Origin of the sequence: Peptoniphilus sp. DNF00840 (assembly GCF_001553125.1) — a bacterium.
Classification (GTDB): Bacteria; Bacillota; Clostridia; order Tissierellales; family Peptoniphilaceae; genus Peptoniphilus_A; species Peptoniphilus_A vaginalis.
Genome location: NZ_KQ960201.1, coordinates 1 through 57,671, shown reverse-complemented (window position 1 = coordinate 57,671; position 57,671 = coordinate 1). Strand labels below are relative to the sequence as shown.

The 57,671-nt window shown below is 35.2% G+C and carries 49 protein-coding genes and 2 riboswitches (1 of these 51 running past the window's edge); of the genes, 42 read left to right on the top strand and 7 right to left on the bottom strand.

From position 1 onward, the window contains the following. Together abc-f and HMPREF1864_RS03570 are read right to left on the bottom strand one after the other, a co-directional pair. On the bottom strand, positions 1-1,147 hold the 5' portion of the coding sequence (gene abc-f, locus HMPREF1864_RS03575; protein WP_062571478.1) for a ribosomal protection-like ABC-F family protein. Its footprint begins 455 nt before the window's first position; 1,147 of the gene's 1,602 nt are visible here — the first part of the coding sequence; its start codon is at positions 1,145-1,147; its stop codon lies beyond the left edge, outside the window. 382 nt (positions 1,148-1,529) lie between these two features. Next, positions 1,530-3,830: a bifunctional dihydroorotate dehydrogenase B NAD binding subunit/NADPH-dependent glutamate synthase gene (locus HMPREF1864_RS03570; protein WP_062571477.1), complete on the bottom strand. Its 2,301-nt coding sequence runs from the start codon at positions 3,828-3,830 to the stop codon at positions 1,530-1,532. 159 nt (positions 3,831-3,989) lie between these two features. Here HMPREF1864_RS03570 and proB point away from each other — a divergent pair, with 159 nt between their 5' ends. The 11 genes from proB to HMPREF1864_RS03515 all read left to right on the top strand — a co-directional run bounded on the left by proB (position 3,990) and on the right by HMPREF1864_RS03515 (position 17,680). Continuing rightward, positions 3,990-4,808 carry a glutamate 5-kinase gene (proB, locus tag HMPREF1864_RS03565; RefSeq protein ID WP_062571476.1) on the top strand — a complete coding sequence of 273 codons (819 nt, stop codon included), beginning with the start codon at positions 3,990-3,992 and terminating at the stop codon, positions 4,806-4,808. Further along, a complete protein-coding gene (locus tag HMPREF1864_RS03560) occupies positions 4,750-6,006 on the top strand; it encodes a glutamate-5-semialdehyde dehydrogenase (protein ID WP_062571475.1) in 1,257 nt (418 codons plus the stop codon). The genes proB and HMPREF1864_RS03560 overlap by 59 nt, the downstream gene beginning before the upstream one ends. A 559-nt stretch (positions 6,007-6,565) precedes the next feature. Beyond that, positions 6,566-7,780, top strand: a complete 1,215-nt coding sequence (gltS, locus tag HMPREF1864_RS03555; RefSeq protein WP_062571474.1) for a sodium/glutamate symporter — start codon at positions 6,566-6,568, stop codon at positions 7,778-7,780. A gap of 206 nt (positions 7,781-7,986) precedes the next feature. Next, positions 7,987-8,796 carry a glutamate racemase gene (murI, locus tag HMPREF1864_RS03550; RefSeq protein ID WP_062571473.1) on the top strand — a complete coding sequence of 270 codons (810 nt, stop codon included), beginning with the start codon at positions 7,987-7,989 and terminating at the stop codon, positions 8,794-8,796. Between the two features lie 236 nt (positions 8,797-9,032). Beyond that, a complete protein-coding gene (locus tag HMPREF1864_RS03545) occupies positions 9,033-9,965 on the top strand; it encodes a CPBP family intramembrane glutamic endopeptidase (RefSeq protein WP_062571472.1) in 933 nt (310 codons plus the stop codon). 542 nt (positions 9,966-10,507) lie between these two features. After that, a complete protein-coding gene (locus HMPREF1864_RS03540) occupies positions 10,508-11,233 on the top strand; it encodes a TraX family protein (RefSeq protein ID WP_082718908.1) in 726 nt (241 codons plus the stop codon). A 254-nt stretch (positions 11,234-11,487) separates the two neighbouring features. Further along, on the top strand, positions 11,488-12,429 hold the full coding sequence (locus HMPREF1864_RS03535) for a D-2-hydroxyacid dehydrogenase (protein WP_062571470.1): 942 nt from the start codon (positions 11,488-11,490) through the stop codon (positions 12,427-12,429). A 193-nt stretch (positions 12,430-12,622) separates the two neighbouring features. Continuing rightward, positions 12,623-14,233: a MutS-related protein gene (locus tag HMPREF1864_RS03530; RefSeq protein ID WP_062571469.1), complete on the top strand. Its 1,611-nt coding sequence runs from the start codon at positions 12,623-12,625 to the stop codon at positions 14,231-14,233. Positions 14,234-14,351: 118 nt separating this feature from the next. After that, positions 14,352-14,957, top strand: coding sequence for a histidine phosphatase family protein (locus tag HMPREF1864_RS03525; RefSeq protein ID WP_062571468.1), 606 nt, complete (start codon positions 14,352-14,354; stop codon positions 14,955-14,957). A 9-nt stretch (positions 14,958-14,966) separates the two neighbouring features. Continuing rightward, the gene (locus HMPREF1864_RS03520; RefSeq protein ID WP_062571467.1) at positions 14,967-15,902 is read left to right on the top strand and encodes an NAD(P)/FAD-dependent oxidoreductase; all 936 of its coding nucleotides are present in this window, start codon (positions 14,967-14,969) and stop codon (positions 15,900-15,902) included. After that, a complete protein-coding gene (locus tag HMPREF1864_RS03515; RefSeq protein WP_062571466.1) occupies positions 15,899-17,680 on the top strand; it encodes a thioredoxin domain-containing protein in 1,782 nt (593 codons plus the stop codon). Before HMPREF1864_RS03520 ends, HMPREF1864_RS03515 begins: the two co-directional genes overlap by 4 nt. A 75-nt stretch (positions 17,681-17,755) precedes the next feature. On the opposite strand, the gene HMPREF1864_RS03510 is transcribed toward HMPREF1864_RS03515, so the two are convergent. Then, a complete protein-coding gene (locus HMPREF1864_RS03510; RefSeq protein WP_062571465.1) occupies positions 17,756-18,388 on the bottom strand; it encodes an HAD family hydrolase in 633 nt (210 codons plus the stop codon). Between the two features lie 76 nt (positions 18,389-18,464). Between HMPREF1864_RS03510 and HMPREF1864_RS03505 the strand changes: the two genes are divergently transcribed. Together HMPREF1864_RS03505 and HMPREF1864_RS03500 are read left to right on the top strand one after the other, a co-directional pair. Continuing rightward, positions 18,465-19,505: a DNA polymerase IV gene (locus HMPREF1864_RS03505; protein WP_062571464.1), complete on the top strand. Its 1,041-nt coding sequence runs from the start codon at positions 18,465-18,467 to the stop codon at positions 19,503-19,505. A gap of 68 nt (positions 19,506-19,573) precedes the next feature. Continuing rightward, positions 19,574-20,296, top strand: coding sequence for a YwaF family protein (locus HMPREF1864_RS03500; RefSeq protein ID WP_062571463.1), 723 nt, complete (start codon positions 19,574-19,576; stop codon positions 20,294-20,296). Between the two features lie 68 nt (positions 20,297-20,364). On the opposite strand, the gene HMPREF1864_RS03495 is transcribed toward HMPREF1864_RS03500, so the two are convergent. Both HMPREF1864_RS03495 and nhaC read right to left on the bottom strand, forming a co-directional pair. Next, positions 20,365-21,120 (bottom strand): formate/nitrite transporter family protein, encoded by a 756-nt coding sequence (locus tag HMPREF1864_RS03495; protein WP_062571462.1) that lies wholly within the window; start codon positions 21,118-21,120, stop codon positions 20,365-20,367. Between the two features lie 77 nt (positions 21,121-21,197). After that, entirely contained in the window at positions 21,198-22,601 is a 1,404-nt protein-coding gene (gene nhaC, locus HMPREF1864_RS03490) for a Na+/H+ antiporter NhaC (protein ID WP_062571461.1), read from the bottom strand. A 112-nt stretch (positions 22,602-22,713) separates the two neighbouring features. Between nhaC and HMPREF1864_RS03485 the strand changes: the two genes are divergently transcribed. The 5 genes from HMPREF1864_RS03485 to HMPREF1864_RS03465 all read left to right on the top strand — a co-directional run bounded on the left by HMPREF1864_RS03485 (position 22,714) and on the right by HMPREF1864_RS03465 (position 27,624). Then, a complete protein-coding gene (locus HMPREF1864_RS03485) occupies positions 22,714-23,223 on the top strand; it encodes an adenine phosphoribosyltransferase (RefSeq protein WP_062571460.1) in 510 nt (169 codons plus the stop codon). A 99-nt stretch (positions 23,224-23,322) separates the two neighbouring features. Next, a riboswitch (TPP riboswitch) is annotated at positions 23,323-23,420 on the top strand. A 26-nt stretch (positions 23,421-23,446) separates the two neighbouring features. Then, positions 23,447-24,748, top strand: a complete 1,302-nt coding sequence (gene thiC, locus HMPREF1864_RS03480; protein ID WP_062571459.1) for a phosphomethylpyrimidine synthase ThiC — start codon at positions 23,447-23,449, stop codon at positions 24,746-24,748. Positions 24,749-24,802: 54 nt separating this feature from the next. Continuing rightward, positions 24,803-24,906, top strand: a riboswitch (TPP riboswitch). Between the two features lie 28 nt (positions 24,907-24,934). Further along, positions 24,935-25,429 carry an energy coupling factor transporter S component ThiW gene (gene thiW, locus HMPREF1864_RS03475; protein WP_062571458.1) on the top strand — a complete coding sequence of 165 codons (495 nt, stop codon included), beginning with the start codon at positions 24,935-24,937 and terminating at the stop codon, positions 25,427-25,429. Positions 25,430-25,439: 10 nt separating this feature from the next. Next, positions 25,440-26,246, top strand: coding sequence for a bifunctional hydroxymethylpyrimidine kinase/phosphomethylpyrimidine kinase (thiD, locus tag HMPREF1864_RS03470; protein WP_082718907.1), 807 nt, complete (start codon positions 25,440-25,442; stop codon positions 26,244-26,246). After that, positions 26,236-27,624: a hydroxyethylthiazole kinase gene (locus tag HMPREF1864_RS03465; protein ID WP_062571457.1), complete on the top strand. Its 1,389-nt coding sequence runs from the start codon at positions 26,236-26,238 to the stop codon at positions 27,622-27,624. Before thiD ends, HMPREF1864_RS03465 begins: the two co-directional genes overlap by 11 nt. A 280-nt stretch (positions 27,625-27,904) precedes the next feature. Here the strand turns inward: HMPREF1864_RS03465 and HMPREF1864_RS03460 are convergent, their stop codons facing one another. Next, the gene (locus HMPREF1864_RS03460; protein WP_197415053.1) at positions 27,905-29,896 is read right to left on the bottom strand and encodes a urocanate hydratase; all 1,992 of its coding nucleotides are present in this window, start codon (positions 29,894-29,896) and stop codon (positions 27,905-27,907) included. A gap of 651 nt (positions 29,897-30,547) precedes the next feature. On the opposite strand from HMPREF1864_RS03460, the gene hutI reads away from it, so the two are divergent. The 17 genes from hutI to glmL all read left to right on the top strand — a co-directional run bounded on the left by hutI (position 30,548) and on the right by glmL (position 51,252). Continuing rightward, on the top strand, positions 30,548-31,813 hold the full coding sequence (hutI, locus tag HMPREF1864_RS03455) for an imidazolonepropionase (protein ID WP_062571455.1): 1,266 nt from the start codon (positions 30,548-30,550) through the stop codon (positions 31,811-31,813). Positions 31,814-32,146: 333 nt separating this feature from the next. Further along, positions 32,147-33,526: a Na+/H+ antiporter NhaC family protein gene (locus HMPREF1864_RS03450; RefSeq protein ID WP_062571454.1), complete on the top strand. Its 1,380-nt coding sequence runs from the start codon at positions 32,147-32,149 to the stop codon at positions 33,524-33,526. Positions 33,527-33,674: 148 nt separating this feature from the next. Further along, on the top strand, positions 33,675-33,812 hold the full coding sequence (locus HMPREF1864_RS08485) for a hypothetical protein (protein WP_156435950.1): 138 nt from the start codon (positions 33,675-33,677) through the stop codon (positions 33,810-33,812). A 159-nt stretch (positions 33,813-33,971) separates the two neighbouring features. Next, the gene (locus HMPREF1864_RS03445; protein WP_062571453.1) at positions 33,972-35,573 is read left to right on the top strand and encodes a gamma-glutamyltransferase family protein; all 1,602 of its coding nucleotides are present in this window, start codon (positions 33,972-33,974) and stop codon (positions 35,571-35,573) included. A gap of 11 nt (positions 35,574-35,584) precedes the next feature. Further along, entirely contained in the window at positions 35,585-37,576 is a 1,992-nt protein-coding gene (gene uvrB, locus HMPREF1864_RS03440) for an excinuclease ABC subunit UvrB (RefSeq protein WP_062571452.1), read from the top strand. A gap of 12 nt (positions 37,577-37,588) precedes the next feature. Next, positions 37,589-40,405: an excinuclease ABC subunit UvrA gene (gene uvrA / locus HMPREF1864_RS03435; RefSeq protein ID WP_062571451.1), complete on the top strand. Its 2,817-nt coding sequence runs from the start codon at positions 37,589-37,591 to the stop codon at positions 40,403-40,405. Position 40,406: 1 nt separating this feature from the next. Next, positions 40,407-41,195 carry a L,D-transpeptidase gene (locus HMPREF1864_RS03430; protein WP_062571450.1) on the top strand — a complete coding sequence of 263 codons (789 nt, stop codon included), beginning with the start codon at positions 40,407-40,409 and terminating at the stop codon, positions 41,193-41,195. 114 nt (positions 41,196-41,309) lie between these two features. Next, positions 41,310-42,164 carry a transporter substrate-binding domain-containing protein gene (locus HMPREF1864_RS03425; RefSeq protein WP_082718905.1) on the top strand — a complete coding sequence of 285 codons (855 nt, stop codon included), beginning with the start codon at positions 41,310-41,312 and terminating at the stop codon, positions 42,162-42,164. 68 nt (positions 42,165-42,232) lie between these two features. Beyond that, entirely contained in the window at positions 42,233-42,907 is a 675-nt protein-coding gene (locus tag HMPREF1864_RS03420; protein ID WP_062571448.1) for an amino acid ABC transporter permease, read from the top strand. After that, on the top strand, positions 42,900-43,622 hold the full coding sequence (locus HMPREF1864_RS03415) for an amino acid ABC transporter ATP-binding protein (RefSeq protein ID WP_062571447.1): 723 nt from the start codon (positions 42,900-42,902) through the stop codon (positions 43,620-43,622). Before HMPREF1864_RS03420 ends, HMPREF1864_RS03415 begins: the two co-directional genes overlap by 8 nt. Positions 43,623-43,738: 116 nt before the next feature. Beyond that, on the top strand, positions 43,739-44,422 hold the full coding sequence (locus tag HMPREF1864_RS03410; RefSeq protein ID WP_062571446.1) for a hypothetical protein: 684 nt from the start codon (positions 43,739-43,741) through the stop codon (positions 44,420-44,422). Beyond that, the gene (locus HMPREF1864_RS03405; protein WP_062571445.1) at positions 44,412-44,621 is read left to right on the top strand and encodes a hypothetical protein; all 210 of its coding nucleotides are present in this window, start codon (positions 44,412-44,414) and stop codon (positions 44,619-44,621) included. Before HMPREF1864_RS03410 ends, HMPREF1864_RS03405 begins: the two co-directional genes overlap by 11 nt. Before the next feature lie 443 nt (positions 44,622-45,064). Then, a complete protein-coding gene (hutH, locus tag HMPREF1864_RS03400; RefSeq protein WP_062571444.1) occupies positions 45,065-46,603 on the top strand; it encodes a histidine ammonia-lyase in 1,539 nt (512 codons plus the stop codon). Positions 46,604-46,687: 84 nt separating this feature from the next. Then, positions 46,688-47,581 (top strand): glutamate formimidoyltransferase, encoded by an 894-nt coding sequence (ftcD, locus tag HMPREF1864_RS03395; RefSeq protein WP_062571443.1) that lies wholly within the window; start codon positions 46,688-46,690, stop codon positions 47,579-47,581. A gap of 9 nt (positions 47,582-47,590) precedes the next feature. Then, positions 47,591-49,270 carry a formate--tetrahydrofolate ligase gene (locus HMPREF1864_RS03390; protein ID WP_062571442.1) on the top strand — a complete coding sequence of 560 codons (1,680 nt, stop codon included), beginning with the start codon at positions 47,591-47,593 and terminating at the stop codon, positions 49,268-49,270. Between the two features lie 15 nt (positions 49,271-49,285). Then, entirely contained in the window at positions 49,286-49,912 is a 627-nt protein-coding gene (locus HMPREF1864_RS03385) for a cyclodeaminase/cyclohydrolase family protein (RefSeq protein WP_062571441.1), read from the top strand. After that, a complete protein-coding gene (gene glmL, locus HMPREF1864_RS03380) occupies positions 49,909-51,252 on the top strand; it encodes a methylaspartate mutase accessory protein GlmL (protein ID WP_062571440.1) in 1,344 nt (447 codons plus the stop codon). Before HMPREF1864_RS03385 ends, glmL begins: the two co-directional genes overlap by 4 nt. 223 nt (positions 51,253-51,475) lie before the next feature. On the opposite strand, the gene HMPREF1864_RS03375 is transcribed toward glmL, so the two are convergent. After that, complete coding sequence (locus HMPREF1864_RS03375; protein WP_062571439.1) at positions 51,476-51,976, bottom strand: hypothetical protein; 501 nt, start codon at positions 51,974-51,976, stop codon at positions 51,476-51,478. A gap of 278 nt (positions 51,977-52,254) precedes the next feature. On the opposite strand from HMPREF1864_RS03375, the gene HMPREF1864_RS03370 reads away from it, so the two are divergent. The 7 genes from HMPREF1864_RS03370 to HMPREF1864_RS03340 are packed head-to-tail and all read left to right on the top strand — an operon-like array spanning position 52,255 to position 57,612. Then, positions 52,255-52,743 (top strand): NUDIX hydrolase, encoded by a 489-nt coding sequence (locus tag HMPREF1864_RS03370; protein WP_062571438.1) that lies wholly within the window; start codon positions 52,255-52,257, stop codon positions 52,741-52,743. Between the two features lie 36 nt (positions 52,744-52,779). Then, positions 52,780-54,177 (top strand): cysteine--tRNA ligase, encoded by a 1,398-nt coding sequence (gene cysS, locus HMPREF1864_RS03365; RefSeq protein ID WP_062571437.1) that lies wholly within the window; start codon positions 52,780-52,782, stop codon positions 54,175-54,177. Continuing rightward, the gene (locus HMPREF1864_RS03360) at positions 54,162-54,569 is read left to right on the top strand and encodes a Mini-ribonuclease 3 (protein WP_062571436.1); all 408 of its coding nucleotides are present in this window, start codon (positions 54,162-54,164) and stop codon (positions 54,567-54,569) included. Before cysS ends, HMPREF1864_RS03360 begins: the two co-directional genes overlap by 16 nt. Continuing rightward, positions 54,566-55,327, top strand: a complete 762-nt coding sequence (gene thyX / locus HMPREF1864_RS03355) for an FAD-dependent thymidylate synthase (RefSeq protein ID WP_062571435.1) — start codon at positions 54,566-54,568, stop codon at positions 55,325-55,327. The genes HMPREF1864_RS03360 and thyX overlap by 4 nt, the downstream gene beginning before the upstream one ends. Further along, positions 55,324-56,031, top strand: a complete 708-nt coding sequence (rlmB, locus tag HMPREF1864_RS03350; RefSeq protein ID WP_062571434.1) for a 23S rRNA (guanosine(2251)-2'-O)-methyltransferase RlmB — start codon at positions 55,324-55,326, stop codon at positions 56,029-56,031. Before thyX ends, rlmB begins: the two co-directional genes overlap by 4 nt. Positions 56,032-56,042: 11 nt before the next feature. After that, positions 56,043-56,588 carry an NYN domain-containing protein gene (locus HMPREF1864_RS03345; RefSeq protein ID WP_062571433.1) on the top strand — a complete coding sequence of 182 codons (546 nt, stop codon included), beginning with the start codon at positions 56,043-56,045 and terminating at the stop codon, positions 56,586-56,588. A gap of 10 nt (positions 56,589-56,598) precedes the next feature. After that, positions 56,599-57,612, top strand: a complete 1,014-nt coding sequence (locus tag HMPREF1864_RS03340) for a zinc-ribbon domain-containing protein (protein WP_062571432.1) — start codon at positions 56,599-56,601, stop codon at positions 57,610-57,612. The last annotated feature ends 59 nt before the right edge of the window (positions 57,613-57,671 follow it).

Below are 57,671 nucleotides of genomic sequence, written 5' to 3'. Positions count from 1 at the left end.
AACCTAATCTTGCAAGAACAATCCTTGTCATTGTTTCATCATATATAGACGTATTTATTACATTTGCTAAGATATCAGCATCTTCGTCTAATATATCACTCATTTGACTAAAATAACCTATTTTAAGATTTGGATGCATCCATACATTTTCTTGATTTAGAATCATGTTTAATAGGGTGGTTTTTCCACTTCCATTTTCTCCTATAAGAGCTGTTTTTGAATTAATTTTTATTTGAAAATTGGATTTTTCAAATAAAATCTTATTTCCAAACTCTTTATTTAGATTTTCTCCTCTTATCAAAACTTTAGAGTGAAGTTGTTTATTATCTGGAATGGATAGTTTTATTTCTGTTTCTTCTTTAGGTTTTTCTTTTACTTCTAGTTGATCTATTCTGGATTCTACAGATTTTACTTGTTTATCTAGTTTTTTCTTGTTTTCTTGACCGCCCATTTTATGGAGTCTTGCTTCTGAGTTTCCCATCCTTTTAGGCGTAGTTCTTACTTTTGATGATTGGTCTTTTATATTGCTAGCTAAATTTTCAAGTCTTCTTTTTTCTTTTATAAAATTTAAATACTCTTTTTCTTTAAACTTAAGTCTTCTCTCTCTTTCTTCAAGATAGAATTTGTAGTCTCCATTATATTCTTCAATTTTTCCGTTCTTTAATTCTAAAATCTTTTTACAAGTTCTATTAATGAAATCACGATCATGCGAAATTAGAAGATATCCAACTTTTCTTGAATTTAGCTTTCCTATAAGTTCTTCCTTTTGCTTTAAGTCTAAGTGAGATGTAGGCTCGTCGATTAATAGAAATTTAAAACTATCTGATAATAGGTCTGTTAGCTTTAATCTTTGTTCTTCGCCTGGACTATAGTTGTCATTAGCCCTTAATTGTGATTTAGAGTAGATTTCATCAGAAAAGTATTTGGCTTTACTGTCATAATTTAATAAATAGCCCAGTTCTCTTTCAACTCTTACTTGACCAGTATAGTCTTTATCTAAGCCTAATATTATTCTTAAAAGAGTAGTTTTACCCGTTCCATTCTCACCTATTAAGGCTATCTTATCATTTTCATCTATTGATAAACTATCAATTTCAAATAGATTTCTATCTGGTAAAGTTTTTATTAAGTTTTTTATATATATCATAAATCCTCCTATGCTTTTTGAGAGGATTTCTTTTCCTCTCTTAGTTATTTAGAAAATTATTTGTATTAATCATTTATCTGTACCTCCTAATACTATTTTATAATATATACCCTATTTAGAACACTATTAGCCCTCTATCATCATAAACAGATTCGCTTGTATCATTGCCACACCTTATAGCCTATCAAGAGCCAGAATTGTAGTAATAACTCCCTCTATCTTTTAGTTCTTTATTTTATAACATTTTTTCAAAACTACATAAGAAGATTTAAAGCTATAATTATGTTTTAAAAAATATTTCAAAACATCTTAAGTTAAGTAATGAACACATAAAAAATAGGGAAGAGCTAAAACTCTTCCCTTAATTTTTATCTTTATAAGCTTATTTATTTCTCAAAAATTCGTCGATGGACTTTGCGGCATTTTTACCAGCACCCATGGCAAGGATTACTGTTGCAGATCCTGTTACTGCGTCGCCACCGGCAAAGATTTCTTGGCGAGATGTTTGTGACTCTTCATTTACAATGATGCCGCCCCATTTTTCTATGTCGAGGTTTTTTGTTGTGGAAGAAATTAGTGGGTTTGGATTTGTTCCAAGAGCCATGATAATTGTTTGGAAGGCCTCTTCATAGTCGCTACCTTCTACAGCAACTGGTCTTCTCCTACCAGATGCATCAGGTTCTCCAAGTTCGTTTCTCACACACTTCATTCCCTTAACCCAGCCTTGGTCATCTCCAAGGATTTCAACAGGAGCAGTTAGCATTTCAAATTTAATGCCTTCTTCCTTGGCATGGTGAACTTCTTCAGTTCTTGCAGGGAGTTCCTTTTCAGTACGTCTGTAGACAATAGAAACATCAGCCCCAAGTCTTTTTGCAACTCTTGCGGCATCCATGGCAACATTGCCGCCGCCAATAACTGCAACTTTTTCTCCAACGTTAACTGGAGTGTCGTACTCTTCATCAAAGGATCTCATTAGGTTGTTTCTTGTCAAAAATTCGTTGGCTGAATAAACTCCATTTAGGTTTTCACCAGGTATGTTCATAAACTTAGGTAGGCCGGCACCTGATCCAATAAAGACTGCTTCAAAACCATCCTTGATTAGGTCGTCTATGGTTTCAGTCCTTCCTATTACAAAGTTGTTTTCAAATTTAACTCCAAGCTTTTTAATATTTTCAACTTCGTATTCAACGACTTCGTCTGGAAGTCTAAATTCTGGAATACCGTAGATTAAAACTCCACCAGATTGTTGAAGAGCTTCAAAAACTGTTACGTCGTAGCCCATTTTTGCAAGTTCACCTGCACATGTAAGACCAGCTGGACCTGCTCCCACTATTGCAACCTTCTTGTCAATCTTTCTGATGTCAGCATTTTCTTGGACTTGATGACGTCTTGCATAGTCAGCTGCAAATCTTTCAAGCTTACCAATGGAAACTGCGTCGCCCCTATTTAAGAGGACACATCTTTCTTCGCATTGAGATTCTTGTGGACAAACTCTACCGCAAACTGCTGGAAGGGAAGTGTAAAGGGAAAGAACCTTGTAGGCTTGCTCGAAGTTGCCACTTGCGATTTCCTTTATGAAGCCAGGGATGTCAATGGAAACTGGACAGCCTTCAACGCAGCCAGGTTTTTTACAGTTTAGACATCTTGAAGCTTCGGTGGCTGCTTCTTCTGCAGTGTAGCCAAGGCAAACTTCCTTAAAGTTTTTGTTTCTCTCATCAGGGGCTTGTTCGGCGATTGGAACCTTTTTAAATCTGTCTTCAGCTTTTTTAATAACAAGACCCTTATCATCTTTTGAAGAAGTCTCAGTTAGGTGGTCAGACACTGCAAGGTCCATTGTGCAGTGGTGGTCAGCTATTGCGTGAGTCTTCTTGTTGTCTACATATTGTCTTTGTCTCTTCATGGCAGAATCAAAGTCCACTAGGTGACCGTCAAACTCTGGTCCATCAACGCAGGCAAATTTTGTTTTTCCATCTATAGAAACACGGCAGGCACCACACATACCAGTTCCATCAACCATAATTGGGTTTAGGGACACTGTTGTTGGAAGGTCGTACTTCTTAGTAGTTTGGCAGACAAACTTCATCATTATCATAGGTCCAATGGAAACAACTTGGTCGTAATGTTTCTTTTCATTTTCCACAAGGTCTACAATCTTGTCTGTTACAAGACCCTTGAAGCCATAGGATCCGTCATCGGTTGCTATGTATAGGTTGTCGCAAACGGACTTTAATTCATCTTCAAGAATTACAAATTCTTTGGACTTTGCTCCAATGATTATGTCGCAGTGAAGACCCTTTTCTTTAAAAAATTTAGCTTGAGGATAAACTGGTGCAGTACCAACACCACCAGCTACGAATAAGTATCTCTTGTCCTTTAAGTCTTCTAGGTCTATATAATAAAAATCTGATGCGTGACCAAGGGGTCCAACAAAGTCCTTAAAGCTTTCGCCTTCTTCAAAGCTTGCAATTTTCTTTGTAGATTCACCAGAAGCTTGGACAACTATTTGAACACTGCCTCGATTTATGTCGTAATCAGAAATAGTTAGGGGGATTCTCTCGGAATATTTATCGGCAATTAAAATAATAAATTGACCTGGTTTTGCAGAGGCTGCAATCTTAGGTGCATATATGTCAAATAAAAATATATTTGGTGCAAGTTCTTTTTTTCTTAAAATTTTTGGCAAAATAATCACACTCCAAGTCTATTATAGCATAAGGGTAATAAGAGGTGAGAGAGAAATTTAATATAATAAGATTATTTATTTAATTTATACTTTCTTCAAATGTGAAAAGATATTTACTAATGTGTAAATTTCAAGTATATTATTAATAAGGTGATTGAAATGAGAAAATTTTCAAAAGAAATAAAGAAAGTCGTGATTAAGGTTGGATCTTCTTCCATCACTCACGACAATGGAAAAATAAATTTACAAAAAATCGACGAGCTCTGTTTTGAAATTGCAAACCTAAAGAACCAAGGCTATGATGTTGTACTTGTTTCATCGGGTGCCATTGCAGCTGGTCGTGCGAAGTTAAATCTAAAAGAAAGACCAAGGGAAACTTCCGACAAGCAAGCTGCAGCAGCAGTAGGACAAGTTGCCCTTACAAATATTTATGACAGGTCTCTTGTGTCCTATGGTTACAACTCTGCCCAAGTCCTCCTCACAAGGACAATAGAAGTGGACGAGGAGATGAGGATCAATGCAGAGAATACCTTTGAGAAACTCTTGGGTATGAATGTAATTCCAATAATAAACGAGAACGACACAATTTCAACCTATGAAATTAAATTTGGGGACAACGACACTCTATCAGCAGTTATTGCAAGGATGATTAAGGCAGACCTACTTATTATGCTGACTGACATCGAGGGACTTTACACAGATGACCCAAGAAAGAATCCTGATGCAAAAATTATCCACGAGGTTACAGACATTAATGAGGTTGAAGGTATGGCAAAGGAAACTGAATCCAATGTTGGAACTGGTGGTATGTACACCAAGATAAAGGCTGCCAAGCTTGCCATAGAAAAGGACATAGAAGTTGTTATTGGATCAGGAGAAAAGATGAAGATCATAAGAGATATAGTTAAAGGAGAAGAAATTGGAACATACTTTAAGTGTCAAGGAAATGGGGAAGATCGCAAAGGAAGCTTCCTATAAGTTAAAAAAATTAAAAACTAAGGAAAAGAATGCCATGCTTCTTGAAATCAAGAAGGGCCTCTTAAGCCAAAAGGAAAATATTTTAAGAGCCAATGAAGAGGACATCAAGAAGGGCAGAGAAAATAATATGCCAGAAGGACTAATTGATAGACTTCTCTTAACTGATGATAGGCTTGAAGGTATGGCAAAGTCCATTGACGAGGTCATCGACTTTAAAGACCCAGTGGGCAAGGTTCTATCAATGGAAGAAAACTATGCAGGACTTTTAATTGGCAAGAAGACTGTCCCAATGGGAGTTATTGCTATAATTTATGAATCAAGACCTAATGTAACACTTGATGCAGCAATTTTATCTCTAAAGGCTTCAAGTGCCATTATCCTTCGTGGAGGTAAGGAGTCCATCAAGTCCAACATAGCCATAGCAGATGCCATTAGACTTGGAATAAAAAATGCTGGTTATGATGAGAACTTTGTTCAAATCGTTAAGGACACATCAAGGGAGTCTTCAAAGGAATTGATGCAACTAAAGGGTTATGTTGACTTGCTATTGCCAAGAGGATCAGCTTCACTTATTAACTCAGTAGTAGAAAATGCAAAGGTGCCTGTGATTGAAACGGGAGTAGGCAACTGTCACATCTATGTTGACGACAAGTGCGACATCGAGAATGCAGTAAAAATTATTGAAAATGCAAAGACTCAAAGAATTGGAGTTTGTAATGCAGTGGAATCTCTTGTCTTAAATAATAATTTACCAGATAAGTTCTTTGACTTATTTAATGAAGTAGTAGAAAAATATAAGATCAAAGTCCACGCTGATGAAGCAGCTCTTCCTAAGCTTAAAAATGCAGTGAAGGCAGAAGAAGATGATTACGGCAGAGAATACTTGGACTACGAAATTTCTGTTAAGACAGTCGATGATGTCGACGAAGCTATTGCCCACATCACAAAATATTCAACAGGTCACTCAGAGTCCATCTTGACAGAGTCCTATGAGAGGGCAATGAAGTTCCTAGAAGAAGTTGACTCAGCCTGCGTCTATGTAAATGCCTCAACAAGGTTCACAGATGGAGGAGAGTTTGGCAAAGGAGCAGAGCTTGGCATCTCAACACAAAAACTTCATGCAAGAGGACCAGTAGGACTTGATGAACTTGTGAGCTACAAGTATGTGATTTTTGGTCACGGCGAATACAGGAAATAAAATTTAATGATTAGAAGATTTAGGGGAATGCTCTTTTTATTGGACTAAGCAATAAAGAGGGCATTTTTTTTAGAATATATTTATAAATTTAAAAAATATTTTGCATCATGGCACTTAAAATTTAAATGTACTTAAACACTTTATGCAGTTTATCTTAAGTAAAAATTAATAAAGCTTTTCTGATTATAGAATTAGTACATACAATAGTAATAAAAATGTTTTCATTAAAGGTTAATGTAAATTAAAACAAAGTATATTTGATAGGAATTTAGTTAGTAAGAACTTAGTTTATGTTTAGGCATTAATCAAAAATAAAAAATGGATTAAAGTATCTTAAATTTTGATATAAATACGAATATTATTACGAATTAAAAACGAACTAATAATTTAATCAGATAAAAAGATAAAATAGAAACATATAAGTCTGGTAAAATTCCGATAAGAAAAATATAATAATAAAAAACAAAATAAAATAATAAAATAAAAAAACAAACTACTTTAAAAAATGAAAACCTTTTGATATAATTAAATCACAAAAAAATATAGAGAGGTGATATTTATGACAATTGAAATGGATATGATCCAAACGATTGGTCTAGCAGTAATACTACTGCTAATTGGTAGGTACATAAGAAGTAAGGTTTACTTCTTCCAAAAATTTGCAATTCCAGCACCAGTAATTGGTGGATTCTTATTTGCAATTATTCACTTAGTATTAAGATTGACAGAAACAGCAGCATTCGAGTTTGATACAACATTGCAATCATTCTTTATGACAATCTTCTTTACAAGTATAGGTTTTGGAGCAAGTATAAAAATTCTTAAACTTGGTGGACCTATGGTAATTAAATTCTTAATTATTGCCAGTGTACTATGTGTACTACAAAATATTTTAGCTGTAGCATTAGCAGGACCTGTAGGAGTAGAACCAGGACTTGCACTTATGACAGGATCAACTCCTATGACAGGGGGACACGGAACAAGTGCTGGTATTGCACCACTTGTTGAAGCAGCTGGTATTACTGGAGCAGAAACTGTAGCTTATTCAGCAGCAACATTTGGATTGGTAATGGGATCATTAATGGGTGGTCCATTAGCTAACAAAATTATCCTTAAAAACAATCTTGTTGAAAAGAAAAAAATGGAACAAGAAGTTGTTGTTGACGAATCTATCTTAAAAGAAGAAAACAAAATTTTAGATGGTAAGAAAGTTCAATTAGGATTCCTTGCTATTATAGTTGCTATGGGAATCGGTGTTTACATTTCAGGATTTTTGAATGCAGAAATTGCGAAATTTACTGATAAAGCTGCACTTCCAATTTATATTGGACCAATGATACTTGGTATTCTTTTCAGAGCCATTTCTGATAAGCATAACAATTTCTTACCTAATGAAGAAATTGCTATTGCTGGAGAACTTGGACTTAACTTATTCTTAGCTATGGCTTTAATGACATTGAAATTATGGCAATTAGTTGACCTTGCAGTTCCAATGTTAATCCTATTAGCAGCTCAAACAGTATTAATGGCTATATTTGCTTACTTCATTACATTTAAACTTATGGGTAACAATTATGATGCAGCAGTTATCGCCGGCGGACACTGTGGATTTGGTATGGGTGCAACACCTAATGGTGTAGCAAACATGGAATCTATTTGTGATAAATTCGTTTATTCAAAGATGGCATTCTTCGTTCTACCAATTGTAGGTGGTATGTTCATCGACTTTACAAATGTATTTATTATCACAGTATTCTTAGGAATATTTGCTTAGTAAAAAATTTAAAAAGCACCAGATTATATCTGGTGCTTTTTTATTAAAATGAATTAATTTTTTAGATTTATTTATTAAGAAACAACTATTAATAATTATTATAAGAGTATTAAATTATTCATAAAAATTTATCTTGTTAAGATTAATTAAAAAAAGAAATTTAGAATTATAAAAATTAACTAAAATTTTAAAAGGAGATTATCATAATGAAAAAAAATGCTCCAATAGGAGTTTTTGATAGTGGTGTAGGTGGACTCTCTGTATTAAAGGAGTTATTAAAAGTATTCCCAGAAGAAAATTTCAAATATATTGGAGATACTTTGAGAATGCCTTATGGAGTTAGAAGTCCTGAAGATGTTAAGAACTCAACTTTTGAGTGTTTAGATTTTCTTGCAAAAGTAGGAGCTAAGGGGGCAATTATTGCTTGTAATACAGCAACTTGCTATGGTCTCGAAAATGCACAAGAAAAATTAGATATACCAGTAGTAGGAGTTGTTGAACCAGCTTGTAGTTATGCATCATTAGTTACAGAAAATAATAAGGTTGCACTTATAGCTACTGAAGGAACAGTGAAGTCAAAGGTTTATGATGAAACAATAAAAAAATTTAACAAAGATATAATTTTAAAAGGAGTTGGAGCTCCACAATTAGTTTTAGATGTTGAAAATGGAAATTTAGAAAATGATATAGTTGAAAAAACAATCACTGAATACTTAGAACAATTGGGAGATTTTGACTACGATACACTTATCTTAGGTTGTACACATTTTCCACTTGCTAGGAAGGCTTTCGAAAGAATTTTTGAAAAACAAAATAGGAAAGTCAAATTAGTAGATCCAGCAAATAGAACAGCTATAGCAATAAAAGAAATTTTAGAAAAAGATGATTTATTAAATCAAGAAAAAAATCCTAAGATTGAATTTTTCTCAACAAATGATATTGAAAAATTTAAGGCAACTGTAAAAAATGTCATTGATACAGAAAATGAAGAAACTTTTGAAGAAATAAAACTATAAATACATTATTTTTAGAATTAAGATTAAATTTTTGTGAGACTCCTTAAGAGAGTCTCTCTTTTGTCTGCAAAAAATTTCTGCTAGAGATTTACTCCCCAACAGATATTATAGAGCCTTTATATTTGAAAGTCAGGGAAAACTGCATGCATTAAAGAAATGTGCTTTTGTTAATAAAAATATTTTCGTGAATATAAATAAATGAGTGAGTTAATAAATATAGTAAGATAGGAGTTAATATGAGTACAAAAAAAGAAATAAAATATTTCTTATTTATAGTTCTTTTTATAGATTTATTGATAGGAATTACATGTAAATATTTTTATAAAGTAGATAATACAGGGGTTATAACACTTGTTATTAGTTTAGTTCCTGCATTTATTGCAATTTTATTAGAAAAAGATTTTAAGTTAAAAGATTTATCTAAAGATAAATTTAGTGTGATATATTCCTTATACTTCATATTATTTATATTTTTTTACATATTGTCATTCTTTTCAGAAAAAGTTTTAAATAAGATTGATTATGTCGTGTATTTAGGTTGGATAATTAGTCTTTATGTATTAACTATAGATGATAAAAGATTAAGAGGAAAATTTAATTTTGCTTTATTTCTTAAATGGGCTTTTATTGTAATTATAATAGATATATTTAGATTGGGAATATTAAATTTTTATTTTCAATCAGAAGTTGATTTTTCTGATCTTTTTAATCGATTAGCTGGGACCTTTACAGTAGGATTATTTACTGCAACCTTTAATTTAATATTTACTATGGGAGAAGAATATGGTTGGAGATATTTTTCACAAACAAGACTTCAATCATTGTATAGTAATAGAATAGGAGTTTTGTTAACTGGTCTTATGTGGGGTTTGTCTCATTTTCCTTTATATTGTATGGGTTTTTATTCTGAAATAGAAGGTCTCTATGCAGGTATAGAAATTACTGTATTTAGTATTGCCATTGGGATAGTACTTGGACTTATCTACATGGAGAGTAGAAGCGTTATTATGGTAACTTTCATCCATCTTTTGCACAATATGTTTATGACTAATGTAATTAGTGCAGAATACAATCAAGATTTTATTTTTACAAAAGAATTTTTATTTGTATCTGTAATAATTAATATAGTTTTTTATACTCCGTTTTTATTAAATAAAAAGTATAAATGAATTTTAACTTGAATTAAAAAGTTATTCATTCTTTATAGATAATGACAAAATTGTTGTATTCGGGTAATTAATTATTATCATCATATATTTTATGAATTTGTTATTATAAAGAGTTAAAATTTTGGTGGTTTTAGAAAAACAACAAAGTTCTAAACATTAAATATAAAATCCTTTATGGAGTTTTGACAAATATTTCTACATCATATCCAGCATACCCAATTTCAAGTACTTTTGGACTTAGGATGATTTTCACAGATATCTTTGCTCCAGGCTAGGTGAGATATGAAATTAGAATAATATAAAGGATTATAGACAATCCTTTTGACGTCAACTTGGTAATTATTCATAGAGAAATTAAAAAAATTAAATGAAATGCCTATGGTAAGTGAAGTGGAAATTATCACTTGTGTAAAAGGTAATTCAAAAATTTTTGATGATTGGATAGATGAAAGTTAAAAAGCAAGTTTTAAGAATAATTAAACTTTACAAGGGTAGGAGTCTATTGTAAAATGATTCTCTAACAAAAAATAAGGGGGAAGATTGTGGAAAGATTTAATCACAAAAATTTACAAAAATTCCAAATTTTAAATGGAGCCCAGCTAAAGTATATTGCCTTTGGATCCATGTTAATTGATCACATAAATAAGGCCCTAATTTGGCCCAACTTAGAGGGAGGAGGCTTATCACTTATTAGCTCTATCTTTGATGTAATAGGACGAATCGCCTTCCCTTTGTTTTCCTTCTTTGTAGTGGAAGGATTCTTTAGGACTCACGACAAGAAAAAATATTTGTTAAACTTAATAATTTTTGCTTTTATATCAGAAATTCCCTATGATATGTTTTCGTCAAAAGTCATATTAGAGTTTAGGCTTAACAATGTATTGTTTTCACTTGCCCTGTCCCTAATTACCATTTGGATCCTAGATGAATTTAGGAAGAGATACGAGGATAAGCTTGGAAAGTTTTGGCTTTTAATTTCTATTCCACTTTTAATTATTATGTATTTTGTTTCCAACATTGTATCAGGGGACTATGACTTTCATGCAATCATTACAGCCTTTGTTTTCTATCTACTCTACAACCGACCAGTGGCTGGAGCAGTCATTGCCTATCTTACAATAGTAAAAGAGGTTTGGTCCATCTTAGGCTTTGGACTTACAATCTTATACAATGGAGAGAAGGGAAGGCAAAACAAAATTTTTAATTATTTATTCTATCCAGTCCATCTATTAATACTGGGACTTTTAAGATTTTATTTTAATATTTAAGGAGGCAGGCTTGCCTCTTTTTTTATTTTAATTTTGATATGCAATTGAAAAAGCTTATGAAGACTTGTCTTATAATATAGGAGGAAGTCATTTTAAAATCTTTTAACTTTAAGTAAATATACAAGGGTTTTCCAAGGCCTTTTTTAAAAAAAAGTGCTAATTGGGTCAAGCTCATAAATGACCTTGAAAAAGATAAGGATTTCATCTAAAATATAAGTGTAACGAAGTACATAAAAATTTTAAGGAGGATGTAAATGAAAGCGTTAATGGTAGATTATATGTCAGACCTAATTGACAAAGGACTTGAAGAAAGAGGTATTGAACTTGATAAGGTTATGCTTCCAACTTCAGAAAAATTAGCAGAAATCATTGAACCTTATGATTTCCTATTCATGAGAGTTGACCCATTCATCAACAAGGAAGTTCTTGATGCTGCTAAAAACTTAAAGGCAATTTTTGTTGGTTCAACAGGAACTAACCACATTGACCTTGAATATGCAAAGGAAAAAAATATTCCAGTTAAAAACTCTCCAGGACAAAATGCAAACGCAGTTGCTGAACTTGTTTTTGCTAAGGCTCTTGACCTATACAGAAACTCTGTACAAGCTCAAAACGAAGTTAAGAGTGGAATCTGGAATAAATATAGATGGATTGGTAGAGAACTTAGAAACAAGACTCTAGGAATTTGTGGTTTTGGTGCAATCGGAAGAAGAGTTGCTGAAATCGCTAATGTATTCCATATGGATGTTCTTGCTTATGACCCATTCCTAAAACCATCAGACATTAAAGTTGATTATGTTAAACTAGTTGACTTCGACGAAATCGTTGAAAACTCTGACATTATCACTCTTCACATGCCACTAACTCCAGACACTAAGGATCTTTTCGGAGCAAAAGAATTCGAAAAGATGAAAGCCGGAGCTTGCATTATCAACGCTGCACGTGGTGGAATTGTTAACGAAGATGACCTATACGACTACATCAAGAATGGCAAACTAGGCGGAGCAAACTTAGATACACTTTCTAACGAACTTGGCTCTGGCGGACTTGACACTCAAGATGTTCCAGTACAAAGTAAATTATTCGAACTTGACAGACTTTATGTAACTCCACACATTGGTGGATCAACAATTGATGCTCAAGATGATATCGGAAATGTAATCTTAAGAAACTTTGATGAACTTTTCGGAAAATAAAAATAAATAAAATTTAAGTTCTTAAGACTGCTTGCTTAGGTGAGCAGTCTTTTTTTCTTGCAACTAAATAGACTTTGTTGACAGGGGAAATGATTAAGGATAAAGTTTAATTAAGTAAATCATATAATCTTATAAAGTGAATCATAAGAGCTTATAAAGCAAAAATTTTTAAGAAATAAAGAGGAGGTCTTGTATGGGGGACTACTATTCATTTGTGATTTTATTTTTTGTTCTTATTGGAATAATTTTGATCTACAACTTTTATGTGAAGAAGAGAAATGAAAAAATTTTAAGGCAAGAGATAATAAAGAACTTCGGAAGAGTTCATTCCAAAATCTTCAAGGGTAAAATCAATGGACTACATAAGAGGCTTGGGGGAAATGTTAGCGGCATCACTGCCAATGACTTAAATCTTGATGAGGTCTTGGAGAAGATGAACCACTCTATGTCAAAAATGGGCTTAGAATATTTTTACTACAGACTTAGGGATTTGATTTTAGATAAGGATGAGCTTATAAGACTCCAAGAGAAGAGAAAAATTTATAAAGATAGAGATGGCGACCTTGAGGACTTACAATTTCAACTAGGAAGGCTTGGTTACTTTAAGGAAGATGTACTTGACCTAGTGGAAGAAGAAATTACAATTCAAAGAGAGCTTGATTTTGCTGCAAAAATTTTCTCCTTTACACTTATCTACATCTTTATTTTATTTATAACTTTAAGAGCACAGGCAATTTTATTTATCTTTGCCCTCTTGGCAACTAACGTCTTTATCTACAAAAAATTTAACGAGATGACTTTTGGAAAGTTAGATGCCTTAGTTAGGCTCAAAGGTCTTCTCAATGTGTCAGAAGGCATGCTTAAAAATAAAAGCCAAGTCTTTAAAGAAGAAATTAAGGAAATAGAAAGTATTTTAAAAGAGCTTGCTCCCTTAAAGCGAAGCTTGAGGTCCTTTGGATTCTTGACTGGCAACATGGAGATGGACTTCGCAGAAACTTACAAGAATATTTTATTTTTGTCAGAGGCAAGGAGTTTTTCTAAAACTCAAAAATATTTTAAAGACTACAAGGACGAAATCCTTAGACTTTATTACCTCTTGGGTAAAATCGACTGCGAAATAGGAATTATTTCTTTGTCAAAGGCTTACGATACTGGAGAAGCAAGTTTTGGAAATAAAATTGTGGGAAAAAATCTCTACAATCCTTTGATAACGAGTCCAGTTCCCAATGACCTTGACTTGGAGAAGTCAATTATCTTAACAGGATCAAACGCATCAGGTAAGTCGACTTATCTTAGGACCCTTGGCATAAATACAATTTTTGCCCTTGCCTTTGGCATCTTCTTTGGGGAAGAATTTGAAGTCAAGCCAATGAAAATCACTTCAGCCATAGACATCAGCGACTCAATAATGAAAAACCTATCTTACTTCATGGCAGAGTCCAAGGCAATTGGCGAAATGATAGAAGATGATAGGGAAAAAATAATTTTGCTCGACGAAATCTTTAGGGGAACGAACACCATTGATAGGATTGCATCAGCCACTGCAACTTTAAAATACTTGGCAAAGAATAATCACGTCATAGCAGCAACCCACGACATAGAACTTACAATTCTTTTAAAAGATTTATTTGTTAACAAGCACTTTGAAGAAAAGATAGAAGAAGGTGACATAAAGTTCGACTACCTCCTAAAGGATGGACCAGCCACAAGTAGGAATGCAATTGCAATCTTGGATAACTTAAATTATCCAAGAGAGATAATAGAAGAAGCAAAAAATCTTTCAAGAGAGATGGAAGAAAAATAAATTTTAAGATGATACTTAGGTAAATTTTTACCTAAGTAATTTTTTGCCTTTAATACTTGATTTTTATCCTTTATACTATTAATATGTGAGAAAATGTTTTGTGGATTGTGAGGGAAAGATGAGAATTTATTTTACTAGACACGGGGAGACTGAGTGGAACAAGCTTGGGATAATCCAGGGACAATTGGACTCTGCATTAACTTCTAAGGGGATTGAGATGGGTAAGAGACTTAGGGAGATGTCTAAGGACCTTCACTTTGACAAGGTCTATTCATCTGATCTTGGTCGTGCCTATGACACTGCAAAATTAATTTGCCCTGACAGGGAAATTATTAAGACGCCCCTTCTTCGAGAAATTGATGTGGGGACTTGGTCAGGCAAAAAAATCAAGGACGTAAAAGTAAATGATGAGGTCCTTTACAAAAAATATTTTGAAGATCCAAAAAATTATGAAAGACCTGATGGAGAAAGTATCTATGACCTTAGGGCTAGGGTGGAGAAATTTTTTGAGGAAGCAATTTATCCAGAGGAAGATGAAAATATCCTTCTTGTGACTCATGGTGTTACCATTGTTGCCATTTATTCTCTCATGGAGGGAATTCCTCTTGAAGACTTTTGGTCCAACAGGGTAAGACGAAATGGCGAATTTAATATAGCAGACTATAAAGATGGGAGTTTTAAAATTATTAAGAAGGCTCCTAAGAATCCAGTGGACTCAATTTGAGGTGATAGTATGAATACTTATGATTTAATAATTATTGGGGGAGGAGCAGCTGGCCTTAGCTCAGCTATATATGCAGGTAGATCCCTTTTAAAAACTCTTGTCATTGAAAAATTTTCCTTTGGTGGCAGGGTCAAAGACACTCCCAAGATTATAAATTATCCTGGCTTTAAGGAAATCTCTGGCAGGGACCTTATTAATGAATTTAGGAAGCAGGCAGAGAGCTTTCCCACTAATGAATTTGCCTTTGGAACTGTAAAGGAAATTGAAAAAACTGAGGATGGCTTTGTGCTAAGGACTTTGAGAAGGAAAGAATATACTGCCAAGGCCCTTATTATTGCAACAGGAACCTATGCCAAAATCTTAAATGTGCCTGGTGAAACTGAGTTTGCAGGTCGAGGAGTTTCCTATTGCTCTACTTGTGATGCAGATTATTTCAAGGACAAGGACATACATATTTTAGGTTCTGGCGACTTGGCTCTTGAAGAGGCCGACTATCTTTCCAACTTTGCCAACTCTATTAACATGATAATTATTCACGAAGAAGGCAAGTTTGATGGTAACCAGTTGGAAGTGGAGAGGATATTGAAGAATCCAAAAATTTCCTACACTTGGCACTCAAAGCTTGAGGGCATCAATGGGGATGAAAGGGTCAACAGCCTTGACATTCTTGACTTATCAGACAAGACAAAGACTAGGGTGACTTCTGATGGGATTTTTATCTTTGCGGGAATGAGTCCTAACTCCAACTTCGTCAAAGGCCTTGTAGATCTTGATGACCTTGGCTTTATAAAAACTGACGAAGCTATGAGAACTTCTGTTGAAGGAATTTTTGCTGCAGGAGATATTAGGAACAAGGTCCTAAGACAAATTGTAACTGCAGCCAATGACGGTGCAGTGGCAACAGTTTATGCAGAAAGATACATTAGGAAGAGGGGTGTCTTATGAGAGTCTATCCAAGAGGGACAGTAGTTTACAAGAGAGAAAAGGCCTACAATGGCATAAATTTAATTTCAACTGCCAAGGACGGGGCCCTTATAATAAAAATGGATGGGACAGAATTAAAGAGGTATTCTGTTAACCCAATGCCGGCAAAGATGCTGCCAAACAAAAATATTATGAGTATTTCTTCCTTTAGGTCATCGGACTTTGGTGTCAGTGATGGGATTGACTTACTTGAATTTGACAAGGATGGCAAGATTGTCTTTCACTTTAACAAGTTTAAGTTCACAGAGGACAGGGGCTATAGACCTAAGTGGATGGCAAGGGCCCACTCTGACTTTCAAAGAGAAGGCAACTCTCTTGGCTATTATTATCCAGGTCAAAAAATCGTGGAAAATGGGAAGACTCTCCTTCTTGTTCACGATGCCATTGTTGACACGAGGATTTCTGACAAGACCCTGCTCGATGACGTTATATTAGAAGTTGATGAAGATGGAAATATAATTTGGAAGTTTTCCTTTAGCGAACACTTTGATCAACTTGGCTTTTCTGAAGAAGCAAAAAATGTAATTTATAGGAACCCAAACTTGAGAATCACAGAGAGACCTCTGGGCAACTATCTTGACATAACTTCAATTTCAACAATTGGAGAAAACAAGTGGTATGACCAGGGAGACCCACGCTTCCATCCTGACAATATTTTATTTACAGCAAGGGCTGCAAATATTATTGGGATTATTGACAAGAAGAGGTCAAGAATTTGCTACAAGCTGGGGCCAAACTTTTCCGACTTCACAAAGGTTGACCCAGTTGTTGGCTCTGCCTTTGCAAGTATTATACCTAAGGGTCTACCAGGAGAAGGCAACCTCTTAATTTTTGACAACGGGGGAAGGTGCGGTTACGGTTCGCCAACTCTTACATCTCCTTCTGGCTTACTGCCTTTTGTTAGAAATTACTCTAGGATTCTTGAAATAAATCCAGTTACTCTTGCAGTGAATTGGTCTGTGGACCCAAGGGACTTTGGTTTTTCAATCCCAATGAATGGCTACAAGTTTTATTCTCCTTATGGGGGCAATCTTCAAAGACTGCCTAATGGTAACACACTTATTACTCTTGCCACAGAGGGACTTGTAATTGAAATTACCCCTTCAAAGGAAATTGTATGGCAGTGGACTTGTCCTTATAGGACAACCACAGAAAACCTCTTGAAGAACAATATGATTTACAGGGTCTATAGGTATCCCTATGACTACCTAGACGTTGATGAAGAAGAAAATGAAATTCAAGAGATAGAGGACGCATCCTACTTCAAACTCCCTGGAGCTGGAGACTTTAAGTCAGTTGAGATTACAAATGTAAATAGGAGTAGGCTATCAATTGACATCGACCCACTTTCTCAAGAGTCGGAATCTGTAAGAGACCTAGTAGAAAACAAGAAGGTAATAAAAAGAAATGAATCTGTCATCAAATACATTGCGGCAAATAATTTTGATGAGACAATAAGAGATAAGAAGATGGCAATATTAATTTATGGGGCAGAGAGATGCTCTCACTGTGAGCCACTTATGGAAGTTATGGAAGTTCTCTTGGAAGAAGAGTTCAAAGATGTATCCTGCTTCTACATGGACCTTGACAAGAACAAGTCCTTTGCAGAAGAACATGAAATATTTCAACTTCCTAGGGTTTCCTTCTACAAGGATGGAAAAAAAGTTTACGAGTTCATGGGAGAAAAATCCTATGACGAAATTGCTGGCTTAATAGAAGAATATCTTTTAGGCTTATAAGAAGACATAAAAAAAACTGGGATTGAGTTCCCAGTTTATTTTTATGCCTTACATTTTAACTTTCTTTAAAATCTATTAGACTTCTTCTGTGTGCCAAGACAAATTTTTGTAGCCCTTCTTCTTGACCTTTGAGTTTATTAAAAATCTATTTTTTGTCATCCTAAGCATATACTTGTCATCATCATAGGAGTCGGAATAGGCGGAGGAGTTTTCGTAGTCAATCTCAATTCCTTCTTCTGCCAAAAGGTCTCTTATGTTTTTCACCTTGACGTCTTTCTTGTTGTTGCCTCTTGTCATCTTGTAGTCACTTCCAAGGTCAGTCCCAATTATGTAATCAAAGGGATAGAGGTCCTTTACATACTTTAGATAGGGAGTGGCAGATGCTGAGCAAAGAATTTTTATTGTGTCCTCATCGTAGGAATAGAATTCATCTTCAAACTCCACGAAGAAAAATTTTGGGAAGAGGTAGTCTGTTACAAAGTCTTTTAATTCATCTTCGGTAAAATATTTTATAACAGAGACCATTTGATTCTTCATTATGTCAAAATCAGATGCCAGCTTAGACCTTATGTAGGCAGAAGCAAGACCAGCCATGGTCCTCGCAAATTTTATTTTTTTATTTTTAAATCCATACTTATAAAGCTCTACTATTGATTCGCAAGCAACTACAGTTTTGTCAAAATCATAGAGCGCAAGCTTTCTTTTCAAAATCTCACCTCAATAGAATTATATCAAATAGACCCCATTATAAAAAGTTATATGATATACTAAAGTTGTGATATTTATGGGAATTATTATACATGTTGACATAGATGCCTTTTACGCATCTGTAGAAGAGCTTGACGATAAATCTATAATAGGTAAACCTCTAGTCGTAGGAGGCAGGTCCAATCACGGAGTTGTCACTACGGCTAATTATGTTGCAAGAAAGTATGGGATCCACTCTGCTATGCCCATGTATATGGCAAAGAACCTTTGCGACCACTTGATAATAAAACCCATGAGAAGAGAGAGGTATCTGGAGAAGTCCAGACAAGTCTTTGAAATCCTAAGGACCTACACAGATAAAATCGAAAAAGTCTCCATTGATGAGTCCTATCTGGACATAAGTGGCTTGGGTTACGATGAGGATATTGTGTATGATTTACAGAAAAAAGTTTTTGAAGAGACTGGCTTAAGCGTGAGTTGTGGTTTGAGTTACAACAAGTTCTTGGCGAAGCTTGCCAGCGACTGGAACAAGCCCAAGGGAGTAAAGATTATCAGGAAGTCGGACGTTCCAGAGATTTTATTTCCCTTAGACATAAGAAGGGTTCATGGGATTGGTAATAAGACAGAGAAAAGGTTGAGAAACATAGGAATAAATACTGTAGAGGACTTGTATGCCCTCTCTTATGATTTTTTAGTCACCATGTTCAAGAAGAGTGGGGAAGAAATTTACAAGAGGATAAGGGGAATTGACAATAGAGAAGTCACTCCCAACACTGTGAGAAAAAGTTTGGGGACAGAGTCCACCTTTGAAGTGACAAGCAAGAGGGAAGAATTAATTTCTCACTTGAGAGATTTTTCTAAGGAAGTATCAGAAGACTTAATTGTAAAAGAAATTTCCGGCTACACCTTGACCCTCAAGATGAAGGACGAGAACTTCAAGGTCAAGACCAGGTCAAGAACCTACGAAAATGCAATCTATGAAGAAGAGGATATCTTTAACAAGTCCATGGAAATTTTTGAAGAAGCCTATGAAGGCGATAAGCTTAGACTCATTGGTATAACAGTGTCAAACCTAGTGGACTTAAACATAAGACAACTTTTTTTCCTTAAAAGATAAAAAAAGTAAATCTTTTTTCGAAATTTTATGCTAAAATAGTCAAGAAATAAAATAAAAGGAATTTAATTATGAGAAATTTTTGGGACTTAAACTACGGAGAGGTTGGCTTTAAATTTTATGGAACTTACCACTTCGCTTGTCTTGCTATTATTTTTATATTTGGAATAATTTTATACAAAGCTTGGAGAGAGAGTAGAAGTTTTAGGATCTTTATTGCCATAACACCAATTAGCTTGGAAATGATTAGGCTTGTGGCAGTCTTAATAAGCGGTCACTATGACTCTTCTTACTTGCCCTTCCACCTCTGCACAATTGGGGCACAGTTCATGGCAGTGGATGCCTTTGTTGAAAGAAAGTTTATAAAGGCCTGCCTCTATTACTTGTTTATGCCAGCGGCAATCCTAAGTCTTTTTACACCAGGCTGGGACCAAGTAAATAAATATTCCTACGTGGCAATTATTTCTTGGATCATTCATGGAGTGAATGCCTTTTATCCAATTTATCTTGTGCTTTCAAAGGAATACTTGCCAAAGATAAGAGATATAATATATCCAATAATTTTCATTCTTGTGACTCTTCCAATAATAAAAGTTTTAAACATCAAGCTCAATGCAAATTATTATTTTATAGAAGAGCCCTATGAGGGATCAGCCCTTGCAACTATAAAGGACGTCTTTCCAAATTACGTTGTGGGACTTTTTATAGTCACAGTCTTTGTTATGGTCCTTACATTTTTTATTTATAAGATAATTTCAAAATTAATAAGAAAAGAGAAACCTAAGTTAAAGTAAATTTTAGCTTAGGTTTTTTATTTTAGTTTGATTGTAAAAAAATAAAGACGAGGCAGGACCTCGTCAAATTAGTTTTCGCTACCTAAAATATTATAAGTTATGGCAACTAGAGAGCCACCAATAATATTTCCAAGAGTAACTGGTATTAAGTTTTTGAAAATTAGTCCAAATCCAAATTCAGGGTTTAGCATTTTTGTTAATGCGAAACAAGTCATATTTGCAATACTATGTTCAAAGCCTAAACTTACAAAGGCAAGTATGCACCAGAAAATTAAAATTAATTTTGCTGAATCAGATAGATCTCTTGAACAAATTAGTACTGCAAGACAAACTAAAATGTTACACATAATTCCCCTAAATAACAATGAAGTGAAGTCATAACTTGCTTTTGTTGTTGCTAGTTTTAAGAGGGCTTCATTGTAGTCTGGAGAAACGCCAGTCATTTTAAATAAGATGGAAATTAAAATTGCTCCCAAAAAATTTCCTATATAAGAATAAATAAGAATTTTTAAAAATGTAGAAGTTTCAAGTTTCTTATTTAACTTGGCAACAGTTGTAACGAGAACAATACCTGTGAATAGTTCGCCACCTGCAAACATAACGAAGGATAGGGCTAGGGAGAAGACAAATCCATTGACAAATTTTACAAGTGCAATGGGTAATGAGGAAAAAACACTTCCTGATAGGACCATTATTAAAATCCCAATGCCAATAAAAAACCCAGCCATCATAGCTGCAACCATAAACTTGAAGAAAGAAGATTCTAGTAAATCTTTCTTTGCATTAGCAGAGCTTATTAATCTATTTACTATGTCTTTATACATATTCCACCTCTTTTTATACTGTAATAACTATTATATCAAAAAGAAAAGGCTTTTCAATGAATGAAAGGCCTTTTATACTAGTCTATTCTGTACTTTTTAGAATCTATTGCTACAACTATTACTTGAACTATAGGCATCAATAGGTTAAAGAACAAAAATGGTAGGTAGTGAACTGTGGAGACACCAAGGACTGTTGACATATAAGTTCCACAAGTGTTCCAAGGAATCATGGCTGATGTAACAGTTCCACCTGACTCGAGAGTTGATGATAGGAGTCTAGGCTCAATCTTCCTATCCTTATATTCATTTTTAAACATTCTTCCAGGTACAACTATGGAGATGTACTGCTCAGGCATAGTTGCGTTGGTGAAGAAGCAAGTTAAAATTGTAGAAAAAACAAGTCCAACCACAGACTGAACCCTGTAGAGGAATTTTTTAACTATGGCTTCAAGTATTCCAGTTTCTTCTGCAATGCCACCAAACATCATAGCGATAATTGTTAGAGAGATGGATGACATCATATTGTTTAAGCCACCAGTAGTTAAGAGTTTATCCACTGCTTCAAGACCAGTCTTTGAAACATAACCATTGAGTCCAGCTGATAAAATGTCTCCAAAGTTTACGCCTTGATAGATTGGACCCAAGATTGCAGCGATAATAATACCAAGACTAATGCCAGGAACTGCTGGGAGCTTCTTGGCAATGGAAATTATTACAACTAAGGGTGCCAACAAGAGGACGGGCGAAATTGTAAAACTTTCTTTGAGTCCCTTGGCGATGACGTCGACATTGGATAAGTCAGCGCTAGTTCCCTTGTACTTGATAGATAAAAATCCAAAAATCAAAAGTGTTAAGCCATAGGCAATAAGAGTTGGCTTAAACATTGCCTTGATGTGGGTGAATACATCTGTGCCTGCCATGGCTGGTGCAAGGTTTGTTGTATCAGATAGGGGACTCATCTTGTCGCCAAAGTAGGCGCCAGACAAAACTGCACCTGCTGTTAGGGGAGCAGGTATTCCAAGTCCACTTGCTATACCCATAAGGGCAATCCCCATTGTGCCAGCTGTTCCCCAACTTGTGCCTGTGGCAAGAGAAGTAATTGATGTAATTAAAACTGTTGCAACAAGAAAAATTGAGGGTTTTAAAATCATAAGCCCGTAGTAAATCATTGTTGGTACAACCCCTGCCAAGATCCAAATTCCTATTAAGACACCAATTATGGCGAGGATTATTATGGACTGCATGGCTTGTGAAATTCCTTTTATCATTGAGTTTTCTATAAACTTCCAAGAGTAACCAATCTTTAGAGCGACAAGGGAGGCGATTAAAACTCCAATGAGCATAGGTATGTGTGGACTCTCTTTATATTTAATTATGCTTATAAACATAATTATTGTAAGAGAGACAAAGGTGAAGAGGGCTTCAGCAAAGTTTGCCTTCCTCACTTCTTTTTCATATTTATTTATATTATTCTGGTTCATAAAACACCTCGTATAAATTCAAAAATTTAAATTATTATATCATTTAAAAGACTTCATTAAAAGTTTTTATTGGGTCGCAAAGATGATATACTATAAGAGATTGGGGGAAATTATGGAATTAAAAGACACAATTAGAGCAATTGAAAATTATCCAAAAGAGGGAGTCATCTTTAGAGACATAACAACTCTTTTAAAGGACAAAGATGCTTTCAAAAAAGCAGTTGATGAAATGGCAGCAAAAATAGATGAAGACGTTGATAAAATAATTGGGATTGAAGCAAGAGGTTTTATCTTAGGAGCAGCTCTTTCCTACAAATTAAACAAGGGCTTTGTACCTGTGAGAAAGCCGGGCAAACTTCCTTGGGACAAGTTAAGTGAGTCTTACGATCTTGAATATGGACAAGATTCTATTGAGATTCACAAGGATGCCATTGAGCCAGGAGAAAAAGTTGTAATAGTTGACGACCTACTTGCAACTGGTGGAACATCAAAGGCTTGTTTAAAACTTGTTAGAAGTCTAGGAGGAGAAGTATCTTCACTATTATTCTTAATAGAGCTTGAAGGACTAAAGGGAAGGGACCTATTAAAGGGCGAAAAAGTTCTTTCAGTTATAAAGTATTAATTTAAAATTTTAAAATTTCTTGTAAATATATTTGAATTGATTTAAACTGTATCAAGTACGCATATTATTTTTAAAAATAATATGATTTAAAAATTAAATAAATAAACTTATGGGAGCAATATGCTGAGAGGAGTTAAGACTCGACCATTTTACTTGTTAGGATAATGCCTTGACAAGGAAAAGTATTATTACTCCTATAATTTTATAGGAGGTTTTTTTATTTATGAAGTATGCTACTCAAATGGAAGCAGCAAAGAATGGATTTGTTACAGAAGAAATGAAAATTGTAGCAAAGAAAGAAAATGTGTCTTGCGAATACCTGTTAGAGAAGATAGCATGTGGTGAAATTGTAATTCCAAAAAACAAAAACCACAAGTCAATTTCTCCAGAGGGTATTGGAACTGGACTTAGGACTAAGATCAATGTAAACTTGGGAATCTCTAAGGACTTAAATGACATTGACATGGAAATGGAAAAAGTTGACATGGCATTAGCTATGGGTGCAGAAGCCATAATGGATCTTTCAAATTATGGCAAGACTCAGGAGTTTAGAAAAAAGCTAATTGAAAAATCTACAGCCATGATAGGAACAGTTCCAATGTATGATGCAGTTGGATTCTTAGACAAGGGTCTTTCCTACATTAAGGCAGAGGAGTTTTTAGACGTAGTTAGAAATCATGCTGAAAATGGTGTCGACTTTGTTACAATTCACGCAGGAATTAATAGGGCAAATTCAGAAATATTTATGAGAAATAGACGTGTTAATGAAATTGTATCTCGTGGTGGTTCTCTTCTCTTTGGTTGGATGAAGATGAACAATCAAGAAAATCCTTTTTATGAATACTATGATGAACTCTTGGATATTTGTCGTGAATATGATGTAACTCTTTCTCTAGGAGATTCATTAAGACCAGGTGGGATTCACGATGCAACAGACCCATCTCAAATAGCAGAGCTCATTACACTTGGAGAACTTACAAAAAGAGCCTGGGAGAAGGATGTGCAGGTAATCATTGAAGGACCAGGTCACGTGCCAATTGGTGACATCGAGATGAATGTGAAACTTCAAAAGAAACTTTGTCACAAGGCACCTTTCTATGTATTGGGACCTCTTGTTACAGATGTTGCACCAGGTTATGACCACATTACATCTGCAATTGGTGGTGCAATTGCTGCAGCTTATGGAGCAGATTTTCTTTGTTATGTAACTCCTGCTGAACATTTAAGACTACCAGATGTCAAGGATGTTCGTGAAGGTATTGTTGCTTGCAAGATTGCAGCTCACGCAGGAGATATTAATAAGTTAAAGGACGCAAGAGCTTGGGATCTTGAAATGAGTAAGAGACGTCAAAAAATTGATTGGGATGGCATGTTTGAAATTGCACTTGATAAGGAAAAGCCAAGAGAGTACAGAGATTCATCAATGCCTGAAGAAGAAAACACATGCACAATGTGTGGCTCAATGTGTTCCGCAAAAAATATGAACCTAATACTTGAAGGTAAAGATATAAAAATAGAATGTTAATTCACTAATATATTATTAAAGAATTGCTAGCGTAAAAAAATTAATTAGAATAAAAAAATAAAAATAGGGAGCTTGTTGACAGGCTGAGAGGAAATTGTTAATTTCGACCGTTACCTGATTTGGATAATGCCAACGTAGGGATATAAGGACTTTAGCTGCTCTGTCAACATTTCTCGGGAGGTTAATATGAAATCAAATACTAAGAAGTTAACAGTGGCAGCTTTTTTTGTTGCCCTTGGAGTTGTTTTTTCCTTTGTAAATATACCTGTAGGTCTTGCCAAGTGTTATCCAGTTCAACACATGGTTAATGTTTTATCAGCTGTCCTATTGGGACCCCTTTACTCAGTCCTAGTTGCCTTTTGTATTTCACTTATTAGGAATATGTCTGGAACAGGATCCTTAATGGCCTTTCCAGGTTCAATGATTGGTGCGTTTTTTGCAGGAATTTTATTTTACAAGACAAGGAAACTTTCTCTTGCCTTTTTGGGCGAAGTAATTGGTACAGGACTTATTGGTGCACTTTTAGCTTATCCTATCGCCAAGTTTGTCTTAGGAAAAGAAATGGCATTATTTGGAATGATTATCCCTTTTTCTGTAAGTACACTTGGTGGATCAATAATTGCCATAATAATTATTTTAAGTATTAAAAACACAGGACTTAACAAGTATTTCAACTTATAAGGAAGTAGAAATGGAAATAAAAAAAATTCTTACAATAGCTGGATCTGACTCCAGTGGTGGTGCAGGAATACAAGCAGACTTAAAAACTATAAGTGCCTACAAGTATTATGGGATGAGTGCGATTACAGCCATAACAGCTCAAAACACCTTGGGAGTTCAGGCTTCACTAAGTCTTGATGAAGGAATACTTAGGGAGCAACTAGAATCTATTTGTGATGATATTCTTCCTGACGCTGTAAAAATCGGAATGGTTTCAAGCCCAGGTCAGGTAGAAGTTATAGGCGAAGTAATTGATAAATATTTGAAGGGTGTCCCCCTTGTTTTAGATCCAGTTATTACATCCACAAGTGGCTTTACCCTTGTGCCTGATGATAGTGTAGAGAAGATGAAGGAAGTTCTTTTTGATAAAGTTACCTTAATAACTCCAAATCTTATTGAAGCTGGAATTATTTATGGAAAAGAAATTGAAAATATTGACGATATGAAGGAAGCTGGCAAATTTTTATTTGAAAAATATGGGACAGCCTTCTTAATCAAGGGTGGACATCTTGAGGGGTCAAAGGATGACCTTCTTTGCCATGAAGCTGGCATCTTTCTCATAGAGGGAAAGAATATTGAAAATAAAAACACACATGGGACAGGTTGCACTCTTTCCAGTGCCTTGGCGTGTGAGCTCAGCAAGGGAAAAGATCTTCTCCATGCAGTTAGGTCTGCGAAAAAATATTTAAGTGGAGCGATATCCTTTGGCTTTGATATAGGAAGGGGCAGAGGTCCCTTGTATCATTTTTATAATTTGAGTGATAAAGATGAAAATTAAATGCAATTTAAGAAAACTAAGGGACAAGGCTCCCTTGGTACATATTATTTCCAATGGAGTTACCAGGGGAAGGGTAGCTGACTTTGTCCTCTCTACAGGTGCGAGTCCAATGATGGCAGAGTATTCAAAAGAAGTATCTGAAATCACAAAAAAAGCTTCAGCCCTAGTTTTAAATATGGGAATGTTAAATGAAGATAAAATTGAAGCAATTAAAATTGCAGGGAAAACAGCAAAAGAAAATAATATTCCCACTGTTCTTGATCCTGTTGGTGTTGCTTCTAGCAAGATAAGAAGAGATTTAGCAGAATATCTTCTTGATAATTTTAAGTTCAATGTCATTAGGGGAAATTTTAATGAAATCAATTATTTGGTTGGGGGTCAAGCCTTTGCTGGCATAGATTCAAGAGACAAAAATTTATCGGAAGAGGACTTTAAAGAACTTGCAGTGAAGATGAATGAAAAAAGTGGAGCAACTGTAGTTGTAAGTGGCAAGTATGAAGTAATTGCTAACTCTCACATGCTTATTTCTATACCTGGTGGTCATGATGATTTTAGAAAAATAAGTGGGCTTGGGGATATGGAATCAGCGATGATAGGCTCACTTTTGGCGACACCTATGTCAAACCTAAAGGCTTGTGCCATTTCGGCAATATTTTTAAGACAGCTTGCAAGAGAAGTAATAGTTGATGGAAGTATAAAGGCTCAAGACATAATAAGTAAAGTTCAAAAGCTTGAGGAAATAAGTGGAGAAATTGAAATTTTATCGCCAAGCTATAAATTTAAAAAGCCAAGTTTATATGGAATTTCTGATGGTAATGATTTGATGAAAATAAAAAATGCCACAAGAGCTGGGATGAAAATTTACCAGCTAAGAGATAAGACATCAGAGGAAGCTTTGCTTGGAGAAAAAATTTTAAAGATAAAAAAGGAAATTGAAGAAGATTGTCTCTTCATCTTAAACGATAATTTAAAACTTGCAAAAGAATATAAGACATCCCTTCACCTGGGACAAGATGATGAAGAGATTTCTCTTGCAAGAAGAATTCTGGGTAGAGACCCAATAATTGGAGCAACTGCAAAAACTCCTGAGCTTGCCATAGAAGCAGAAAATATGGGAGCATCCTACCTTGGTTCCGGTGCCTTTTTTGAAACGGAAACTAAGAGGGATGCATCAATGATTAATCTAGAAATTTACGAGGAAATAAGAGATAGCATTTTAATACCAGCCTTCCCAATAGGTGGTATAAATTTGGAGAACCTAGACTTGTTTAAGGGGGTAGAGATACCTGGCCTTTGTATGTCTAGTGGAATTTTTTCCCTTGAAGAGAATGAAGTGGAGAAAAATGTAAGAGAAATAATAAAAAAGTTAGGTGATTAATTGCCTATACAAGAAAACATCTGTGGGATAAATTCTTACAGATGTTTTTCTTTGCAAAATTTTAATTATTTCTTTCCGCTGTGTCCTTAATATTATTTACGCAAAGGCTGATGTCGAAGAGGACTTCAGTGTAAGCTTAACAAATCCTCTTTAAAATAATTTTTTTTAACTTCTCTTTGAAGTAAAGTTATAAATTTGATTTTAAAAGTTTATAAAGTCCATTACAAGAGGACAAAAACAAAACCCCACAGAGTCCTGCGGGGTTTAAGATATTTTGATATTAGTCAAGATTTAGTGAATTAACAGCCTTATCAATTAATTCATCCTTAACAAAGTAAGGAAGTGTGATGTGTCCAAATTCGTTATCTTGGTTAAATTCTTTTGATACTTCAATTGCGTGTTCGTTTCTAGCCCAGTTACGTCTAGCAACACCACTCATAACGTCCCAAGTAAGTGAAAGATCGATGATTTCGTCAACCATTTCAGATCCGTCAAGAACTAGACCGAATCCACCGTTAATTGATTTACCAATACCAACTCCACCACCATTGTGAAGAGCAACTAGTGACATACCTCTAGCACAGTTTCCTGCGAAACATTGTGTAGCCATGTCAGCTGTTACGTTAGAACCATCTTTAATGTTAGATGTTTCTCTGAATGGTGAGTCTGTACCAGATACGTCGTGGTGGTCACGTCCCATCATAACAGGACCAATTTTTCCTTCTCTAACAAGTTCGTTAAACTTATGAGCTATTGCAACTCTACCCTTAGCATCTTGGTAAAGAATTCTAGCTTGAGTACCAACAACTAATTGGTTCTTTTCAGCGTCTCTAATCCAGTTGTAGTTGTCACGGTCTTGGTATCTTCTGTTAGGGTCGATACATTCCATAGCTGCGTGGTCAGTAGCAACTAAGTCTTCGTGTTTACCGCTTAGGCAAACCCATCTAAATGGTCCATATCCATAATCAAATAGAAGTGGTCCCATGATGTCTTCAACGTAAGAAGGCCAAATAAATCCGTCTTTATCGTCTCTACCGTTCTTAGAAATTTCTTTAACGCCTGCATCATATACAGCCTTTAAGAAAGAGTTACCGTAGTCGAAGAAGTAAGTTCCCTTTTCAGTAAGTTTCTTAATAACTTCAAAGTGTCTTCTAAGAGTTTTATCAGCAAGTTCGTGGAATTTCTTTTTATCAGTTCTTAATAGTTCAGTTCTTTCTTCGAAAGTGATTCCTACTGGACAGTATCCGCCATTATAAACGTTGTGGCAAGAAGTTTGGTCAGAAAGTAGGTCAATATGAACATTTTCTTTTTCCATATATTCAAGAAGGTCTACGATGTTACCGTGGAAGGCAATAGAAAGAGCTTCTTTCTTTGCAAAAGCATCTTTAGCAAGCTTAACAGCTTCTTCAGGGCTTTCAGCAAGTTTCTTAATCCAGCCTTGTTCAAGTCTAGTTTCGATTCTAGAAATATCAACTTCAGCGATGATAGAAACAGCGCCAGCGATATCTCCAGCCTTACCTTGAGCACCAGACATTCCACCAAGTCCAGAAGAAACGAATAATTTACCAGCTAGGTTATCTTCATTTCCAAGACCAAGTTTTAATCTACCAGCGTTAAGGATTGTGTTGTATGTTCCGTGAACGATACCTTGTGGTCCAATGTACATCCAACCACCAGCAGTCATTTGACCGTAGTTAGTAACGCCCATTTCTTCAGCAACTTCCCAGTCTTCAAGGTTGTCATATTCACCGATCATAAGACCGTTAGTGATTATAACTCTTGGAGAGTTCTTTCTTGATTTAAATAGTCCAAGTGGGTGACCTGAAGCCATAACAAGAGTTTCGTCATCGTGCATGATTTGAAGATATTGTTTAATTAGGTTGTATTGCATCCAGTCATGACAAACTGAACCAGTTTCTCCATAAGTTACAAGTTCGTATGGATATAAAGCAACATCAAAATCTAAGTTGTTGTCGATCATTACTTGGAAAGCTTTACCAGCTAAACAATTTCCCTTGTATTCGTCAATTGGTTTACCGTAAATTCTTCCTTCAGGTCTGAATCTGTATCCGTAGATTCTTCCTCTAGTAGTAAGTTCTTCTAAAAATTCAGGAATTAGTTCTTCATGATATTTTTCTGGGATATATCTTAGAGCATTTCTAAGAGCAATCTTAGTTTGATCCTTTGAAAGTCTAAATCCTCTATCAGGAGCTCTTCTAATTCCTTGTTCAAAAGATTTTTTTTCTGGAAGGTTTGAAATTTCTACCTTCATTATCTTTTGAACTTCTGCGTTATGATTATTTATCACTTTTATCAACCTCCATTTAATTGACATTATAAATTAAAATTTTTGAAATGTAAACACAAAGGGAAATTAATTTCCTAAAAAATTAAAAATATATAAAAAAAACAAATGAATTTCTTGAGTTGTCTTTAAAACTAGTATGTAAAGGACACTTTTACTTAAAATATGTGATTAATTCACCGTGATAAATTGAAAAAATGAATCGTTTTCAAACATGGAGAAGGAGTTTGAAAGATAAACGATAAAAAGTTTAATGATTTAAATAAAAGTTTATGGACTTGCAAATAATTCTTGAGTCGCAAAAATTTATAAAGTCGCAAGAATTTATAAAGTCGCAAGAATTTATAAAGTCGCAAGAATTTATAAAGTCGTAAAAATTTATAAAGTTGTAAAAATTTATAAAGTTGTAAATATCTGTTGAGTTAGAAAAAATAAGAAATAGTTTTTATTTCGAAGAAAAGTTTTTCTTGAAATTTTATTTTGAAAATTTCTATAGAACTAACTAAAAAAAGCCAACTAAAAAAACGTAAAAACTTTTTAAGAATCTAAATAAAAATATTTTCATATTTATTGGGTATATAATTTGTGTTAATATATTGACAGAAAAAGGAGGAATTTATGAAAGCGGATAAAATATTAGTTAATCTTGAACAGGTTTTCTCACCAAGGGACATTGGTAGACCACTTAGGGGAGAAGAAATGAACCAAGCTGACATCTTAAAAAATGCTTACATTGCTATTAAGGATGGCAAGATCTTAGAAGTTGGCGAAGGTAATGGCTACGAAAAATTAAAAGATGACAAGACTGAAATAGTTGATCTTACAGGCAAGACTGCAACTCCAGGTCTAATTGATGCCCACACTCACCTTGTATATGGTGGGAGCCGTGAAAATGAATTTGCCATGAAGCTTAATGGAATGGAATATCTTGAAATTCTTGAAGCAGGTGGAGGAATTCTTTCTACACTAAAGGCAACAAATTCAGCAAGCTTTGATGAACTTTATGATAAAACAAGAGACCTTCTTGAACACATGCTAGTTCATGGTGTAACTTCTGTTGAAGCAAAAAGTGGTTACGGAATCACTCTTGAAACAGAATTAAAGGAACTTGAAGTTCTTAAAAAATTAAATGAAGATTTCCCAATAGAATTGATTACAACCTTTATGGCAGCTCACGTTATTCACGAAAAGTACAAGGATAACCCAGACGAATATGTTGACATTGTAATCGACATGATGCCAGAAGTTGCAAAGAGAAATCTTGCAGAATTCTGTGACGTATTCTGTGAAAAGGGAGTATTCACAGCAGAACAATCTGACAGAATTCTTGAAGCTGCAAAGAAACATGGCTTTAAATTAAGAATTCACTCTGATGAAATTGAAAATGTTGGTGGAGTAGATGTTGCTGCTAAGGTTGGAGCAGTTTCTGCAGAACACTTAATGGTAGTTGATGATAAAGAAATTGAAACTCTTTCAAAGGCAAATGTAATTGGTAACCTTCTTCCAGGAACAACTTTCTCACTTATGTTAGACACTTATGCTCCAGCAAGAAGAATGCTTGACAAGGGAATGGCAATTACACTTTGTACAGACTCCAACCCAGGATCATGTCCAACAGCAAACCTTCAGTTCATTATGCAACTTGGCTGCCTAGAAATGAAACTTACACCAATTGAAGTTTACAACGCAGTAACTATTAACGCTGCTTACTCAGTTGATAGGGCAAAAACTATTGGATCCTTTGACAAGGGCAAGAGGGCAAACATTACAATCTTTGATGCACACAACATTGACTATACACTTTACTTCTTCGCAACAAACCTCTGTAAACAAGTTTATATTGACGGAGAACTAGTTGTTGAAGATAGAAAGTTAGTAAAATAATTAAGCGGGAAAACAATATAGGATTTAAAACAAAGGGGCTTTGGTCCCTTTGTTTTTTTATGAAAACATATTGTTTATTGAAAAAAATAAAAAATACAATAATCTTGATAATAAAACATTTTTGTAGTTTGTGAAGAAAATTAAAAAAATAAAGTACCAAAAAAAGCTTTAAAAATCAAGGAAATTAAGAGAACGAAACAAGGTTTGCTTTAATAAGTTAATACAACACTTTAAGTAGTAGATTGTATTATTTAGTTAAATGCAGAATTGTATTATTGACAAAAACATAAGAGTATGAGAAAATAAAGAAAACATTTTCAAAGGAGGAATAATATGTTGTTATTTAACCCCGTAGTAGTATCAGTATTACTACTTGTAGTATTATGTATGTTAAAACTTAACGTACTACTTTCACTGTTAGTAGCAGGTGTTGTTGCAGGATTAACTGCAGGCATGCCACTATACGTATTTGATGCAGATTCTTGGCAAGCAAATACAATTGGAAAGCTACCAGGATTTGGAACTGAAGGCGATCCAATTATTGGTACAATAATTGGCGGTATGGGAACAATGGCAGAGACAGCTCTTGCTTATATCCTAATTGGTATGTTCGCTTATTCAATTGGTAAATCAGGACTTATAACTATACTAGCTCAAAAGCTTTCTAAAGTTGTAGGAAATAATAAATTCTATTTGATTTTCCTTATAGCATTTATTTCAATTTTCTCACAAAACCTTTTACCAGTTCATATTTCCTTTATTCCTATTCTAATTCCACCTCTACTAGGACTTATGAATAAGTTAAAGATTGACAGACGTGCAGTTGCATCAGCTCTTTGCTTCGGATTAAAGGCACCTTACATTACAATCCCAGCAGGATTTGGACTTATCTTCCACAACATTATTGCATCAAATATGACAGATGCAGGTATGCCAACAACAGTTGCAGATACTCAAAAAGTAATGTGGATTGGTGGATTTTCAATGTTAATTGGTTTAATCTTCGTTGTATTTGTTCTTTACGGAAAAGACAGAGAATATGAAGATCTTGAAATCCCAGGAGTTATTTCTCTTGATAAAGAAGTTCACATGACAGCACAAGCTTGGGGAGCTTTAATCGCAGCCCTAGCAATGCTTGTTGTTCAAATCATTACAACTAACCTTCCATTCTCAGCATTAATCGGAATTATCTTCCTATTAATCACTCGTTCAATTAAATGGAAAGAAATTGATGAAATGGTTAGCGGTGGACTTGACCTAATGGCATTTATCGCATTCGTTATGCTAATCGCAGGTGGATATGCTAACGTTCTTAACACATCTGGTGCAGTAGTAAACCTAGTTAACGATACAGCATCTATTATGGAAGGAGCTTCACTTGTAGTTTCTTCAATTGTATTGCTAGCAATTGGTCTTATTATTACAATGGGTATCGGTACATCTTTCGGTACTATTCCAGTAGTAGCAGCAATCTATGTTCCACTAGCTCAACAATTAGGCTTCTCTAAACCAGCTATTATACTTCTAATTGGTATAGCAGCAGCTCTTGGAGATGCAGGATCACCAGCATCTGACTCAACAATGGGACCTACATCTGGTCTTAACGCTGACGGACAACACGATCACATTTGGGATACTTGCGTACCTACATTTATCGCATTCGACGTATTCCTAGTAATCGGTGGTGTAATCGGAGCAGTATTATTATCTTAATAAGATAAAATTAAAAATTGACTTTAGTCATTTAAATGCGGGCAGCTAATTAGCTGCCTGTTTTTTTGTCGATTTTTTGAAGGGGAAGATGAGATTATTATCTTTGGGGAATTTTTTATAATTTACTAAGTTGTAGAAGGCTATAGGTTTGCGAAAAAATTATAACTTTGTAGTTTTTTATGACTTTATAAAGAGAAGCGACTTCACAAGATTTTATGACTTTATAAAAGGTAAGGACTTAATGAAAGTTTATAAAGTCTTAAAAGTTGAATTATTTACACTTTAATTATAGAATTAACTTTGTTAGTAGATACTTGTTGATAGAGTTAGCAATATGAATTGAAATGTAAATTTTTAAAGACGAATTTGATGAAATTAGTTAATCTGCTTTTGTTTAAGACTTTATAGAAGATAAACTTATAGAAATATTTTAAAGGATGATAAAATGAAATTTGATTACAATGCCTATCCCTATCCTTCCACAAGGAGGACAATTTTTGGCAAAAACGGAATGGTGGCAACATCGTCACCCTATGCGACAAGTGCTGGGGCAAAAATTCTTCTTGAGGGAGGAAATGCCATTGACGCTGCCCTTGCCACATCAATGACCTTGCCAGTAGTTGAACCTACAGGTAATGGATTGGGATCAGATATGTTTGCCTTAATTTATTTTGAAGGCAAACTCTATGGGGTAAATGCCAGCGGCAGAAGTCCTAAGAATATTTCTATTGAAAAGTTAAGAGAAAAGGGCTATGATAAAATGCCTTCATGTGGGGTAAATGTAATTAATACGCCGGGACTTATTGGTGGAGTAATGAAACTTCATGAGGACTTTGCCAGTCTTAGTCTCGATAAAATTTTTGAGCCTGCAATCTCTTATGCAGAAGAGGGCTATCCAGTTACTCCTCAAATTGCAAAACTTTGGGGAGAAAGCGTGAAAAAATATAAAAACTTAAATAGGGATGAGTTCGAAGAATTTTTTAAGTCCTTTACTATAGATGGGAGGGCGCCAAGAGCTGGAGAAGTTTTTAAGTCTCCAGACATGGCAAGGACTCTGAGAGAAATTCGCGACACTAAGGGAGAATCTTTTTACAGAGGAGGGCTTGCAGAAAAAATTGCAAGTGAAGTTGAAAGGCTTGGTGGCTTTTTAAGTCTTGATGACTTAAAATACTTTGAAGCAAGATATGTTGATCCAATTTCCACAAACTACAAGGGAATTGACATTTGGGAAATACCACCAAATGGTCATGGGATTTCTGTCTTAATGGCTCTAAACATTTTAAGTGAAATGGAAATAGAAGATTGTGAGGACCCTAAGGCCCTTCACAAGATTATTGAGGCCATAAAATTATCTCTTACTGATGCCAAGACCTATGTGGCTGACCCTGCTAAGATGAAAATTGAAATTGAAAGACTCTTGTCAAAGGACTATGCCAAGGACAGGAGATCAAAAATAAGTGACAGGGCAAAAAGTCCTGAAGCTTTTAAAATTAATTCTTCTGACACAGTTTATTTTGCAACAGCCGACAAGGATGGGAACATGGTTTCCATGATTCAATCAAATTACTCCGGCTTTGGATCAGGCATTGTTGTCCCTGAAACTGGCATAAGCCTAAATAACAGGGTTGAAAATTTTTATTTTGAAGAAGGACTTGCCAACTCTCTTGAGGGTGGAAAGCTTCCTTATCACACAATAATTCCTGGTTTTATGACAAAAAACAATGAAGCACTTGGAGCCTTTGGGATAATGGGAGCCTTTATGCAACCACAAGCCCATGTTCAAGTTCTTATGAATATGATAGATTTTAATTTAAATCCACAAGCTGCCCTTGATGCACCAAGGATTATGTGGATTGATGACAAAAAAATTCAGGTAGAGAAGGACTTTAGACCTGAAATAATAGATGAACTTAAAAAACTTGGCCACGAAGTTGAAGTTGTAAGTGACTTCAAAGACATGGGTAGGGGCCAGATTATTTTAAAAGATAAAGACGTATATATTGGTGGAACAGAAAAGAGGACGGACTCCAATATTTTTTCTTATTAGAAGGTGATTAAATGAAATTTAAAATTCATTCTGAATACAAGCCCACAGGTGATCAACCTCAGGCCATTGATAAGTTAGCTGAGGGAATCAAGAAGGGCTACAAGCACCAAAACCTACTTGGGGTAACAGGTTCGGGCAAGACCTTTACCATGGCAAATGTAATTGAGAGAGTTCAAAAACCAACTCTTGTAATTGCCCACAACAAGACTCTTGCCTATCAACTTTGTTCGGAGTTAAAGGAGTTTTTTCCAGAGAATGCTGTGGAATTCTTTGTTTCCTATTACGATTACTATCAACCAGAGGCCTATGTGCCAGGGACTGATACCTTCATTGAGAAGGACTCCTCTATTAATGATGAAATAGATAAGCTTCGTCACTCTGCCACTATGGCTCTTTTCGAGAGGAAGGACGTAATTATTGTTGCATCAGTTTCTTGCATCTATGGTTTAGGGGACCCAATTGACTATGAAAAGTTGGCAATCTCTCTAAGACCTGGCATGATAAAGGACAGGAACGAAGTCATGAGCAAACTTGTTGACATCCAATATGTGAGAAATGACTATGAATTTAAACGTGGGACCTTTAGGGTTCGTGGAGATATTTTGGAAATCTTTCCAGCTTCTTCATCAGAAAACTCTATTAGGGTTGAATTTTTTGGAGACGAGATTGATAGGATAACTGAAGTAAATGCCTTGACAGGTCAAGTTCTTCATTATCTAAACCACGCCTACATTACTCCGGCATCTCACTTTGCAACTTCAGAAGAAAAGGTAAAGCGTGCCATTGTTACAATAGAAGAAGAACTCGAGGAAAGACTCAAGGTCTTAAAGGACCAAGAAAAACTTTTAGAGGCTCAAAGGTTGGAGCAAAGGACTAGATATGACTTGGAAATGTTGTCTGAGATGGGGTTTTGCTCTGGTATAGAAAATTATTCAAGACACCTATCAGGTAGGGCGCCAGGTTCAAGACCCTATACTTTAATAGATTATTTCCCCAAGGACTTCTTGACAATAATTGACGAGTCTCACCAAACAATTCCACAAATTAGGGGGATGTACAATGGGGACAGGGCTCGTAAGGAAACTTTAGTTGAATATGGTTTTAGACTTCCTTCGGCTTTAGACAACAGGCCTTTGAGATTTAATGAGTTTGAAGAAATGATGAACCAATGCGTTTATGTTTCTGCAACTCCAGGACCCTATGAACTTGAACACACTGAGCAAGAGGTTGAACAAATTATTAGACCAACTGGTCTTCTTGATCCAATAATAGAAGTAAGACCAATTAAAAATCAAATTGATGACATAATTAATGAAGTGAATGGAGCCATTGAAAGGGATGAAAGAGTCCTCATCACAACCCTAACTAAGAGGATGTCTGAAGATTTATCAAGGCATTTAAAAGAAATTGGGTATAAAGTAACCTACATGCACTCTGATGTTGATACCTTGGAGAGGATGAAGATAATAAGAGACCTAAGACTTGGAAAGGTTGACGTCCTAGTTGGGATTAACCTATTGAGAGAAGGTCTTGACCTGCCAGAGGTTTCAAGAGTTTGCATACTTGATGCAGACAAGGAAGGCTTCCTTCGTTCTGTCACATCACTTATCCAAACTGCTGGTCGTGCAGCGAGAAATGCTGATGGAAAAGTTATAATGTATGCTGATACTATAACTCCTTCCATGAGGATAACTATTGATGAAACTTCTAGAAGAAGAAAAATTCAAGAAGAATACAATGAAGAGCATGGTATCACTCCAAAGACCATAGTCAAGAGTGTTCGTGAAGTCATAAATACTGCCATTGCTGCAGAAGAGTCCATTGACTTTAAGGATATTAAAGATGAAGAAAATGAATTTACTAAGGATGAAATTAATGAAATGATAGATGCCCTAAAACCTGAAATGTACAGGGCAGCAGAGGAACTTGACTTTGAAAAGGCAGCTGAAATTAGGGACAAGATAAAGGATCTAAGGGAGAAGAAAAAATCTGCCCTCCTTTAAAGAGGTGTTATATTGAAAGACGAAATAATAGTAAAGGGAGCTAGGGTCAACAATCTAAAAAATGTTGACCTTAAAATTCCTAGAAATAAATTTGTAGTTTTCACAGGACTTTCTGGATCGGGCAAGTCATCCCTTGCCTTTGATACAATTTATGCAGAAGGTCAAAGAAGGTATGTGGAATCTCTATCTTCCTATGCAAGACAGTTCTTGGGACAAATGGATAAGCCAGAGGTTGACTATATTGAAGGCATGAGTCCATCAATTTCCATTGACCAAAAGACTACGTCAAAGAACCCAAGGTCAACTGTGGGGACAGTTACAGAAATCTACGACTACCTAAGACTCTTGTATGCGAGAGTTGGACATGCCTTTTGTCCAGAGTGTGGAAGAGAAATTTCTTCCTATACTATAGACCAAATGGTTGACGAAATAATGAAACTAGATGAGAGGACAAGGATTCAAATTCTTTCACCAGTTGTTAGACACAGAAAGGGTCAACACAAAAAAGTTTTTGAAAAAATTAAAAAAGAAGGCCTTTTACGAGTTCTAGTTGACGGAGAAATGCACGACATTGGGGAAGAAATTGAACTTGAAAAAAATAAAAATCACGACATAGATATTGTCATTGACAGGATAATAATAAAAGAGAAAATTGAATCAAGACTTGCAGACTCACTTGAAATTGCAACAAATCTAAGTGATGGGATAGCAAAGATAAATGTAATAGATGGAGATGACATGGTCTTCTCCACAAAATTTGCCTGCCCTCACTGCAACATTATAATAGAAGAAGTTACTCCAAGGTCCTTCTCCTTCAACTCCCCTATGGGAGCTTGTGACGAGTGTAAGGGACTTGGATTTTCTAAAGAAGTTTCAAGAGACTTGGTTATTCCAAACAAAGACCTTTCCATAGATGAGGGAGCAATTGCCTGCTACTCTAACTCTAAGGGAACATATTATTATGAAATAATTTCACAAATAGCAAAGAAATTTAATTTTTCTACTAAGGAACCAATAAAAAATGCTCCAAAGGAATTTATGGAAGCAATTTTTGAAGGCTACAAGGGAAAACTTAACTTCTCTTTTAATTCTTACTTCTCTGGAGAAAAAAAATACTCTGGAGGCTTTGAGGGAATCTTAAAAAATCTAAAGAGAAGGTACACTGAATCAAGCTCTGACAGGATGTTAGATAAAATTGACGAGTTTATGGAAGAAGTCCCCTGCCCTAAGTGCCATGGAACAAGATTAAAAGATTCATCTCTTGCAATAAGAGTTGGAGGCCTAAATATCTATGAGCTAACAGAATTATCCATAGACAAGTCTCTCGAGTTTTTTGAAAATTTAGAGTTTACAAAAAATGAAATGATAATTGCTGAAGAACTTTTAAAGGAAATCAAGTCCAGGCTAGAATTCTTGGTCAACGTCGGTCTTGAATATTTATCCCTATCAAGGATGGCAGGGACACTTTCTGGTGGTGAGGCCCAAAGAATAAGGTTAGCAACTCAAATTGGGTCCCAACTTGTGGGGGTAATCTATGTACTTGATGAACCAAGTATTGGACTTCACCAAAGGGACAACGCAAAACTTCTCGAGTCCCTTAGAAATTTAACAGATATTGGCAACACCTTAATCGTTGTTGAGCATGATGAGGACACTATGTTTGCAGCAGATGAAATTGTAGACATTGGACCCCTTGCAGGAGTTAATGGGGGAAGGATTGTTGCCCAAGGAACTGCCGAAGAAATTATGGAAGTTCAAGAGTCCATAACTGGGGCCTACCTAAGTGGGAGAAAGAAAATTGAAGTTCCCAAGGAAAGAAGGGCATACACAGGCAAGTCTATAAAGGTAATAGGTGCGGAGGAAAACAACTTAAAAAATATTGATGTTGAATTCCCACTGGGACAGTTTGTCTGCGTGACAGGAGTTTCTGGATCAGGTAAGTCTTCTCTTGTAAATGAAATTCTCTACAAGAGCCTTGCCCAAAAGATAAATAAGTCTAGGATAAAACCTGGCAAGCACAAGACTATTGAAGGGCTTGATAATATTGACAAGATTGTTGACATCGACCAATCACCAATTGGTAGAACGCCAAGGTCAAACCCTGCCACTTATACCGGGGCCTTTGATATAATAAGAGATGTCTTCGCCAATACCAACGAGGCAAAGATGCGTGGCTACAAGAAGGGAAGATTTTCTTTTAACGTCAAGGGAGGAAGATGTGAGGCCTGCAAGGGTGATGGAATTTTAAAAGTTGAGATGCACTTCTTGTCTGACGTTTATGTTCCTTGTGAAGTTTGTCATGGAAAGAGATACAACCGTGAAACTCTTGAAGTAAAATACAAGGGCAAAAATATTTATGAAGTCTTAGACATGACAGTGGAAGAGGCAATTGACTTCTTCAAAAATCATGAGAGAGTTTTGAGAAAACTTGAAACCCTAAGAGATGTTGGACTTTCTTATATAAAACTAGGCCAGTCATCCACACTCCTATCAGGTGGTGAGGCCCAAAGGATAAAGCTTGCAACAGAATTATCTAAGAGGGCAACGGGAAGAACTCTTTACATCTTGGACGAGCCAACAACTGGTCTTCACTCAGAAGATGTAAATAAATTAATCAAGGTCTTGGAAGAACTTGTGGATAGGGGCAACACTGTAATAACCATTGAGCACAATCTTGATGTTATAAAGTGTGCCGACCATATTATAGACCTTGGACCAGAAGGTGGAGAAGGTGGAGGTCAAGTTATCTTCACTGGAAGACCAGAAGAAATTATTAAGTGCAAGAATTCTTATACAGGAGAATTCTTGAAGAATAAATTGGAGGATTAATTTGAAAAGGATTAAAAAAATGGCCGTTCTTGTATTGGCGGCAAGTCTTTTGCCAAGTTTTGTTTCAGCAAAGGGATTTGTGAGACCAAATGACTTTATGAATAAGTCTGGCAGTGAGAGGACCCATTCCCTAAAAAAGTGGCAGGCAAGGATGAACCTTCCTGTAACTGGTGGGATGAACGCTAAGACAAAGCAGGCTCTTTATACAGAAAATTATGAAGTTTATGATATGGTAACTAATCCACCAACAAGTGGGACTTGGATTGTGGTTAACAAGTCTAGGAGGACACTTACTCTTTACAAGGGAGGTCAAGCTATTGGAAAGTTCCCTGTAACTCTTGGAGCAAATTCAACTCCAACCCCATCAGCAAAGGCAAAAATTCACAATATGCACAAGAATCCTGCCTGGGGTGGAATGGGAGGTAAGTACACTCCGGCTGCATCAAATGATCCAAAGAACCCTCTTGGAGAAAGATGGATGGGTCTAAGCATACCAGGGGAAAGTGGTTATGGAATTCATGGCAACATAAAACCTCTTCAAATTGGTGGCTACTATTCCAATGGTTGCATAAGGATGTTTAACTACGATATAGAAAATGAAGTTTTTCCACAGATGAGGGTTGGAGCACCAGTTTGGTTGGGGACAGATGCAGAATTAGAATCTTGGGGAGTTTACCAATTCTCAAGACCTAAGAAGGCAGAGGCGAAGCCAGTAGAAAAGCAAAAGCCTGTAGAAGAAAATACTAACCCAATCGAAAAAGTTCCAGCAGGTGACCTACTAGAATTTTAAGTTAATAAAGTAGCTTTAGGTCATTGAAAATCATAAGCCTTTGAGTTATAATGTTTCTTAAAATTGAAGCGAAAGCTTTAAGAAGGCTATTTTAAATTAAAACGGGAGGAAATTATGAAAAAGAAAATTTTTAGTATTGCACTTGTTGCAATGACGGCCCTTTTATTATTTGGGTGTGGAAAAAAAGAGGACGCAAAGGAAGAAGCTAAGGAAGCAGTTAAGTTTGAAATAAAAACTACTGGACCAACAATTGATGCTATTAAGAAGAAGGGAAAAATAGTTCTTGGAACTTCAGCAGACTTCCCACCAATGGAATGGACATCCTTCCAATCTGGTAAGGAAGAATTTACAGGTGTTGACCTTGCAATTGCAAAATCAATTGCAGATTCACTTGGAGTTGAACTTGAAGTTAAGAACATGGCTTTCGAAGGACTTCTTGCTTCACTAAACTCAGGCGACGTTGATATGGTTCTTGCAGGAATGGGTGCTGACGAAGAAAGAAAGAAACAAGTTGACTTCTCTGAAGAATATTCAAAGGGAAAACAAGTTTTACTTGTAACTGAAGAAAATAAAGACAAGTATAAAACTTTTGATGATCTTAAAGGAAAAACTATTGGTACACAACTTGGTTCACTTCAACAAAAATTTGCAACTGAAAAGTTTGGAGATAAGTGCAAGGGATTTGATCTTAACAATGTAATCATTGAACAATTAAAGAACAAGTCTATTGACGCAGCTTTCTTATCAGAACTTCCAGCAAAACAATTTGCATCAATAACAGATGGACTTGTTATTATAGATGGCTTAGGAATTCCAGATGAAAGTGGCTTTGCAGTAGCAATTAAAAAGGGTAACGACGACTTAACAGGAGCTGTTAATGAAGTTGTTAAAGGATTAAAAGATTCAGGCCAAATAGAAAAATGGTTTGATGAGTATATTGAATTATCTAACAAAGAGGCAATGAAATAATTAAATATTCCCTACATTAAATGTGGGGAATTTTTATTTTATAAACTTTTAAAAAATAAGGGGAAATTATGGGAATTATGAATCAATTTGTTTTCATTGAGAGATACCTGCCAACTTACTTAAATGGTGCCATAACAACTATTGAACTTTCGATAATTGGTGTCCTTCTAGGTTTTACCCTTGGCGTAATTCTTGCTCTAATGAAAACATCGAAAATGAAAATTTTAAATATCTTGTCAAGCATCTACATCGAAATTGTAAGGGGAACCCCAATGCTTGTACAAATAATGATAGTTTACTTTGGACTAAAGAAGATTATTCCAGAACAATTTACACTTTTGACTGCACCAATGTTCTTGTGTGCACTTTCAATTTCTTTAAACTCAGCAGCCTATGTTGCTGAAATAATAAGGTCGGGTATATCTTCAGTTGATCCTGGACAAATGGAAGCTGCAAGATCTCTTGGACTTAACAAAAAGCAAGCGATGATGAAAATTATTATGCCACAAGCAATAAAGAATATTTTACCAGCCCTAGTAAATGAATTTATTACACTTATTAAGGAATCATCTATAACTTATACAGTAGGGGTTGGAGAATTAATGTACGCAGGCAAAACTATTTCTTCAGGTACTTATCAATTAGTAAAACCCTTCGTATTTGTAGCTGTAATTTATTTTATAATGACCTTTAGCCTTTCAAAGGCTTTAGGACTTCTAGAAAGGAGACTTGCAAATGATTAAGGTAGAAAATCTTACAAAATCCTTTGGAGAACTTGAGGTCCTAAAGGGAATAAATCAAGAGATAAAAGATGGAGAAGTAGTTGTTGTCATTGGACCATCAGGTTCAGGTAAGTCAACTTTTTTAAGATGCTTAAATCTTTTGGAAGAGCCAACAGGTGGCAAAATTTTTGTAGACGATGAAGAGATAACTTCAAAGAATGTTGATATAAATAAGATTCGTGAAGAAATGGGAATGGTATTTCAATCCTTTAACCTCTTCAACAATTTAAATGTTATTGACAACATTACACTTGCACCTACACTCGTTAGGAAGCTTGAAAAATCTGAAGCAGAAAAAAAGGCAAGAGACTTACTAGCAAGAGTTGGACTTCCTGACAAGGCAGAGGCCTTTCCAAAGTCCTTATCAGGTGGACAAAAACAAAGAATTGCAATTGCAAGGGCACTTGCAATGAATCCAAAGGTAATGCTATTTGATGAACCAACATCAGCCCTTGACCCAGAAATGGTTGGCGAAGTTCTTGACATAATGAAGGACCTCGCTAGGGAAGGTATGACCATGGTAGTTGTTACTCACGAGATGGGCTTTGCAAGAGAAGTGGGTGACAGAATTATCTTTATGGACGGCGGCAACGTCGTAGAAGAAGGCAGCCCAGAAGAAATTTTTGGCAATCCACAAAACGATAGGACTAAAGACTTCTTAGGAAAAGTTCTTTAATAACTTTTAAAAATTTAAATCAAATGACTTAGTTAAGGCTAGGTCATTTTTTATTGCAGTTTTGTATCGTAGAAAATAAATTTTTAATGATATAATTTTTTTAAGGAGTGAGTGCGATGAAGTGTTTAATGAAAAATTTAATTATTCTTTTCGCTCTTATTTTTTTAACTCTCGCCTTCCTTGAAAGGACTGCCTACAAATCCTACAGTGAAGGTGGGAAGGTATCTAAGCAAGAAGTGAAGTTAGATGAAGACCAGGACAATAAAAATTTTGAAATTTTAGAAGTGACTAGTGATGAGAAGAAACAAATGGAAGAGAGTCTTGGCTATGAAATTGCAGAAATAAAACACATCAGGCTCCTTGATAAGGATGACTACACAAAAGAAGATGTGAACAATAAAGAAGCTTACACAATTGAAAATATTTCAGAAGTTAAGGATGCCTTAGAATTTGATGGAAGAGATGTCTATGAGTTAATCTATAAAAATAAAAAGTATAAAGAAGCTGGAATTAAAATAGGAAATAAGATTTTAAAAAATGATTACATGGTGGACCTTCCTATAGACGCAAGAATAATTTCCAATGCCTTGGGCTTCGATGTGAAAGAGAAACATAAAATTGACTTGGATCTTGAGTTAAAAATTGAAGGAAAAGCTTTTGCTACACTTAGTCTTTTCCTTGAGATAAATCATTACGACTTTGAAGTACATAAAAATGGAAGGGAAGTATCAAAAGGGAGAGCTAAGAAAGTTGTGGGAGCTTATTTAATAGTAAGAAAGGATGAAAGAAATGAAATCTAGAGACAAGTATATTATCACTGGTGTGGTCATGACTCTTATATTAATAATATTTTTACACTTCATGCCACTTTTGGACTTAAGAGTTACATCCTCTTATCAAAAGAACTTACTTGAGTATGTTAAGGATGACATTACAATAATAATTGCCTTTATACTTTCTATAGGGCTTATTGTTTATGGACTAATAAAGAAGGATTAAGATGAATTTATGACTTAGGCGACTAAGTCCTTTTTTATGTAAACTTTATTTTGCCTTTTGCTAATATGTATTCAAATATAGATTAAAACTAATAACATATTTTATTTAAGTTATTGAGAAAAAATAAATATTATTAAGAAGTTTTTCCAAGAAAAAAGATAATAGCATACATTATAGCGTGTAATCGAAGAAACAGACTATCAAGAAAACGTATTAAAACATTGTACTTTTTTAGCAAATTGAGTTTAATTTTTATGAAAATTATTGACAATAGTTTATGTTTAGAATAAAATCAACTTAGAAAACATTTGCAAGGAATTTTCTAAGCAAGTGTAGAAATTTTGGCAACTACTTTTCAAAAGATGACTTAATGTTTCATCTTTAATATTTTCTTTTGAATTAGTAAGTAAGATGTAATGTATTAAAAGAAAGGGAGTACAATTATGAACAAAGTAGTATTAACAGGCAACGATCTTGATCTTGAACAATTAGTAGCCGTATGTAGAGACCACGTTAAGGTAGAAATTGATGAAAAGGCTATCGCTGATGTAAACAAGTCAAGAAAATATGTTGAAGAAATCGTAGAAGAAGAAAGAGTTGTTTATGGAATCAACACTGGTTTTGGTTCTCTATCAAGAGTAAGTATCTCTAAAGAAGATTCAGCTCAACTTCAAGAAAACATTATTAGAACTCACGCTTCTGGATTTGGCAACCCACTTCCTGAAGATGAAGTAAGAGGAGTTATGCTTATTAGAATCAACTCACTTCTAAAGGGTGTTTCTGGTATCAGACTTTCTACTATTGAATTACTTCTTGAAATGTTAAACAGAAACGTAGTACCATTTATTCCAGAAAAGGGATCTCTTGGAGCTTCTGGTGACTTAGCACCACTTGCACACATGGTTCTTCCAATGCTTGGACTAGGAAAAGCTTATTATGAAGGTGAACTTCTTCCAGGTAAGGTTGCTATGGAAAAAGCTGGTTTAAAACCAATCGCACTTGCAGCTAAAGAAGGTCTTGCACTTATTAATGGTACAACAGTTCTTACAGCAACTGGAGCACTTGCAACTTACGATGCACTTAAACTTTCTAAGATTGCTGATATCGCAGGAGCTATGTCTTGTGAATCTGCTAGAGGAATCATTGATGCATTCTGGGAAGAACTTCACACAATTAGACCACACGCTGGATCACTTAAGACTGCTGAGAACTTAAGAAATATTCTTGATGGTTCAACTTATATCACTCACACAGCTGAACTTAGAGTACAAGATGCTTATACATTTAGATGTATGCCACAAATTCACGGTGCTTCTAAAGACACTCTTGAATATGTTAAAGAAAAAGTTGAAATCGAACTTAACTCTGCAACTGATAACCCAATCATCACTCACGATGGCAAGGTAATTTCTGGTGGTAACTTCCACGGAGAACTTATGGCACAACCACTTGACTTCTTAGCAATTGCAGTTTCTGAACTAGGCAATGTTTCTGAAAGAAGAATTGAAAGAATGGTTAACACTACACTTTCTGGAATGCCTTCATTCTTAGTAAAACACCCTGGTCTAAACTCTGGTTTTATGATTACTCAATATGCAGCAGCTGCTTTAGCATCAGAAAACAAAACTTTATCTCACCCAGCAAGTGTTGACTCAATAACATCTTGTGAAAACCAAGAAGACTTCGTTTCTATGGGTAACTGGGCATCAAGAAAAGCAAGAGAAGTTGTTAAGAATACAGCTAGAATTCTAACTACTGAACTTATGATAGCTGCTCAAGCACTTGACTTCAGAATGGAAATGGAAGACAACAAATATCAACTTGGTAAGGGAACAAAAGTTGCTCACGATGTAATAAGAAAACAAGTTGCATTTATCGAAGATGATAAGTCTGTTGAAATCTACGAAGAACTTGAAAAAGCACAAGAACTTATTAACACTGGCAAACTTCTTGAAGAAGTTGAAAAGGTAGTAAAATTTTAATAAATAGTAAGATAATTAACCTATAATATAGAAGTAAGCGAAAAAGTATTAAATAATAATTCAAATAAATAGGAGGAAAATTAATTGAAAAGAGTAATGTGTATTCCTAACTATTCTGAAGGTAGAGACCTTGGAAAAGTTGAAAAAATCACAGAATGTTTTAGGGCAAAGGAAAATGTAAAGCTAATTGACTACCAACCAGATGCTGACCACAACAGACTTGTTGTTGAAGTAATTGGTGAACCAGAAGCTGTTATTGCTGCAGTTCTTGAATCTGTAAAGGTTGCAACTGAAGTCATCGATATGTCTAAGCACGAAGGTGCTCACCCAAGAATGGGTGCAGTTGATGTTATACCTTTCGTTCCAGTAACTGAATGTACAACTGAAGAATGTGTTGAATATGCAAACAAGGTTGGTAAGGCTATAGGAGAAATGGGAATTCCTGTTTACCTATATGAAGATGCTGCAACAAGCCCAGACAGAAAGAACCTTGCTAAGGTTAGAAAGGGACAATACGAAGGATTCTTCGACAAAATCAAAGAACCTGAATGGAAACCTGACTACGGTCCACAAGAAATGAATGTTAAATCTGGAGCTACAGCTGTTGCTGCAAGATTCCACCTAGTTGCATTTAACGTAAACTTAAACACAAAGGACTTAGCTATTGCTGATAAAATTGCAAAAACAGTTCGTCACATTGGTGGAGGTCTTAGATTCTGTAAGGCTATTGGTCTTGAACTAGAAGAAAAGGGTTTAACACAAGTATCAATGAACCTTGTAAATTATGAAAAGACTGCAATTTACCAAGCTCTTGAAATGGTAAAATCAGAAGCTAAGAGATATGGAGTAACTGTTGTTAACACAGAACTTATTGGACTTCTTCCACTACAAGCTCTTGTTGATTCAGCAGCTTACTACATGCAAATTGATGGATTTAAACAAGAACAAGTTCTAGAAACACTTTTAATAGAGGAGTAATTAAGTAAAATGGGATTTAAAACAGATATACAAATAGCTGATGAAGCAACAATGCTTCCAATTGAAGAAGTAGCTGCAAAGATTGGGTTCGAAAAAGACGATCTTGAACAATATGGTAAATATAAGACTAAGATTTCTTGGGATGCAATCAAGAGAATCGAAGAAAACAATGAAAATGGTAAATTAATTCTTGTTTCTGCTATTTCTCCAACACCAGCAGGTGAAGGTAAATCTACAGTTTCCATTGGTCTTACTCAAGGACTTAATAGACTTGGAAAGAAATCTGCAGTAGCTCTTCGTGAACCATCTCTTGGACCAGTATTTGGTGTTAAGGGTGGAGCTGCAGGTGGTGGATACTCACAAGTAGTTCCTATGGAAGATATTAACCTTCACTTCACAGGAGACCTTCACGCAATGACAGCTGCAAATAACCTTATTTCAGCTTGTATAGATAACCACATTCACCAAGGAAATGCTCTAAGAATTGACTGTAGACAAATTACTTGGAAGAGAGTTATCGATATGAATGATAGATCTCTTAGAAATGTTGTTATATCTCTTGGTAAAAAAGCTGATGGCTTCCCTAGAGAAGACCACTTCATGATCACAGTTGCATCTGAAATCATGGCAGTTCTTTGTCTATCAGAAAACATTGAAGACTTAAAGAACAGACTAGCTAAGATGATTATTGGCTACAACCTAGACAATCAACCTGTAACAGTTGCAGATCTTGAAATCCAAGGTGCTGTTGCAATGCTTCTTAAGGATGCACTAAAACCAAATATGGTACAAACTCTTGAAAATACACCAGCCTTTATTCACGGTGGACCTTTCGCTAATATTGCACATGGATGTAACTCTATCCTAGCTACAAAACTTGCACTTGCTACAAGTGATTATGCAGTTACAGAAGCTGGATTCGGTGCTGACCTTGGTGCTGAAAAATTCATGGACATTAAATGTAGGATGGCAGGTCTTGCTCCAGATGCAGTTGTAATCGTTGCAACAATTAAGGCTCTTAAGATGCACGGTGGAGTAGATAAAAAAGAACTTAAGGCAGAAAATGTTGAAGCTCTTGAAAAGGGATTTGCTAACTTAAGACGTCACGTTGAAAATATTAAGAAGTTTGGTGTTCCAGCTATTATTGCCATCAACAGATTTGCTGATGATACTGAAGCTGAAATCGCTAAGTTAGAAGAACTTTGTAAAGAACTTGGAGTAAGAATTTCACTTTGTGAATGTTTCGCAAAGGGTGGAGAAGGTGCAGAAGACCTTGCTAAACAAGTTGTTGAACTAATCGACGAAGGAAAATCTGACTTCAAACTACTTTACGATGTAAATGCATCTATCGTTGACAAAGTAAACACAATTGTTAAAGAAATCTACAGAGGTAGAGAAGCTAAATTCACTAAGGCTGCAATGAACCAAGTTAAAAAACTTGAAGAAATTGGTCTTGACAAGCTTCCAATCTGTGTTGCTAAGACACAATTCTCATTTACTGATGATCAAAAGATAATGGGAGCACCTACAGACTTTGACATTGAAATTCAAGATGTAAGAGTATCTGCAGGAGCAGGCTTCATCGTTGTTCAAACTTCAAACATCATGATAATGCCAGGACTTCCAAAAGTTCCAGCTGCTAACAAGATGGATATTGACAACGACGGAGTTATTACTGGATTATTCTAATTCTCGGGAGGAAAAATGCTTAAAGATTTAAATATAGTAGAATTTGCAAATGAAACAGCTTCAGATTCACCAGCACCTGGTGGTGGATCTATTGCTGCTCTAAATGCATCAATGGCTGCTTCACTTCTTGCAATGGTTGCAGGACTAACTGTTGGCAAGAAAAAATATATGGACGTTTCTGAAAGAATGGAAGAAATTCAAGCAAAACTTTTAAAATACAAGGATGAATTTGTTGATGGAATCGACAAAGACGCCAACTCTTTTAATGGTGTTATGGACGCTATGAAACTTCCTAAGGAAACTGAAGAAGAAAAAGCAGCAAGATCAGAAAAAATTCAAGAAGGATACAGAAATGCAATTGAAGTACCTCTTGGACTTGGAATGAAAGTTACTGAATTATACGATTACGCAAGAGAACTTGCTGAAAAAGGTAATTCAAATGCAATCACTGACGTAGCAGTAGCTCTATTAAACATTGAAGCTGCAGTTCACGGAGCTTTCTTAAATGTAATCATCAACCTTAACTCACTTAAGGATCAAAATTACAGACACGAACTTGAAGAGAAAATGGCTGCTACAAGAAAGATTGTAGAAAAGAATCACGCAGAAATTATGAAAGTGGTAGATGAAAAATTAGCATGATTTATCTTTTAGTCGATGTTGGATCAACTTATACAAAGTTGCATTTAGTGGATACAAGTAAAAATGTAATTTTGGCTGGAGCTTCAAGTTATACTACTGTGGAGACCGATGTTAGAGAAGGCTTTAACAAGGCTTATAAAAAGCTAAGAGAAATCTCTGATGTTAAATATGATAAAATATTGGGTTGTTCTTCAGCATCAGGAGGACTAAAGGTCATAGCCATAGGTTTTTCAAAAAGCCTTACTACTGACGCTGCAAGACTTGCGTCACTATCAAGTGGTGCCAGGATTTTAAATGTTTATTCCTACGAACTCAAGGACGAAGAAGTAGAAGAAATAAAATCCGCTGGTGCCGATATCATAGTCTTATGTGGTGGAACTGACCACGGCAACAAGGACAACATAATCTACAATGCAAAGAAACTTGCAAAGGGGTCACTTAAGACTCCTGTAGTTGTGGCAGGAAATATTGACACTCATGAAGAAATAAGGGACATCTTTACAAAAGCTAATGTCCCTTGTGACTTCACAGAAAATGTCATGCCGACAACAAACACAATAAATTATAGGCCACTTAGACAGACAATTGGAGATCTTTTCATTAAGACTATCGCCCATGCAAAGGGGATTGATTTATTAAGTCAAGATTTTGAAATATTATTGCCAACTCCAGTTGCAGTTCAAAAGGCAATGTCAGTCTACGCCAAATATTTGGATAAGGTTATATTATCCGTTGACATAGGCGGGGCAACTACAGATATTCATTCCATAGGTAAAACTTATTATGGAGAAGAAAATGTCATCTCACCTCCCATTGATGAGCCCTATGAAAAGAGAACGGTTGAAGGCGATATGGGTATGAGGTACTCTGCAACTGCTCTTTATGAGTCAGTTGGAGAAGAGCCCTTCTTAAAGTTTGGAATAAAAGATGCCAAGGAAAAAACTGAATTTCGTTTTAACCATACTAGCTATATTCCAGACAATGAAGAAGACCTATTCTTTGACAATGTCTTGTGTTATATAGCAACTCATACTTCCCTTATGAGACACGTTGGGCACATAAAAAAAATTAAAACACCTACTAGAACTATTTATGAGCAGTATGGAAAAGATTTGAGACCAGCAGAAATGTTTATTGGCACTGGTGGATCACTCATTAATTCTAATGAGCCAAAGAAAATCCTATCAGCCATTAAGGACTTAGATGAAAAATATCTAATTAACAGGGACGTTAAATGTTATTTAGATAAGGAGTATATCCTATCATCAGCTGGACTAATTTCTACTGTGGATGAAGAAGCTTCATACAAATTATTAAAGAAATATCTTAAAGAATTATAAAAACTTTTAGAAGTTACCATTTTTGGTAGCTTCTTTTTTTATGGAATTTTAAATTGCTTAGCTTTTTAAGTTAAAGAAAAAATTTTCGTTGAGCTGGAAGAAACTAAAAATTTATTTTTGATTAAGTGCTTGTGACCTTTTAATGAAAATAAAATTTAAAATTTACTAAGACAATAAAAACGCTACTTGTAAATCAATGCAAGTAGTCTTTGTTTTTAATATTTTATTTTATAGATTTAAACACCAAAAAATAATTTTCAGCATAGAGAATTATATTAAGTAAAAGAAAGCTAATGAAATATTTTTTATTCACAGCTTCAAGTTTTGAAAACTTATATAGGTTTAAGAAGAAAATAAGTCCAGTAATTATGAGTCCAAGATAAATATCAGCAGGTCTTGAGAAGTAAAGATCAGTAGGAGGACCAAAGATTCCTAAATCCAAAATAATAAGTAGGGGCAAGTTAATTATTATAATAAGTTCGAGAAAGATTGGCTTGAGATTTTTAGCCTTATCAATGTAAGCACTTATAAGAACTCCAAGAATTAAAATTAAGGAAAAAATTCTCATTTGACTTAAGAGTAAGGCAAACAACATGGAGGTATACTGAATATTTGTTGCAATTGTGTTTAGCTCATCTATTCTCTTATTAAATTTTGGAATAATAAAATTAATAGAGATAAATCCCAATAAAAATATAAGCAAAAAAAATTTTTGAAAATCCATATAAGTCCTCCTTTTTTTTAATTATAACATAGCTTAGAAAAACTCTAAAATAAATAATAAATTTGAATTAATTGCATCAATGAAGTCAATTTAGAAGTGGAAGCTTTTGTGTGCTTGTTTAAAAATTGAGAAAAATTATTTCAGATTGTAAGTAAAAAAATTATAAACAATCATAGAAAGTATGCCAGTGTTTTTAAGTCTAATTATACTCAAATAAAGTCCTTATAATCTTTAAAAAAGCCTAATAATAGTGTAAAATATCTATAAGGAGTTTTGTCGTGGAATATTGGGATGTATATGATAAAAAAGGAAAATGGAAGAGGCGAGCCATAAGAAAGGGCGAGCGTCTTAAAAATAGTGATTACCACCTTATAGTTGAGGGATGGATCCTAAGGGATGATGGAAATTTTATTATCCAGAGAAGGTCTCTTAATAAAAAATCCTTTGCTGGCATGTGGTACTGCTCTGCTGGTGGGTCTGTTATATCTAGAGAGACTCCCAAGGAGGGCATGGTCCGTGAGTTCAAAGAAGAGCTTGGCGTTGATATAAGTGAAGATGAACTTAGACTCAAGAGGATTATCACTGAAAAAAACACAATATTTTATATTTTTCTAGTGCGTAAAAATATTTCTCTTGATGAAATAGTCATGCAGGAGGAAGAGGTTATGGATGTTGACATAGCCAGCGTAGAAAAGATTCAACAAATGATTGAAGACAAAACTTTTATTGGACTTGATTACTACGAAAAATTTTTCAAAGGTATATAATCGTCTCAAGTGAGGCGTTTTTTTATAGGAGGATTTATGAAATTATACAATACTCTAAGTAGGAAGAAGGAAGACTTTGTTCCAATTAAGGAAGGCGAAGTTGGAATCTACAACTGTGGTCCAACTGTTTACAACTTTATCCACGTTGGTAACGCAAGGCCTCTTGTTGTCTTTGACACTTTGAGAAGGTACTTTGAATACAAGGGGATGAAGGTTAAATTTGTTGTTAACTTTACAGATATTGACGATAAGATGATCAACAAGGCAAATGATGAAGGCGTTAAGGTTTCTGACATTGCTGAAAGATATATAAAAGAATTTAAGAAGGATGCAGGTGGACTTCACCTTTATGATTATGAAACCATAAATCCTAGGGCAACTGAACACATTGATGAAATAATTGACTTCGTCCAAACCCTAATAGACAAGGGAGCAGCCTATGTTTCCAATGGAGATGTCTACTTTGACATTAGCCATGCTAAGGACTATGGCAAGCTTTCAAAGAAGAATCTTGATGACCTAATTTCTGGTCACAGGGTCGATATAAATGACAACAAGAAAAACCCACAAGACTTTGCCCTTTGGAAGAATAAAAAAGAAGGAGAACCATTCTGGCAAGCACCTTGGGGAGAAGGAAGACCTGGCTGGCACATTGAGTGTTCTGTCATGGCAAAGACTATTATTGGAGATAACATCGACATTCATACTGGTGGCGAGGATTTACAATTCCCTCACCACGAAAATGAAATTGCCCAATCAGAAACTTGCAACGGAGTTCCCTTTGCTAACTACTGGCTCCACAACGGAATGATAACTGTTGACAACGAAAAGATGTCAAAATCCAAGGGTAACTTCTTCACAGTTAGAGAAATTTCTGATGAGTTTGACCTAGAAGTTTTGAGGTTCTTCCTTTTGACAACTCAATACCGTTCACCAATTAACTTCTCAAGAGAAGTAATGGAACAGACAAAAAATTCAAGCAAGAGACTTTACAATGCAAAGTACAAGCTTGAAGATGCCATAGAAAAAACTTCTGTAGAAAAAATCACAGAAGATGAAGAAAATTTATTAAAGGGCTATGACAAGCATATTGAAAAGTTTGAAACAGCCTTGGAAGATGACTTAAACACTGCTGATGCCATTACAGCAATCTTTGACCTAGTTAAGGACATCAACTTAAATCTTGACGAAAATTCTTCAAAGGAAGTTCTTGAAAAATCCTTAGAACTTCTTAAGAAGCTCACTAAGGTTCTTGGAATAATGGAAGAAGAAAGAGAAGAAATCTCAGGCGACATTGAAGAACTTATCAAGGAAAGAAATGAAGCAAGAAAGAACAAGAACTTTGCTAGGGCTGATGAAATTCGTGATGAGTTAAAGAATATGGGAATTGAAATAGAAGATACGAGAAGTGGAACAACTTGGAAGAGAATTTAAATTTTTTAGAAGTCAAAAATTACACTGAAGCCGAGGTAAGGGAGCTAAGTCCCCTTGCCCTAGCCTATATAGGTGATGCTTGTTTTGAAATCTTAGTTAGGAGTGAAATCTTGGACATAAGAAAGAACCCCAACAAGCTTCACAGGGAAAGCATAAGGTATGTGAGGGCCAAGGGTCAAAGAGACCTTTTTGAAAAAATAGAAGATATTTTAACGGAAGATGAAAAGAGAATTTATAAGAGGGGAAGAAATGCCAAGTCCCACACAGTTCCCAAGAATGCAGACCCTATAGATTATAGGATTGCAACTGGCGTGGAGGCACTTTATGGCTACCTCTACCTCTTAAAGAGATATGATAGGATTAGAGACTTATTTAAGGAGATGATAGGATGAAGGTAAAAATTATTTCCCACACGATGGATCCAGACAAGACTATTGCTGCGGCTGCTAAACTTTGCTATTCAAGAGTTGGTGTTGAAGAAATTACGGAAAATTTAACAGAAGAATCTACAGAAAAGTTTTTAAATAGACTTTTGTCTTTTTCTCACCTATCACCACTTGAACATGTTAGCTTTACCTTTGCTATTGAAGGAGTTTCAAGGACTCTTACTCATCAACTTGTAAGGCATAGGATTGCATCCTATTCACAACAATCCCAAAGGTATGTAAAGCTTGATTCCTTTGAATACATTATTCCACCTCAAATCGAAAAAAATGAGGAAGCGAAAAAAGTTTTTATAGAAGCTATGAAGAGGGACCAAGAGGACTACGACAAGCTAGTTGAAATATTAGTGGAAGAAAATGCAAGACCACTAATAGCAGAGGGAATGGATGAAGTCAAGGCAAGAAAGTCTGTAGAAAAAATGTCCATAGAAGATGCTAGGTATGTCTTTCCTAATGCTTGTGAGACAAAAATTGTTGTAACAATGAATGTTAGAACTCTCCAACACTTCTTTACAGTGAGATGTTGCGAAAGAGCCCAATGGGAAATCAGAGACCTTGCAACAGAAATGTTAAGAGAAGTAAAGGAAGTAGCACCACTTCTATTTAGGGACGAAGGACCAGGCTGCGTAAGTGGACCCTGCCCTGAAGGTAAAATGACTTGTGGCAAGGCAAAGGAAATTAGAGAGAAGTTTAAGAATTTAAAATGAAATATATATATGGAAGAGGCCCCGTTATGGAGGCCATTAAAAATGAAGAAGTAGAAAAAATTTATGTAGGGAAAAATGCCAGCGGGTCTATTAAAAAAATCCTTGGAATGGCAAGAGATGCAAAGGTCCCTACAGTTACAAGTGACAATGAAAAGCTAGAAGAACTTGCTGGCACAAAAAACCACCAAGCAGTGGTTGCTCTTGTAAGTGACTTTGAATACATTGAGCTTGAAGACCTAATGAGAAAGTTAGAAGGCAAGGAAGACGCAAGTATTTTCATACTTGATAAGATAGAAGACCCTCACAATTTTGGAGCAATAGCAAGAAGTTGTAACTTCTTTGGCATTGACGCCATAATCTTCCCAAATAGGAGGGCAGCAACAGTAAACGACACTGTAGTAAAATCTTCTGCAGGCGCAATTTATGACATTGATGTCTGCAAGGTTTCAAATATTTCTCAATCCATTGACAAGTTAAAGGAAGCAGGCTTTTGGATTTATGCAACGGACCTTGAGGGAGAAGATATAAGAGAGTGTGACTTCTCTGGCAAGGCAGCAATAGTTATAGGCAACGAAGGCAAGGGAGTTTCAAAAAATATTTTGAAGAACTCAGACAAGACCATAACTATTCCAAACTTCTCTGACTTTGATTCCCTTAACGCTTCAGTTGCAGCAGCAATTGTAATGTATGAGATTAGAAGATAACAGAGAAAAAAATGAGAAGGCGAGCAAGTAGGTATAGAAGAGATGTAAACTATCTCTTTGTAGATGGATACAATATAATAAATTCTTGGCAACCCTTAATAGAATTGAAAAATATATCCATGGAAGATGCGAGGAATGAATTAATTGATATAATGATTGAATTTTCTCACATAAGTAGGGAGCACATAATCCTAGTCTTTGATGCCTACTTGGTAAAAAAATCTGGCGGCAATACTTATAAGAAAGACGGGATTGACATAATCTTTACCAAGGAGTTTGAAACAGCAGACCATTATATTGAAAGACAGCTAGATGTAATAGGAAGGCTCACCAAGGTTCGTGTAGCCACAAGTGACAATGTGGAGCAGCAAATAATTTTATCTCGTGGTGGAACGAGGATTTCTGCTAGGGAGCTTGAGGCTGAAGTAAATCATTCCAAAAACAAGGTCAATTATCTTGCCAAGAGACTAAAGGAAGAAAGGGTTACAGCCCTTGATGAAGATGTAATTCATAAACTAAGACAATTAAAGCAGGATATTTCAAAGAAAAAAAGTTAGGAGGGTTAAGATGAAGTGTAGAAATTGTGGAAAAGAAAATAAAGAAGATGCTTTATTTTGTATGGACTGTGGTCACGATTTAAGAGAAGATAGAGACTTCTCTAAAACAGAAATTATAAATAAGGATCACAGTTATTATGAAGAAGACGATACTAAGATAGTAAAAAATAATTCTTTTAAAGATAATTCCATGGGCTTAAAACAAAAGGGTCTAGTCTTTGGATTAGTTGTTGTGGGATTAATAGTATTCTCTCTAATATTTAATTTTGGCTTTAGCAAGTATAAGTACTCAAAACTTGAGACATCTGCAAAGGCTAATCTTGAAGCAAAGAATTATAAGGAAGCAAGAGAAAAATTTAGCCAACTTTATGAAAAGTCATCTGATAAAAAGTACTTAGATGAAATCAACAAGATTGATAAGATGTTAGAAACTAAGGACCTTTTAAATAAGGCTAATAAGAAATATGAAGAGAGAGACTATGAAACTTCTCTTGCCAACCTAAAGGAAATTCAAACTGAAGACGATGATGAACTTAGAGAAAAAGTTGATGGACTTATTAAGAAAAACTACGATGGAATTAAGTCTGAAATAATGCAACTTAAAGCTAATAATAATTATGAAGGAGCTATTAATAGGTTAAATGAATACCTTACTGTTGATCCTGACAACGCAGATTTTAAAAAGATGCTTGAAGATTTAAATCTTGAAAAGACAAACGACGAAAAGAAGGCTCAAGAAGAAAGTGAAGCCACAAAGCAAAAGGCCAGAGCTGATGAGCTAGAAGCTCAGATACAAAGACTTCAAAATCTTGAAGTGTCAAGCCTAGTTGGCACATATCAATTTGTAACTTCAGGCAAGGCAAATGTAAGAAGTGGACCTGGATTTGCCTACAGCATCTCTTATGTTCTTCACAGAGGTGACTCAGTTTATGTTTACGACACTAGACGTTCAGATGGAAGAACTTGGTGTAACATTGGTGACGGATGGATAAGCTACAGGACATTAAACGGCGAAGCAAAATAATAAAGTTAAGACAGTCGAGAGACTGTCTTCAGATTGTAGACAAACCCAGGAATAATTCC

Bases quoted from the DNA above. Each gene is read 5' to 3' on its own strand.
- HMPREF1864_RS03410 (WP_062571446.1), top strand. From the start codon at position 43,739: ATGAAGTGTTTAATGAAAAATTTAATTATTCTTTTCGCTCTTATTTTT.
- HMPREF1864_RS03535 (WP_062571470.1), top strand. From the start codon at position 11,488: ATGAAAGCGTTAATGGTAGATTATATGTCAGACCTAATTGACAAAGGA.
- HMPREF1864_RS03385 (WP_062571441.1), top strand. From the start codon at position 49,286: ATGCTTAAAGATTTAAATATAGTAGAATTTGCAAATGAAACAGCTTCA.
- HMPREF1864_RS03465 (WP_062571457.1), top strand. From the start codon at position 26,236: ATGAAAATTAAATGCAATTTAAGAAAACTAAGGGACAAGGCTCCCTTG.
- HMPREF1864_RS03445 (WP_062571453.1), top strand. From the start codon at position 33,972: ATGAAATTTGATTACAATGCCTATCCCTATCCTTCCACAAGGAGGACA.
- HMPREF1864_RS03495 (WP_062571462.1), bottom strand. From the start codon at position 21,120: ATGTATAAAGACATAGTAAATAGATTAATAAGCTCTGCTAATGCAAAG.
- HMPREF1864_RS03545 (WP_062571472.1), top strand. From the start codon at position 9,033: ATGAGTACAAAAAAAGAAATAAAATATTTCTTATTTATAGTTCTTTTT.
- gltS (WP_062571474.1), top strand. From the start codon at position 6,566: ATGACAATTGAAATGGATATGATCCAAACGATTGGTCTAGCAGTAATA.
- murI (WP_062571473.1), top strand. From the start codon at position 7,987: ATGAAAAAAAATGCTCCAATAGGAGTTTTTGATAGTGGTGTAGGTGGA.
- HMPREF1864_RS03420 (WP_062571448.1), top strand. From the start codon at position 42,233: ATGGGAATTATGAATCAATTTGTTTTCATTGAGAGATACCTGCCAACT.
- HMPREF1864_RS03520 (WP_062571467.1), top strand. From the start codon at position 14,967: ATGAATACTTATGATTTAATAATTATTGGGGGAGGAGCAGCTGGCCTT.
- HMPREF1864_RS03425 (WP_082718905.1), top strand. From the start codon at position 41,310: ATGAAAAAGAAAATTTTTAGTATTGCACTTGTTGCAATGACGGCCCTT.
- hutI (WP_062571455.1), top strand. From the start codon at position 30,548: ATGAAAGCGGATAAAATATTAGTTAATCTTGAACAGGTTTTCTCACCA.
- glmL (WP_062571440.1), top strand. From the start codon at position 49,909: ATGATTTATCTTTTAGTCGATGTTGGATCAACTTATACAAAGTTGCAT.
- uvrB (WP_062571452.1), top strand. From the start codon at position 35,585: ATGAAATTTAAAATTCATTCTGAATACAAGCCCACAGGTGATCAACCT.
- HMPREF1864_RS03375 (WP_062571439.1), bottom strand. From the start codon at position 51,976: ATGGATTTTCAAAAATTTTTTTTGCTTATATTTTTATTGGGATTTATC.
- nhaC (WP_062571461.1), bottom strand. From the start codon at position 22,601: ATGAACCAGAATAATATAAATAAATATGAAAAAGAAGTGAGGAAGGCA.
- hutH (WP_062571444.1), top strand. From the start codon at position 45,065: ATGAACAAAGTAGTATTAACAGGCAACGATCTTGATCTTGAACAATTA.
- HMPREF1864_RS03515 (WP_062571466.1), top strand. From the start codon at position 15,899: ATGAGAGTCTATCCAAGAGGGACAGTAGTTTACAAGAGAGAAAAGGCC.
- HMPREF1864_RS03505 (WP_062571464.1), top strand. From the start codon at position 18,465: ATGGGAATTATTATACATGTTGACATAGATGCCTTTTACGCATCTGTA.
- thiW (WP_062571458.1), top strand. From the start codon at position 24,935: ATGAAATCAAATACTAAGAAGTTAACAGTGGCAGCTTTTTTTGTTGCC.
- rlmB (WP_062571434.1), top strand. From the start codon at position 55,324: ATGAAATATATATATGGAAGAGGCCCCGTTATGGAGGCCATTAAAAAT.
- HMPREF1864_RS03415 (WP_062571447.1), top strand. From the start codon at position 42,900: ATGATTAAGGTAGAAAATCTTACAAAATCCTTTGGAGAACTTGAGGTC.
- HMPREF1864_RS03405 (WP_062571445.1), top strand. From the start codon at position 44,412: ATGAAATCTAGAGACAAGTATATTATCACTGGTGTGGTCATGACTCTT.
- HMPREF1864_RS03340 (WP_062571432.1), top strand. From the start codon at position 56,599: ATGAAGTGTAGAAATTGTGGAAAAGAAAATAAAGAAGATGCTTTATTT.
- thiC (WP_062571459.1), top strand. From the start codon at position 23,447: ATGAAGTATGCTACTCAAATGGAAGCAGCAAAGAATGGATTTGTTACA.
- HMPREF1864_RS03460 (WP_197415053.1), bottom strand. From the start codon at position 29,896: ATGAAGGTAGAAATTTCAAACCTTCCAGAAAAAAAATCTTTTGAACAA.
- thyX (WP_062571435.1), top strand. From the start codon at position 54,566: ATGAAGGTAAAAATTATTTCCCACACGATGGATCCAGACAAGACTATT.
- HMPREF1864_RS03450 (WP_062571454.1), top strand. From the start codon at position 32,147: ATGTTGTTATTTAACCCCGTAGTAGTATCAGTATTACTACTTGTAGTA.
- thiD (WP_082718907.1), top strand. From the start codon at position 25,440: ATGGAAATAAAAAAAATTCTTACAATAGCTGGATCTGACTCCAGTGGT.
- HMPREF1864_RS03500 (WP_062571463.1), top strand. From the start codon at position 19,574: ATGAGAAATTTTTGGGACTTAAACTACGGAGAGGTTGGCTTTAAATTT.
- HMPREF1864_RS03530 (WP_062571469.1), top strand. From the start codon at position 12,623: ATGGGGGACTACTATTCATTTGTGATTTTATTTTTTGTTCTTATTGGA.
- HMPREF1864_RS03525 (WP_062571468.1), top strand. From the start codon at position 14,352: ATGAGAATTTATTTTACTAGACACGGGGAGACTGAGTGGAACAAGCTT.
- HMPREF1864_RS03390 (WP_062571442.1), top strand. From the start codon at position 47,591: ATGGGATTTAAAACAGATATACAAATAGCTGATGAAGCAACAATGCTT.
- proB (WP_062571476.1), top strand. From the start codon at position 3,990: ATGAGAAAATTTTCAAAAGAAATAAAGAAAGTCGTGATTAAGGTTGGA.
- cysS (WP_062571437.1), top strand. From the start codon at position 52,780: ATGAAATTATACAATACTCTAAGTAGGAAGAAGGAAGACTTTGTTCCA.
- HMPREF1864_RS03485 (WP_062571460.1), top strand. From the start codon at position 22,714: ATGGAATTAAAAGACACAATTAGAGCAATTGAAAATTATCCAAAAGAG.
- HMPREF1864_RS03345 (WP_062571433.1), top strand. From the start codon at position 56,043: ATGAGAAGGCGAGCAAGTAGGTATAGAAGAGATGTAAACTATCTCTTT.